We start from the raw sequence: 57,671 nt of genomic DNA, 5'->3' as shown, positions 1-57,671 counted from the left end.
GGTTTGTGGAGCAGGTCGTCGTAGTCAATCACCAGCGGATGCCGGACAAGCCCGTCAATCGTCAATTCCCAACTGGCCGGGCTCAGGTCTGGGATCAGTTGCCGGTTACGCGCAAAGAAGTGCTCAATGTTCGTCACCGCTGCGTCGAGGATCGCGAGTGGCGGGTCAAGGATCAGCGGGTGGGTGGAGCGCTGGCGGAGCCGGTTGTCCTTGACCAGCGATTGGATTGGCGAGGTGAACGGGAGCGTCTCAAGTGACATACGAGCATCCGTTGGTGTAGAGTGCTTGGTCAACTACCGGCAGTATAGCGGCGCCGGCTGCAAAAATGATGACAATCACTGGCGTTAAGACTACAAAACGTTTAGCCATGCCGGTTAATTTGACGAGTAGTGAAAGGGTACGGTATAGTACTCATACTATGAGTATTCAAAGCGTAACAACAGTGTTGTGCAGGAGCTGGGCGGTTAGTGGTTGGACATACTGCGGCGAGACCGAGTTATGTCGCTGTGGTGATTGCGCAACTGCAGCGATTGGCGGCGAGCGGGTGGGTGATGCCTTCACAGAAACAGCCTCTTACCATTGAGCTAGCTCTGCTTGGGTTCGTGCGGCAGCGACCCATGCACCCGTATGAGTTATTTCAGCAGGCGCAAGCGCGCGATGGGTTGGGGTGCATTTGGCGGATCAAGCAAAGCCACCTCTACGCCGTGCTTGATCGGCTCGAAGCAGAGGGGTATCTCCGTTGCCATCTTGAAGGACAGGGCAGCCGGCCACCGCGCAAAATCTTCTCGTTGACCGAGCAGGGTGAAGCGATTTTTACCGAATGGTTAAGCACGCCGGTAGCGCATGGCCGTGATATCCGGTTAGAGTTTTTAGCCAAATACTACTTTGCCCGGCGTGAAGGGGTTGCGGCAGCAACGCAATTATTGGTGCGGCAAATCGTTTGTTGCCAAACATGGCTGGCAGAGAACGATATCAAGATCGCTGCGCTGCCGGCCGATGCGTTTGAACGGGTAGTGTTGCAATATCGAACGGGCCAGTTGCAGGCAGTGTTGGCGTGGTTAGAGGGATGCCGGCAGACGTTGGTTCAAGAGCGAGCAGAACATCTGTCCGGCGCCCGGCCCTTCAGGGCCGGGCTTGGCTTACGAAGCCCGCTGCGCGGGCTGCTGGCCCTCACCCCTGCCCCTCTCCCACGCCACTGGGAGAGGGGAGCGGAGAATTGAGCGTTGAGGCATTGCGTAGCGATGAATGGTTGTACTCGATCAAACGTTATGTTCGACCCTCAACACACGCTGGCAGAGGTTGTTGAACGCTAACAGGATATACATCATGATTCGATCGTTCAGTCTTCTCCTCTTCGCGCTCTGGATGCTAACCGCGTGTAGTACACCCCAAGCAACCGCAGCTACCGAGATCACGGTTGCAGCGGCGGCTGATCTCACTCCGGCGTTTCAGGAGATTGGGGCGCTGTTTACCGAACGCACCGGGATTCAGGTGGTGTTCAATTTCGGCTCGACCGGCCAGCTTGCCCAACAGATCGAGCGCGGCGCGCCGTTTGATGTGTTTTACGCCGCCAATAAGAGCTTTGTCGAAGATTTGGCTGCGAAGGGGGCAGTCGATGAGTCGTCGATGACCATCTATGCCCAAGGCCGGATCACGGTCTGGACGCGGCCCGATCAGGGGTTGCAACCGCAGCAGCTCACTGATCTGCTCGATCCGGCCTACCGCCGGATTGCGATTCCCAACCCAGAGCACGCTCCGTACGGGCAGGCGGCGCGCGAGGCGTTGGAACGAGCCGGAATCTGGGAGCAGATCAAAGACCGGCTGGTGTTTGGCGAGAATGTGGCCCAAACCTTGACGCTGGCCGATACTGGCAATGTCGAAGCAGCGATTGTCGCTCTCTCGCTGAGCGTGCAGAGCAATGGCCATTGGGTGCTGATTCCGGCAGAATTGCATCCCGATTACCCGCTGATTCAGATGGCGGCGATTGTGACCAGCTCAAAGCAGCGTGAGGCTGCGCGCCGGTTTATGAATTTTGTAAGCAGCCCGGAAGGGCACGAGATCATGAGCAAGTATCATTTCATCTTGCCCAACGAGAGGTAGCGGAGTATGAATTGGCCGGCGTTGTGGCTGTCATTGCAGGTGACGGTCTTGGCAACGTTCTTCATCGTTGTGATCGGTTTGCCGATTGCATTGTTCCTTGCGCGTACCGCGTTCCCCGGACGAATTGTGGTGGAGACGCTCTTGATGCTACCATTGATTTTGCCGCCGAGCGTGATCGGCTATTATCTGCTGCTAGCGTTGGGGCGGGGTAGTCCGCTTGTGGAATGGTTTCAGATCCGCATTTTGTTTTCGTGGCCGGCGGCAGTGGTGGCGGCGGTGGTGGTAGGGTTGCCGCTGATGATCCAGAGCAGCAAAGCCGCGCTAGCAAACGTTGATCCGCGGCTTGAACAAGCGGCGCGCACGTTGGGGGCCGGCGAACTGCGGATTATTGTCCGGATCACGTTACCGCTGGCCCGGCGCGGGATTGTGGCCGGCATCGTGTTGGGAGGCGCGCGGGCGCTGGGCGAATTTGGCGCTACCTTGATGGTGACGGGCAATATCCCCGGACGCACCCAGACCTTGCCGATCGCGATTTATGATGCAGTGCAAGCGCAACGGTACGCTGACGCCAACTTGATGGTGCTGGTCATGACTGCGGTTGCCTTTGTTGGCTTATGGTGGGTGCGCCAACTGGAACGTCCGCGCCCGGCGCCGGCTGCAACGCAGATCACGAGGCAGGAGGAAACCGATGCAACCGCGCTTGTTCGTTGATATCAGGCGCCGGTTTGATCATCTGACGCTGCGGATGCAGTTTCAGGTTGAAGCCGAGATCCTCGTACTGTTTGGGCCGTCGGGGGCGGGCAAGACGCAGACCTTGCAGGCGATTGCCGGCTTGATGACGCCGGATGAGGGCATAATCAGCCTTGGCGATACGGCATTGTTTCGCCGGCGCCTCGGCGAAACGCCGATCAACCTGCCGCCGCGCCGGCGCCGGATCGGCTATGTCTTCCAGCATTACGCCCTCTTCCCGCACATGACGGCGCTGGAGAATGTCGCGTTTCCGTTAGGCAATAGCGCGCAGGCCCGTCGTCGCGCTCACGAGCTGCTCGATCGCATGCATCTGGCCCATCTGGCCCAGCGTAAACCGCACGAATTGTCGGGCGGTCAGCAGCAGCGGGTGGCGATTGCGCGCGCTTTGGCGACCGATTCGCCGGTCATCTTGTTTGACGAGTCATTTTCGGCGCTTGACCAGCCGGTGCGTGACCAGTTGCACGCCGATCTACGCGCCTTACAGGCCGAGCGCGGTCTGATCGTGATCTACGTCACTCATAATCTCGATGACGCCTTTGCCGTTGGGCGCCGGATCGCGATTGTGCGCGAGGGCCAGATCGAGCAAATCGGGCCGCTGGCCGAGGTCTGCCGGTATCCGGCCAATGTGCGGGTGGCGCGGGTGTTGGGGATGGCCAATTTGATCACAGCGCGCGTGATTGGCATTGACCTCGATCGGGTCTGGCTCGATTGGCAGGGATGGCGGATTGCTGCCGCGCTGCCGCCGCAACTGCCGGCGCTGGGAGCGACGGTCACGGCCTTCATCCGGCCCGAAGAGATCTGGCTCGTCTACCCTGATCGCCCGCTGACCCGGTTTGCCGATCACAATCTGCTGCCGGGCCGGATTGTCGAGTGGCGGCCAGGCCGGCGGTTGTTTCAGTTGCACGTTGCGGTTGGGGGAGTGATGCTAGAGATGGCCCATCCCTACACCGCGTATACGGATCTCGATACGGCGGTAGGGAATGAGGTGCAGCTAAGTATTCACCCCGAAAGCGTCGTCATTGTGCCAGAAACCAGCCAAACTACGCATGATCTACGATCTCACCCGTCCGATCACATCCGGCATGCCGGTATATCCGGGTGATCCGCCGGTGCAGATCACGCCGCTGCCTAGCCCGCCATGGCAGATCAGTGCGCTACACTTAGGCACCCACAGCGGCACCCATCTCGATGGGCCGCGCCATCGTTTTGCTGATGGCGCCGGAATTGATGCGATTCCGCCTGAGCGGCTAGTCGGGCCGGGGATCGTGATTGATGCCCGCGGGTATGCGGCCAATGCGCCGATCGGGCCAGAAGTCTTGGCCGGCGTGGCGTTGCCGGCGGGCTTGATGGTGGTTATCCGCACCGGCTGGGAAGCGTATTGGGGAACAGATGAATATGCTCGCCACCCGTATCTGAGCGCCGGATTGGCGCAGGCACTGGTTGATGCAGGTGTCACGCTGGTAGCAATCGATGCCTTCAGCGTCGATTCGACTGTTGACGGCAATGATACCGCCCATGTTGCATTATTAGGGAAGAACATCCTCATTGCCGAAAACCTCTGCAATCTGGCCGCATTGGAATCCGGCGTCCGCTATACCTTCGCTTTCCTCCCTCTGCCCCTCGTCTATGCCGACGGCGCACCGGCGCGCGTGCTGGCTTGGCGCGAAACATAAACTATTTCCTAACCAAAAAAGCTATTCAAAATCGATTCAGTTCATGTTATGATAGTTGGGCGCAATAGATTGTTTGCGTCGTGAGATGTCTTGAGTTGCAATATAATATGATGAAGAGATTTTATTCTTGTGCGTAAACGGTGTTAACCACTCATTTCTCTAGCTTCATCTCTAGTAATAGTGGTTTTTTGTGGTAGATGCAACGTGCGAATATGATAGAGACGTTGCCTTGCAACGCCTCTTCAACGTTTTTTTGCCATGCAGGATACACTCGAACAGGCGATTCAGCACTTTGAACACCAACGCCGCCGTACTTGCCAGATCGCTGGTCTGCTTAGTGTGGTTTTAATCTCGATTGATGCGTTTGCCATTCTGTCCTCTGATCTCTACCGATCGTGGGTAGAGCGGTTGGTACATCTCGCCAATAATCTGGTTATGGTGACAGGTGCATTGGCGCTCGTTTGGATGCTCTCGCGGCGCTGCAATCAACTTACCTTCCTCGAACGGCTCGCCTTCTTCTTGTTTACCTTCGATTCGCTGGTATTCAATAGTTTGGTGCCGCCGCTGTTTGGCCAGACTCTTGCGCAACGCTGGCATGAGACCGTCAAGGATGATATTTGGTTGATGATGGTGGTGTGCGCGCTCGCCTTTCACCTACTTCGCTACCACATCGCGATGGCGTTTACGATCGGTTTTTATAGCCTTTCGGTGGCGATTGTGGGTGGCCAGATGGTATTCGCCAGCCTGCAAGGCATTAATCTTGAACCGGGTGGCGGGTGTTGCAAGTGTACGCTTCGGCAGCGGTGTTTTTGGGCTTTATCTACGTCATGAGTCATTATCGAGCGCAGGCGCAGCAGTTGCAAACCGAGTATGCCTTGATGAAAGAGTGGGCGCTCATCAATGGGTTGACCGGGATCGCCAACCGGCGTCGCTGCGAGCAGGCGTTGCAAGAAGCGATGGCGCGTTGCCGGCGGTACGATGAACCATTCACCATTTTCCTGTGGGATATTGATCACTTTAAACAGATCAACGACGTCTACGGTCACGAGGTGGGTGATCGGGTGTTGCGCCAGATGGCCCAGTTGGCCCGTGCCAAGATTCGCGCATCTGATGTGGTTGGCTGGTGGGGCGGGGAAGCGTTTTTCTTGCTGCTGCCGCATACCCGCTTGGGTGAGGCGATGCAGTTGATCGAGCGGTTGCGGTGTGCGGTGATGGCCGAGGTGGTGGTTGGCGATCGTCCGGTGACGGCCAGTTTTGGCGTGGCCGAATACTAGGGTGATGATGATCCGGCTGGATTCTTGGCGCGCGCTGACGCGGCTCTGTACACTGCCAAAGCTGCCGGGCGTAATCAAGTGCGGGCGCATCCGCCGCTGGCGAGCCAGTCTGTTGCGATCTTGTAACAGGCGCTCGCTACAGTAGTCAGCATGCACGGCAACGGCTGGTGTGTCGCGCCACGAGCGAGGGTCTACAGACGGCAGTACATGCCGGACGGATCGTTGCCGGCGGAACACCCTGCGTTTGGGCAAAAGATCCGGATGATTTCCCGCCAAAAGCAACCTCAGTCGAGTATGATGAAAGGGAGTCTTTTCGCGGTGTTCTCGTGGCTTGACGCTCGCACATTGCAAAGGCGCCTTGTTCTCGTATCATCGCTTCGCTGGCGGAGCATTGGCGAAGGTTCTATCCCTCATCATTGCTGCGGTGACGAAGCCCCTGTCTACTATGCAAACGGTCATCGAACAAGAACGCGGACGCTTCGACCAGCAACGTCGCCGCACTTACCAGATCGCTGGTTCGCTGGGTGTCTTGATGGTGGCAATTGATATTGTCAAGCAAAGCCTTGATCATACTCAGCCGCTCGTTGTGCGTCTCGTCTATATTGTTAATGATCTCTTTCTGATCGCGATTTCCCTCTTTGTGGTTTGGCTCGTCACCACCCGGCGCGGCAAATTAACGACCGTGGAACGGCTGATGTTTATCGTCTTCGCTGCCGAGTCGTTGTTATTCAACGGCATTGTGCCGCCGCTGCTCGGCCAAACCCTCGCGTTGCGCTGGGAGCAGACCGTTAATGATGATATCTGGTTCTTGTTCATGATCTGCACGCTCGGTTTTCACCTCTTCCGTCATCGGGCCAGTGTGCTGATAGTCACCAGTTTGTACGGTCTCTCGGTGATCATTCTGGGTGGCCAAATCCTGTTCAGTATGCCGCACGAACCGCTCGAACCGGGGTTGCGCTCGTTGCAAGTGTATGGCATGGGCGCGATCTTTCTGTGCTTTATCTATATTGTCAGCCGTTACCGGGCGCAGACCCAGCGGTTGCAGATCGAGTATGAGCTGATGGAAGAGTGGGCCTTTGTCGATATGCTTACCGGCTTGGCCAACCGCCGGCGTTGTGAACAGGTGTTGCAAGAAGCAACTGCGCGCTATCAACGGTACGGCGAACCATTTACGATCTGTTTGTGGGATATTGACCACTTTAAGCAGATCAACGACACTTATGGCCACGAAGGCGGCGATCAGATCTTGCGCCAGATGGCGCGTTTGGCGCGCACGATGATCCGTTCGACCGATTTCGTTGGGCGGTGGGGCGGCGAAGAGTTTTTCTTGCTGCTGCCCTGCACGCATCTCGCAGAAGCTGAGCAGCTTGCTGATCGTTTGCGCCATCGTATTATGGAGCACATAGGGCTTAGCGATCACGTCGTCTCAGCGAGTTTCGGTGTGGCCGAATATCACCCCAGCGACGATCAGACTAGTCTGCTGGCGCGAGCGGACTCTGCCCTGTATGAGGCCAAATCGACCGGACGCAACCGGGTCGTCGGCGCTGAATTGTCTCCTTCGTTTGGGTGAAAAAACTGCAATGGATCTACCCTAAGCCAGTCCTTGCTTCCCATTTATAGAAATGTGAAGATTATGTAAGCATGTGTTGGCCGGCCTTCATGATGGTGGTTCGCTGATACCCAACCGGTGACGGCGAGTTGTGGCGTGGCGTCGTACCGGCCAGACGATGATCAGACCAGCCTGCTAGTGCGAACCGATCGGGCGTTGTATACGGCCAAAGCCACTGGACGCAAGCGGGTTGAGATCGCGATCAATTGACGTAACAGCGAGACAACGGATCAGGAGCCTCTGCAATCGATGCTATAATAGCCACTACGCTGACCAAGCAAGGGGTTCTGTATGAGCATCGAGCAGATTGTTGCCGGGTGCGTGGTGCAGCTTGAGAGCATCCACACCGCACGCGAGCGTGCGATCGCAGCGACGCGCGTTTTAGTGCGGCAAAGCGCTAACAGTATTCGTGCTGCCCATCGCGGCGATTTTGCCACGGCCCGCCATCTCTTGGCGGTAGCCGAGGGAGTAGTAGCCGAACTCAATGACGCTACTGCCGGTGCGCCTGAAGTGCGCTACGCCGGTTACACCCAAGATGCCTTGAAAGAGTACGCCGAGGCGCATCTAGTGTTAGCCTTTTTGGCCGGTGACGAGCCGCCGACCGGTGAAATGATCGGCGTTGAGCCGGCGGCCTATCTCAACGGTTTGGCCGAGGCGGCGAGCGAGCTGCGCCGGGCGATTCTCGATGGCTTGCGCCGGGGTGAGGTGGCGCGTGGCGAACAATTGCTGGGCGTGATGGACGATATCTACAGCGCATTGATCACGGTCGATTTTCCCGAAGCGATTACCGGCGGTCTGCGGCGCACCACCGATGCGCTGCGGGCAGTGCTTGAGCGCACTCGGGGCGATGTGACAACGGCGATCAGGCAGGAATATTTGGCGACGGCGATGCGCGCGTTGGAGTCGCGGCTTGAGTAGCCGGCAGTCGTGAGGGCATGATGCAGGTTGATCAGGAAACGCAGGGTCGCCGCAATAAAGTGGTGAGCGCCGCCGATGCCGTGCAGGTGATCCGTAGCGGCGACACCGTCGCAACGGGTGGGTTTGTCGGCACCGGCTTTGCCGAAGAGATCGCGATCGCGTTGGCAGAGCGGTTTCGCGCTACCGGTGAACCGCGTGATCTGACGCTCGTCTATGCGGCGGGGCAGGGTGATGGGAAAGCGAAGGGGTTGAACCATCTCGGCCTGCCCGGTTTGGTGCGCCGGGTGATTGGCGGCCACTGGGGCTTAGTGCCGGCCTTGCAACGTCTTGCCGTCAGCGGGCAGATCGAAGCCTATAATTTGCCGCAGGGCGTGATTACCCACCTCTACCGTGACATCGCTGCCGGCAAGCCGCGCACGATTACGCGCGTCGGCCTCGGCACATTCGTCGATCCGCGCATCAGCGGCGGCAAACTCAACGATCGCACCCAGACGGATCTGGTCGAACTGATCACGTTTGATGGCGAGGAATATCTGGCCTACAAGACCTTCCCGATCCATGTCGCTATTCTACGCGGCACGACTGCCGATACCGAAGGCAATGTCACTATGGAGCGCGAGGCGCTGACGCTCGAGGCGCAGGCGTTGGCGATGGCCGCGCACAATTCCGGCGGGATCGTGATCGTGCAGGTCGAGCGGTTGGCCCAGCGGGGCACGCTTTCGCCCCGCCACGTCAAGATTCCCGGCATTCTGGTTGATTGTATCGTCGTCGCGCGTCCCGAACATCATTGGCAGACCTTTGCCGTGGCGTACGATCCGGCGCTGAGCGGCGAGATTCGGGTGCCTACCGAGCTGTTGTCGCCGATGCCGCTCAATGAGCGCAAACTGATCGCGCGCCGGGCAGCGTGTGAACTCCAAGCCAATGCGGTTGTGAATCTCGGCATTGGCATGCCGGAAGGAATTGCGGCGGTAGCCGCCGAAGAGGGCATCTCCGACTTGTTAACGCTCACGACCGAGCCGGGGGTGATTGGCGGTATTCCGAGCAGCGGGCTCAATTTCGGCACCGGCATTAATACCGATGCGATTGTTGATCAACCGGCGCAGTTTGATCTGTATGACGGCGGCGGGTTGGATCTGGCCTTTCTTGGCTTGGCGCAGGCCGATGCTGCTGGCAACCTTAACGTGAGCAAATTCGGCCCGCGGCTGGCCGGCGCTGGCGGCTTTATCAACATCAGCCAAAATGCGCGCCGGGTGGTGTTTGTGGGCACCTTTACCGCCGGCGGCTTGCAGGTGGCCGTCCATAATGGGAAGCTCCAGATCGTACAAGAGGGGCGCGAGCGTAAGTTCGTCGAACAGGTTGAGCACATTACCTTTAGCGGGCGCTATGCGGCCAAGCGGGGCCAGCCGGTGCTCTACGTCACCGAGCGCGCCGTCTTCCGGCTCACCCCGGCTGGGATTGAGCTGTGCGAGATTGCCCCCGGCATCGACCTTGAACGCGATATTCTGGCCCAGATGGCGTTTCGTCCGGCGATGGCCGCCGATGTGCGGGTGATGGATGCGCGCATCTTTCGGGATGGGCCAATGGGACTGCGGGCAGAACTGGTCGGCTTGCCGCTCGAACGGCGTTTCAGTTACGACCCGCACAGCGGCATTCTCTTTATCAACTTTGAAGGTCTGCGCATCACCCGGCCGGAACAGATTACCGCAATTGCCGATCACGTTGACCAACTGGCGCGCCGGGCCGGCCAGCGAATGGCGGCGGTGGTCAACTACGACAACTTCAGCATTACGCCGGAACTGTTGCCAGAATATAGCGCGATGGTCGCGCACTTGATGGAGCGGTACTACACCCGCGTCACTCGTTATACAACGAGCGCCTTTTTGCGGATGAAGATCGGCGATGCCTTGGCGGCGAGCGGGGTGGCGCCGCATCTGTTCGAGCAGCAAGAAGAGGCATTACGCGCGTTGCGCGCGTCGCCAGCCACGGATGCCGGTTAAGAGCGGGCTGCACCGCTAACCGGCATCAGCCTTCCCTATGGGTGCCCGAATCACCACAGTGGTGCCCGGCCCAGCGCCAAATTGCAGGGTGGCCCCAATCTGGCGGCAGAGGCCCTGCACCAGTTGCATGCCAAGGCTACCGCCGCCAGTATTGACTGTGGGTGGCATACCGACGCCATTATCAGCGACTTCGACCCGCAACGCATCACCCTCTTTATGCAACCGCAAACTGATGACGCCATCTTTGGCGCTATGGGGAAAAGCGTGCTTGACGCTATTCGAGACCAATTCGGTGACAATCAAGCCCAGCGCAATCGCCTGATCGATATTGATGCTAATGCCGTGGCTCACTTCGCTGGCCAGCCGGATCGGGCTGCCCCGCACACTGAGCGAACGCCAGACGCTGGTGGCAATATTTTGCAAATACTCGCCAATGTCAATGTGGGCCAGACTCTCTGAGCGGTACAGTTGTTCATGCACTAACGCTAAGGCGCGAATGCGGTTTTGGCTATCTTGAACCGCGGCGCTGACCCGCTCGTCGCTAATATTTTCGGCTTGCAAGCGCAAGAGGCTTGACACGATCTGCAAATTATTTTTGACCCGATGATGCACCTCGCGCAGCAGCAGTTCTTTTTCCGCCAGCGCGGCGCGCAGTTGGGCGGCGACCGCTTGCGGCCCCGACAAATCGGTCACCACCGCGCACATATTGGCTTCGGTTTCGTCGCGTAGGGCGCGCAACGAGATCTGGGCCGGTCGCTGCGAACCATCAACCGCTTGCAGGGTGATGGGCCCCTTGCTCGAACCGGCGGCGCCGGCAGAGAGCAGTTCAGCACAGAGCAGCCGGTCAGCCGGCGCGACCAGATCAAGCAACGAGCGGCCCGTCAATTGATCTTGGGGCAGACCGGCCATTTCAGCGAACTTGCTATTGCAATAGAGAATGGTGCCATCGGCCAACAGGGTCAAGGCGCCTTCATTCATCGTTTCGACCAACACCCGGTAGGGGTGTTCGGCGCCGCGCAGGGTATAGATCAACGGGCCACGCGGCCCATCAATCACCAGCGCATCAGCCTCGCCCATCTGTAAGGCCCGCACCAACTCTTCCAATTCAGCGAGGCGCGCTTGAAGGCGAGCAATCTCGGCCGGGCTCATCTGTGGCTCATGTCCCATACGGCACTTCCCTATATACTCGCGCGAGGGTGTATGGGGGCAACCCCGTGTGTTGCCGGTACCACGCTCGTGAAGCGACACTGCTTAATCATCATCGGTCAGAATATTCAACGCGGCAGCCACTCGCGGCCAATCCGACGAACGCAATTCACCGATAAACGCGGTAGGCGGGCCGGGTTCGACAACCAGCAGGGTCGGCGTCGCAATAATATGATCTTCGCGCGCCCGATCAGGCTGTTGATAGACATCGATCACCTCAAGCCGGTAGCGACCGGGCATATACCGCTCGCACAACCGGCGCACCGTGGTAATCGCGCGGGTCGAACGGCTGGTCGCGCCGGCGACGTACAACCGCAGCAATGGTACAACTGGCTGATTGGTGATATCCATCGGCTCAGCTCCCTGTATGTTGCCGGGGTGTTAGATCGAGCCCAACCAGCACCCGTTCCGTGTTCGAGAGATCGCCTACGATTTTGCGAATGGGCGGCGGCAATTTGCGCACTAAGGTGGGAATGGCCAGAATATTGTCGCTGATCGCCCGTTCGGGTTCGTGATGTAAATCGATCACGTGAACCCGGTAGCGGCTCTGCAAATATTGATCGCAAATCCGGCGCAAATTAGCGATCGCGAGCAGACTTTTAGGAGTCTGCCCGGCAATATAGAGCCACAGATCATATTCATACTCTGGCGCTTCATCTGCCATCGCTGCCCTCTTGAGTAGAGTCACGGTACCGGCTCGTCGCTAGCCGGCTTTGGATTTGCGCCTGTGCGCGCGCTTCCGACAGGGCTGCGTCCGCATTCATCTCGTCAGTGAGCGCAGCCAACTCGGCTTGCAACGCTTCGATCTGTAAAGACAACAATCGCTGTTGCAAGGCGTAGCGGCGCTGGCGCTGGATCGTTTCCCGCTCGCGCAGTTCATATTCGTGGCGGAGCCGCTCTTGTTCGGCGATGCGCGCGGCGCCAACCAACACGGTCTCGCCAGCGGCGTAAATGTCTACCAACCGCAACCCGTTCGCATCCATCACCAGCTCGCGCACCTGATTGGAATGGCGCATGCCACGGGATTTGAGCACCAGCAAGCTCCGGTTGCGTTCGCCGTTGGCCTCGTGGTTGCGCAAGACGATCCACGTATCGACCAGCGATGAAATATTGACCTCGCTTTGGGCCGGATCGGCGCCGGCATTGGTTAAGCTAGTAGCGAGGGTGGTGACCCCCAACGACTTGAGGCCATCGAAGAGTCGGAACAGCATGGTCGTAATATCAACCGGGCGGCTGATGGTATGAAAACCGGTGATCGGGTCGATCACCACTGCGCGCGCGCCGCTCTGTTCCACCACTTCGAGCAACGTGATCAAGTGGGTCTCTAGACCGGCCAGCGAAGGCCGGCTACTGATGATCTGCAAAAGACCGCGATCGCGCCATGGTTGCAGATCAATCCCGATCGAGCGCAGATTGCGCGCAATCTGATCGGCTGATTCCTCGAACGCAAAGAAGATCGCCGGTTCGCCGCGGGCGCAGGCAGCGGCGACAAACAACGCGCCAAGGCTGGTTTTGCCCGAACCGGTCGGGCCGCTCACCAGAATGGTGGAGCCGCGGTAATAGCCGCCGCCATCGAGCAATTGGTCAAGATCGGGAAAGCCGCTTGAGATGCGTTCAGCGGAAACCGGATACCTTAGCCCGAACGAGGTGATCGGCAGCATGGTGATGCCACGTGGCCCGATCGTGAAGGGATACTCGTTGACACCGTGCGATGAGCCGCGGTACTTGACGATGCGGGCATAGCGGGTCAATACGTGCTCGGTAATCCGGTAGTCGAGCAAGATGACGCAATCAGCCACAAACTCTTCGATCCCAAAGCGGCTCAACCCTTGCCCAGAACGTTCGGCGGTAATAATGGCGGTCAGGCCACGCTGGCGCAACCAGCGGAAGAGCCGTTGCAATTCACCGCGCAGAATGTTTTGGTTGCCAAACGCGCTGAAGAGGGTTTCGATGGTGTCGAGCACGATCCGTTGCGCCCCGATCCGGTCAATCAGCAGGCCAAGCCGGATGAAGAGACCTTCGAGGTCGTACTCGCCCACTTCCGCCACTTCACCCTGATCAAGCGAAATCTGTTCGATCAGCAACAACCCGCGTTGTTCCAGATCGGCGACATCAATAGCTAGATTGGCTACATTGATGCGCAAATCAGCCGGACTCTCTTCAAACGAGACAAAGATGCCGGGTTCGCCGTAGAGCGCCGCGCCGCGGGCCAGCGTCTCAAACGCCAGCAGGGTTTTGCCGCAGCCGGGGCCGCCGCAGATCAAGGTTGGCCGGCCCCGCGGCAGACCGCCGCCGGTAATGTCATCGAGACCGCGAATCCCGGTTGGCGCTTTGGGCAAGTTCGTGATGGCGGCAGGCAGTTCCACCAACGCTCCTCTTCTCCTCCAACAATGCCGACCCCTTCCCCGTAACGCACGGTGGCTACGAGTGGCATTATTCATCAGCCGGATCGGCGCGGTTCATCGCCTTGGCCGCGTGTTTGCCAGCCAACGCGCCGCACCCCAAACTGGCCATTTCAGCAATCATTGCCGCCAACTGGTAGCCGCTGCTTTGCGCCGGATCGGGATGGTACAGGCTCAGTACGCCAATCACCTCATCGTGTTGCCTGATAGGTAGCGACATCCGCTCGCCGAGCAACCCGTTCGGGATAAAATTGCATACATGGCTGTCACCGGCCAGACTCAACGCCCAGCGCCGTTCTCCCCAACACGAGCAGCGCGGCACCGGCCGGTGAACGAGCGGTTCACCCCAGTGGCCAACCGGATGGACGAGATCGGTGTCAGGGTTGTAGATCAACAAAGAACCACGGTAGCCGGGTAATAAAGTTGCACCAGCGGTAATGATGGCGGCATAAATCTCTTGACGCGAGCGCGCTGCGTTGAGGGTATGGGCAAGCGTGCCAAGCGCGGCGAGCGCCTGTTCGCGTTGTTCTAACAACGATTGATTGGTTTGGAGCCGGCGTTTCGCTTCTTGCAACTGGTTGATCGCCCGTTGCCGTTCGCTGACATCACGGAAAACGATTACCACACCCTCGTTGGTGCCGTCATCGGCGGTAATTTGAGCCACGGTATGTTCAACCAGCAAGCGATCGCCATTCCGGGTCAGGAGGGTGACCGGGGCCGGCAAGCCATTTACCGATTCGGGATGGTGGGGCGTGCTATCAGCCGGCAAGCCGGTATTGGTGGCCACCAAGGTATAGACGCGCGCTAAGGGCCAACCGATCGCCTCTTCGGGGGAAATGCCCAACAGGCGCGCAGCCACCGGATTAACGAAGGTGATCCGGCTTTGCGGATCGGTGACAATCACGCCATCGCCAATGCTGGTCAAGGTGGTGCGGAGATGGCGTTCACTCGCCTGCAGGCGCCGTTCGAGCCGGTGCTTATAGGCGGCGACGGCGATCGCGACCTCAAGCTCGCGTTCATCAAACGGTTTGAGCAGGTAGGCCCACGGTTCAGCGAGGAGCGCCTCGCGCAAGGTCTGATCGTCGGCGTGCGCGGTCAAAAAGACGACCGGCACCCCCCAACGGCTGTAAATCTGGCGCGCGGCTTCAATGCCGTCCATCGCTCCGCTGAGGCGAATATCCATCAAGACCAGATCAGGCGGCTGGCGCGCCACCGTAGCCAACGCCGCTTCACCACTCGTCACTACATCGGCGACCGAATGGCCAATGCGCCGCAAGGTCTGGCTCAGGTCTTGGGCAATGATTAATTCGTCTTCGACGATCAACACCCGCATGTGTTTTCTCGGAGCTTAGCTGCAAAAGCGGTTAGTTGTACTGCTAGTATACCGCGTTATCTATAGTTGTGTTGCGGAAAGATCTCTGACCAGATCCGTACAATGATGACAAGTATCGCCAAAGCGACGACTTGCGACCCGCGCACATGGCCCGGCAAGAGCCAACCGGTGGCGGCAAATCCTTCGCCGATCAGCGTACCGGCGGCGAGCAGAGCGCTGACAGTGAGAAAGAGCATGCCGGGTGGTTGCGGCTGGCGATACCGCACCCGCCAGACGACTAAGGCAATCAGCGCGGTGAGCGCAGCGTAGAGTTGGGTGGGGTGGCGCCATTCACCCCACAGATTGATCGCCCACGGCACTTCAGCCGGTAGACCATAGCCATCACCGCTGGCCAGTTGGGCAATGGCATGGGTGAGAGCGGCGAGGGCGATTCCCGGTGCGAGTGCATCGAGGGTGGGCCACAACGGCCAGCGTTGCCGCCAGAGCATCAATCCGCCGATCACGATGGCCGTCGCCACGCCGGCGGGCGGAAAAAAGGCTTGCAAATCACGCGAGAACAAAGCCCACGGATCGGCCACATAACTCGGCCATGCCATCAGCGCATAGCCAAGGCGCGCGCCGATGACACCGGCCAGCAGAGCGATAAAGACGACGATCTCGAGCCGGTCACCGTCGAGCTGGTAGATGCGGGCAGCGCGTCCAACGACTTGCAGGATGAGCCAGCCGCCTAACAGCAGGATTAGGCCGGGCGTGTACAAGGCAAAGGGGCCAATGTTGAGTACAGGAAGCATAGGTTTTGGAAGCGTATGCGGTTATACGAGCGACAATAGGGCCGGTTGCGTTTGGTGTTGATGCAGCGCGGCAGCGCGGCCTATTCACCGAGCAACGGTTCGATCACGCTGCGCAGGCTGGCTTCGCTGAGCGGCCCGCCAAAGAAGACCTCCCGGATGACACCGGTGCGATCAACAATGAACGTGGTTGGCAACATCCGGACACCATACCGCTGGCCGGTTTCGCCGTCACGGTCGAACACGATCGGAAAACTCAACCCGAACTCGCGTTGCATCGCCGCCACAGCGACTTCATCGTCTTGCACCGTGCTGTTGACGGCCAGAATCGTCAAACCACGTTCGCGTTCGGCTTGGTAGAGTTTTTCCAACGTAGGCATTTCGGCCCGGCAAGGGCCGCACCAACTAGCCCAAAAATTGACAATCACGACCTGACCGCGCAACGCTGACAGCGGCAGCGTCTCGCCATTGGCCTGCGGCAAAGCAATGGCCGGCGCGACAAAGCCCGGTCGCGGGCTCACCGTTACCGGCGGCAGATCCGGCGGCCGGCTGATGACAATCCAGCCGATACCTGCAATCATGAGCATGAGGGTCAACCAATCACGCTGAGTCTTGTTCATAGCATCCATCGTCTCAAGCGACGGCCCGCGGGCATGTCGCAGCAATGATGTCACAGTAACAGAGCGTTGCGGCGATACTGTTTGCAACAAATACGCTAATTTATGGTATCATATAACGAGTCTGTGACCAACACAGCGTGTAACTCTCACCGATATGATAAGGTCACGCGCACATGTAGGCGCATTGCCGCCGCCAACTGCGCTACAGCGCCGCCAATAAAGCGCACTGTAAGCACAGCTTCCCGTTCTCGTTATTCGTTATTGTGGTTGAGTCTGTGAGTCCGACACGCCATTGCTCGGCGAGGCGCACTGTTCGTTGGGCGCGCCGGTGCGGCATGGCAGCAACGGGCGCCATTAGAGTCGCGGAGCCTTCTGGAACAGGAATATGGAAACGCTTGAACTGTCGCTGATCACGCCACGGGTTTCGCTCATTGCAGCGGCTGAGAACTATGGCCGCTTCGCCATCGCGCCGCTGCAACGCGGCCATGCCTCATCGCTCGGGAATGCGTTGCGCCGCGTGTTAATCTCGTCAATCCCCGGCGCCGCCATTACCCGGATCAAAGTGGCGGGTGTGATTCATGAATTTACCGCTATTCCCGGCGTCGTCGAAGACGGCACCCAGTTGGTGCTCAATGTGAAAGGCATCCGGCTGCGTTCATACAGCGATCGGGCAGTGGCGTTGCAGTTGGTCAAGCATGGCCCCGGCCCGGTGTTTGCGGGTGATATTGATACGCCGAGCACCGTCGAGATCGTCAACCCGCAACACTACCTTTGCACGATTGACGATGAGAACACCACGCTCGAAATGCAGTTGACGGTTGAGCGTGGCCGGGGGGTGCAGTTGGCCGATACGGTGAGCGGCATGCCGATCGGCGAGATTGCGGTTGATGCCCTCTTTAGCCCGATTCCGCGGGTCAACTTCTTGGTGGAAGAGATGGGTGATGACCCGCTCACCGGCTACGATCGGCTCATTCTTGAGATTTGGACTGATGGCACCATCAAGCCGGGTGATGCGTTGAGCCACGCCGCTCAAGTCTTGACCCAGTATTTTGGCCGGATTGTGAGCTTGAGCCAGCCGGAAGAGCCTGAACAGCAGCCCAATCTGCCCCCGCCGATCCCGGAAGAGATTGCAAATCGCACGATTGATGAGCTTGGTTTGAGTACGCGGACTTACAATAGTTTGCGCCGCGCGGAGATCCACACCATCGGGCAGTTGTTGCGCCTTGATGATCGTGGCCTCATGGGGATTCGTAATTTGGGCGCGAAGGGGATCGAAGAGATCCACCATCGGCTTGAGGCGCTCGGCTATCGTTCGGGTGAAGCCGCCTCCGGCCGGTTGCCCGCCTCATCTGCCGACCACACTACTCCGCCAACCGGTGCAACCCACGCAGAGGAGTTATAAGACACGCAATGGATGACAAGCGTATGACGACAGGCACCCCCGAATCAGTTGACAAGACGCGCCGGCGCCGGCGCCGGGTGAATGGTGATGCGGGGGCATCAGCCGGGAGCGAAGGCGTGCCGGCCTCGCCGGCAACAACCGCCGTGGTCGAAGAACCTGTGACCATGCAGGGTTCCGGCTTACTGGAAATTGTTCCCGAAGGCCACGGCTTTTTGCGCAATCCGCGGCTGAGCCCCAGCAACGATGATGTGTATGTGGCGCAATCCCAGATCCGCCGCTTTAATCTGCGCACCGGCGATATGATCGAGGGGCGCGTGCGCCCGCCCAAAGAGGTTGAACGTTACCCCTCGTTGCTCTACGTCGAGCGGATCAATGGCCTGCCAGCCGAAATGGCCCAGAAGCGACCGCTGTTCGAGCAGTTGACGCCGATCCATCCCAATGTGCAGATTGTGCTCTCGACTGAGCCGAATATTCTGCCGACGCGCATTGTTGATGTGATTGCGCCGATTGGGCGTGGCCAGCGTGGTTTGATTGTCGCGCCTCCTAAAGCTGGCAAGACGATGTTGCTCAAGGCGATTGCCAATGGCGTGACGACCAATGCGCCTGATATTCAGCTCATTGTACTCTTGATCGGCGAGCGGCCCGAAGAAGTGACCGATATGCGCCGTTCGGTACAGGGCGAGGTGGTGGCCGCTACCTTCGATGAGCCGGTCGAGCAGCATATTAAAGTGGCTGAATTGGTGCTCGAAAAGGCCAAGCGGCAGGTGGAGCATGGGCGCCATGTGGTGATTTTGATGGATTCGCTCACCCGCTTGACCCGCGCCTATAACATTGCAATGCCGCCGAGCGGGCGCACCCTCTCTGGCGGTGTTGATCCTGCGGCCCTCTACCCGCCCAAGCGGTTCTTTGGCTCGGCGCGCAATATCGAAGATGGCGGCTCGCTCACCATTATCGCTACCTGCCTCGTTGATACCGGTTCGCGTATGGACGATGTGATCTACGAGGAGTTCAAGGGCACCGGTAACATGGAGCTGCATCTCGATCGTAAGCTGGCCGAGAAACGCATCTTCCCCGCAGTTGATATTCAGCGTTCGGGCACCCGTCGCGAGGATCTGTTGCTCGATCCGGTGACGCTGCGCCAGAGCTGGATGCTGCGGCGGATGGTCAGCATGGTCGGCGAGAATGAGGGCGCTGAGTTGATGTTGACCCGGATGGCTAAGACGAAGAGTAATGCTGAGTTTCTTGCGTCGCTGGGCAAAGTTGGCTCCTAATCACCTCGCTGTGCGTGCGCATGTCCAGTGATGTCGAGCTGAGCGGGATTGTGATTGCCGGTGGACGTAGTCGCCGCTTTGGGGTTGATAAGCGGCGGTTGCGGCTGTGGGGCGAAAGCGGCCCGCATTTGCTCGGCCATGCTGTTGCGTTGTTGCAACCGCTGTGCGTCGAAACCATCGTCGTGCTCAATGATGCCGAAGCGTGGCCCGACGTGCCGGCGCGGATCGTGCCCGACGAGCAGCCGGGCAGCGGCGCGCTCGGCGGTCTGATCAGCGGGTTGCAAGCCATGCGCACGCCGGCGGCGTTGGTGATTGCTGCTGATATGCCATTGATCGTTCCGGCGGCGCTGGCGGCGCTGGCGCGGTGGCCGTTTACCGGCGATGCGCTGGCGCCTACGCCCCCCGGCCAGCCTGATCAACCACAACCCCTATTCGCTGTCTACCGGCACAGCGTGCTCCCGCAGTTGCGCCGGGCCTTTGCCGCCGGCGAACGCCGCTTGCAAGCGGCGTTGATGGCGTTGCGTTGGGTCGATCCCGGCCCGGCCCTCTGGCATCGTTATGATCCCGCTGCGCGTTCGTTGCTTAATCTGAACACGCCAGACGACTTGGTTGCCGCCCAAGCGTGGTTGCGCCAAGTTGAATAATGGCCGGTTGTCGAGCGGTGGCGTTTGGCGTTGCTCGTGTGCGCCGCCAATTTGAAAGAAATGTTATCTTACAATGTGGTGACTCACAGGTATCGTTTATATAGTTGATTTATGCTTGTTGGCACCACGTGGATATTCGCGCATTCGACGACCGAGTTTAACAATGCAGCAGCGTTCTTCTCCCAATGGTGTGGTTGGGTCGTCCGCCGACTCTGTTTCGTCGGCGTTAGAGGTGTTACGGCAAAAATTGCTGGTGGCGTATGACGGTGCTTGCGCGATCAGTGGTTGCCAAGTAGCCGCAGTGTTGCGTCCGGTCTTGATCGATCCGCACGGGCCGGCGGAGCCGCACAATGCGCTGTTGTTGCGCGCTGATTTGCAGATCCTCTTTCATGCTGGCTTATTGACGATTGATGCGATGACGCTGGAAGTGCTAGTGGCGCCGGAGTTGCGGGATAGCGAGTACGGTGCGCTGGCTGGCAGGCGGCTGCGCCAGCCCAACCGGCTGGCATTGCGGCCTAACCGGCACTTGTTAGCGACGCATCACCGATTGTTCCAGCTCGAACAGCCAGCGACTGATGCACTGGCTATCCAGCGCCCGCTGCTGCGCCAATTGCTAGCTGTGCAGAGCTGGGTGAACAGTCTGACGTTTAGTCCCGATCAGCAAATGCTCGCGACCGGTTCATGGGATGGCATGCTGCGGCTCTGGCGGTTGCCTGATGGCCAATTGCAGCGCGTCATCAGCGGGAATATTGGCGAACTCAATGCCGTCGTGTTTAGTCCTGACGGCCAGCGGATTGCAGCGGCTGGTCGCCAGCACGGCGCGCGGATCTGGCGCGTTGCTGATGGCGAACTCCTCGTGCATTTGGGTGATGACCAGCGTCACGGTGCGTTTTTTAGCATTGCCTTCCAGCCGCACGGTGATTTAATCGCCACCGGCGGCTGGGATCCAGCGGTCTATTTGTGGCACGCGACTGATGGTCGTTTGAGCGGCATATTGCCCGGTCACGATGGGGTGATCAATAGCGTCGCCTTTAGCCCTGATGGCAATCTGCTGCTATCCGCCGGCCATGATCGAGTCTTACGGCTCTGGCAGATGCATGATCGCTCATTGGTGCGGGCGATGCGCGGGCATAGCGACGCGATCTTCAGCGTTACCTTCAGCCCGAATGGCCAATTGGCGGCGAGCGCCGGCGGCGATGGCCTGATCTTTATCTGGCGGGTTGATGATGGCCAGCCGTTGCAGATGTTAGCAACCCCGTCTGGTGCCTGCTTCAGCTTAGCATTTAGCCCTGATAATCAGTATCTCGCGAGCGCGCACTATGGCCGGATCGTGCGGATCTGGCGGGTGCGCGATGGGGCGTTGCGCTGGGAGTTGGGCGGACATAACGAAAGTGTCACCTCGGTGGCGTTTGCGCCGGGTGGCGATTTGTTGGCCAGCGGCAGCTTCGATTCAACTGTGCGAATCTGGTCGTATCAATAGCTGGTTTGCGCAGGCGATGGCGGCGCGCAGGTATACATTCCGCTAAAGGGGGAGATTGCTTCGGGCGCTGCGCGCCCTCGCAATGACAGGTTGGTTCCCGTCTGTCATTGCGAGCCGCGCGGAGCGCGGCGAAGCAATCCCCCGCGAGGACGGACTGCACCTGCTCAGGCATGGGTTGCGCTGAAGGGGGAGATTGCTTCGGGCGCTGCGCGCCCTCGCAATGACAAGGGGGCGTGGCGCCCGCTGCGCTGGTCGCCACCACTCCCTCGCAATGACAAGGGGGTGAAGCGCGGTGAAGCAATCTCCTGCGAGAGCGGGAGGGATGCGCTCAGGCATGGGTTGCGCTGAAGGGGGAGATTGCTTCGGGCGCTGCGCGCCCGCTTTCCCGCTGTCATTGCGAGCCGCGCGGAGCGCGGCGAAGCAATCTCCTGCGAGAGCGGGAGGGATGCGCGCAGGCATGGGTTCCGCTGAAGGGGGAGATTGCTTCGGGCGCTGCGCGCCCTCGCAATGACAAGGGGGCGTGGCGCCCGCTGCGCTGGTCGCCACCACTCCCTCGCAATGACAAGGGGGTGCGGCGCTCGCTGCGCTGGTCGCCACCACTCCCTCGCAATGACAAGGGGGTACGGCGCATCCACGTTCGGTCTGTCATTGCGAGCCGCGCGAAGCGCGGCGAAGCAATCCCCCGCGAGGACGGACTGCACCTGCTCAGGTATACATTCCGCTGAAGGGGGAGATTGCTTCGGGCGCTGCGCGCCCTCGCAATGACAAGGGGGCGTGGCGCCCGCTGTGCTGGTCGCCACCACTCCCTCGCAATGACAATGAACGTAAGGTTTCGGTCATGCTCCATCATCACCACGCCGTGCGCGCGTTTTATCGCCAGACGGACTGGATGTTCCGCGTGCTCGGCATCATCCGTGGATCGCAGGCGATGCATGCCGGTTTGTGGCAGCAGGCGCGCAGCCATCGCGCTGCCCTGCGTTCGATTGATGAGACATTGTTGGCTGCGGCCCAGCTTGCTCCCGGTGAGTGCTTGCTCGATGCCGGTTGCGGCGCCGGTGCGAGCGCCAATGCGATTGCTGCTCGCCACGATGGGCCGGTGATCGGCCTCACCATTGTGCCCGAACAGGCCAAGCGGGCGCGGCGCGGCGGGCCGGCAACGTTTGTGTGCGCCGATTACGCTGCGGCGCCGCTGTGCAACGCGAGCTGCGATGTGGTTTGGATGCTGGAGAGCATCTGCCATGCGCCGGATAAGCCGGCGCTGTTGGCTGAGATCAGGCGCGTGTTGCGTCCGGGTGGCCGGTTAGTCATTGCTGACCGTTTCGCAGCGCGATCTGATCTTTCCCCGGTTGAGCGCAAGCAGTTGCGGTCATGGTTACGCGCGTGGGCCATGCCCGATTTGGTGACGGCTGACGAGTTGATCGCGCTGGCTGAAACAGCCGGTTTGCACTTGTGCCAGCGCGAAGACCTCACCCTCAGCGCCGGGCCGTCGCTGCGCTTCCTCGGCCATTTCGCCCAATTGACTCTGCCGGCGGCGCTCGTGCTGCGCGCGCTCCGGTTGCAATCTGAACTTCAGATCGAAGCGATGCGCGGCTGTATCGCCCAAACCCGCACCCTCAACGCTGGCCTCTGGCGCTATTATCTGTTGGTGTTTCGTTACCAGTAACGATGCGTTGGAAATAGTACTATGGAGTGCGGCAGTCAAACTGCCGCACTCCATATTTGCGCGCTATGCTCGCTGCATCCGCTTGAAACCGGTGATGCGATTGCGCTGGTCTTAAGCGTATCTCTCGCGAGTATACTTGACAAAGCAGCATCTTCATCGTTCCCATCTGGTGGAGTAGACCTATGGAAACTAATGGAGGAACGCACCAGCCTGAGCAGTTCCGCACTTTGCAAATGACCGTGTTGATGACGCCTGATATGGCTAATTTTGCCGGCAATGTTCACGGCGGTCATATTTTGAAACTGCTCGATCAGGTGGCTTTTGCATGCGCGTCACGCTACTCTGGACGGTATGTGGTGACGGTCTCGGTCGATCAGGTGATTTTTCGCGCTCGCATTCACGTTGGCGAATTAGTAACGTTTTTGGCTTCCATTAACTACACCGGCAATACGTCAATGGAGGTGGGGATTCGGGTGGTGGCTGAGAATATCACGGCGCGCACCCAGCGCCACGTGATGACCTGCTACTTTACAATGGTGGCGGTTGATGACAATTTTCGCCCGTGCCCGGTGCCGCCGGTGCGGATCGAGACGGCGGAACAGCGCCGGCGCTGGATGGCGGCCCGTTTGCGCCGTGAGTTGCGCCGCGAGATCGAGCAGCGCAGCCTTGAGATTCGCCAGCACCCGGAAGATTTTATGAATGAACTCGATAGCGAGCCGCATTAGGGAAAAACATTGACGAGCGCACTACCTCTTCGTATACTACAGGTATGGCGCGAATCTTGATAGTTGAAGATGAAACTGAAATTGCCTCTTACCTGCGGCGTGGCCTTCACCTCGAAGGCTATCAGGTTGATGTTGCCTATGACGGCATCCGTGGCCTAGAGATGGCCGTTGCCGGCAACTACGATCTGGTCGTCCTCGATTTGATGCTGCCGGGGGTGGATGGGCTTGAAGTTGCGCGCCGGCTGCGCGCCGAGTCGAGCGTCCCGATCATTATCTTGACGGCGCGTGATGCGGTGCGTGATCGGGTGATCGGGTTGGAAGCCGGCGCTGATGATTATTTGGTCAAGCCGTTCGCCTTTGAAGAGTTGCTGGCTCGCATTCGCGCCCAATTGCGCCGTCAGCAGGTCAGCCAAAACCAAGAGGTGTTGCGCTTCGCCAATCTGACCCTCGATACTCGCTCGCGCGAGTTGCGCGTCGGCGACCGGCGAGTGGAGCTGACGGCCAAAGAGTACGATCTGCTCGAACTCTTTATGCGCCATCCGAATCAGGTGCTGACCCGCGACATTATCTACGATCGGGTGTGGAATTACGATTTCGGCGGCGAGAGCAATATTATCGAGGTCTATGTGCGCTATTTGCGCCAGAAGCTCGAAGCCAACGGCGAGCCGCGCTTGATCCATACCGTGCGGAGCGTGGGGTATATTTTGCGGGAGGATGCGTAGCGAACGGTAGGGGCATAGCAACGCTATGCCCCTACCGTTCGCTCAAGGCTGCAATTAACTCTTGCACCGCACTCACCACCGGCAAACTTCCCTCAACCACCGCCTGCTCGATGACGGGCAACCGTTCGCGCACGGCAGGATGGGCAAAAAAGAGCGTGCGCAACTGTTCGTCAATTAAATGATAGAGCCAATCGCGAGCCTGCTCACGGCGGCGGGCAGCAAAGACGCCGCTGGCCGTCATCTCGGTGCGGAAGCGCTCGATCTCTTGCCAAACGGCGGTGATGCCGTCGCCAGTCAGCGCTGAACAGGTGCGCACTGGCGGTTTCCAACCCGGCGTGGCCGGTGAGAGGTATCGCAGTGCGTGGCGATACTCAGCTTGGGCCGCCAAGGCGCGCGCTCTGTTGTCGCCGTCGGCTTTGGTGATCACCAGCGCATCGGCCAGCTCGATCACCCCTTTCTTAATCCCTTGCAGTTCATCACCAGCGCCAGCCAGCATCAACAACAAGAAAAAGTCCACCATCCCGCGCACCGCCGTCTCGCTCTGGCCGACACCGACCGTCTCGACCAGCACCACATCAAAACCGGCGGCTTCGCAGACCAGCAGCGTCTCGCGGGTCTTGCGCGCGACGCCGCCCAAACTGCCGCCTGACGGCGAAGGCCGGATATAGGCGTTGGGGTGGCGGGCGAGCCGTTCCATCCGGGTTTTATCGCCCAAAATGCTGCCGCGCGAGATGCTGCTCGATGGGTCGATGGCCAAGACCGCGACCCGGTGGCCCTGTTCGCAGAGCATGGTGCCAAGCGCCTCGATAAAGGTACTCTTGCCGACGCCGGGTACGCCGGTGATGCCGACCCGGAGCGAGCCGCCGGTGGAGGGCAGCAGTTGGCGCAGCACCTCTTGCGCTTGGACCATGTGGGCCGGAGCGTTGCTCTCGATCAGGGTGATGGCGCGGGCGAGAATGGCGCGGTCGCCGTTGCGCACCCCCTCGACATACTCCTCGACCGTCAAATGCCGGCGGCGTGGGCCAGACGGTGGCGTGGCGGGGGCCGGCGCACTGCCGGGCAGACCATCGTGGCGGCTGGCGATCCCGGCGAGCACCGACAGCGCAAAGGGCATCTCTTCGGCGGTTGGCTGGTTGTTGGTCATAGGTGTTGTTGTTTGGCTGAACAGGAGCACTGGGTGTGTGAACCATCACCCCCGGCCCCTCTCCCCGCCGGTGGGGAGAGGGGTGACTATCTGCGATGCACTCACGGTCTCACTGGGCCGGCGCAGCGATGCTATCGCCATGCAGCCGTTGTTGCAGTTCGCGCAACAGCTTCTCGGCGGCGACCGGCAAGATGGTGCCGGGGCCGAAGATCAGCGCCGCGCCATGCGCGCGCAGGAACTCGTAGTCTTGTGGCGGAATAATCCCGCCAATCACGACCATGATGTCCTCGCGGCCCAGTTTGCGCAACTCTTCCACCAGTTGCGGCAAGAGGGTCTTGTGGCCGCCGGCCAACGAGCTAATCCCGACCACATGCACGTCGTTTTCAACCGCTTGCCGGGCCACCTCCTCCGGAGTCTGGAAGAGCGAGCCAATATCGACATCGAAGCCGAGGTCGGCAAAGGCCGTTGCCACCACCTTGGCGCCGCGGTCGTGGCCGTCTTGCCCGATCTTGGCGACCAGCATCCGGGGCCGGCGACCTTCGAGGGCAGCGAAGGCATCGGCCATAGCGCGCACGTGCTGAATCTGCTCGGCGTCGCTGTACTCGCTGCTGTAAATGCCGGCCACCGAGCGAATTTCGGCTTTGAAGCGGCCAAAGACCTTTTCCATCGCCATCGAAATCTCGCCGAGGGTGGCTCGTGCGCGGGCAGCTTCAATTGCTGCCGCCAGCAGGTTGCCTTCACCGGTCGCCGCCACGCGGGTCAGCTCATTCAACGCCGCCTGCGTCTTAGCCTCGTCGCGCTCGGCGCGCAACTGTTGCAGCCGTTCGATCTGCTTTTGGCGCACGGCAGTGTTGTCAACTTCCAGAATCTCGATCGGTGCTTCGTATTCAAGCCGGTACTTGTTAACACCGACGATCGTCTCGCGGCCCGAATCGATATGGGCTTGCCGGCGGGCAGCGGCCTCTTCGATCCGCAACTTGGGCAAGCCGGCCTCGATAGCCTTGGCCATGCCACCCAGCTCTTCGACCTCTTGGATATGCGCCCACGCCCGGCGGGCCAGCGCATCGGTCAGCCATTCGAGATAGTATGAACCGCCCCACGGATCGACGATCTTGCAGATGCCGGTCTCTTCTTGCAGGTACAACTGGGTATTGCGGGCAATACGGGCCGAGAAGTCGGTCGGCAGCGCGATCGCCTCGTCGAGCGAATTGGTGTGCAACGACTGGGTATGGCCGAGGGCGGCGGCCATCGCCTCGATGCATGTGCGAGCCACATTGTTGAACGGATCCTGCTCGGTGAGGCTCCAGCCTGAAGTCTGGCAGTGGGTGCGCAACGCCAGCGAGCGGGGGTCTTGCGGGTTGAACTGCTTGATAATCTTGGCCCAGAGCAGGCGGGCGGCGCGCATCTTGGCGATCTCCATGAAGTAGTTCATCCCGATCGCCCAAAAGAACGAGAGCCGTGGCGCGAAGGCGTCAATCGTCAAGCCGGCCTTCAACCCGGCGCGTACATACTCAAGCCCGTCGGCTAGCGTATAGCCTAGCTCAAGGTCGGCGGTGGCGCCGGCCTCTTGCATGTGGTAGCCGGAAATGCTGATGCTGTTGAACTTGGGCATGTGCTGGGCCGTGTACGCGAAAATATCGGCAATGATGCGCATTGACGGCTCAGGCGGGTAGATGTAGGTGTTGCGCACCATGTACTCTTTCAAGATGTCGTTTTGGATGGTGCCGGTGAGCTGTTCGGGACGCACCCCCTGTTCTTCGGCGGCGACGATGTAGAAGGCCATGATCGGAATCACCGCGCCGTTCATCGTCATCGAGACCGACATCTGATCGAGTGGGATGCCGTCGAACAGAATCTTCATGTCGAGGATCGAGTCGATGGCAACGCCGGCCTTGCCGACATCACCCACCACCCGCGGGTGGTCAGAGTCGTAGCCGCGGTGGGTAGCCAAATCGAAGGCCACCGACAAGCCCTTTTGGCCGGCGGCGAGGTTGCGCCGGTAGAAAGCATTGCTGGCTTCGGCGGTGGAAAAGCCAGCGTACTGGCGGATCGTCCACGGCTGGGTGACGTACATCGTCGGATAGGGGCCGCGCAGGTAGGGTGGAATGCCGGCGGTAAAGCCGAGATGCTCAAGGCCGGCCAGATCAACAGCCGTATAGAGTGGCCGCACCTCGATCTGTTCCATCGTGCGCCAGACCAGCTCGCTCAGCGGTTTGCCGGCCTCTTGTTCGGCCCGCGCTTGCCACGCGGCTAGATCGGGCGCGGGCCGCTCGTCGCGGTATGACAGCGTGGTGAAATCGGGGTTCTTCACTCAGCCACTCCTTTCAGGCGTTGCAGCCGGGCCAGCGTTTCGTAACAGTTGGCGCGCAGGTGGATAAACTCATCGACCCCGGCAGCGCGATACATATCGATTAGATCGGTCGGGTAGCCGGCCAGCACGACCGTGACCTCGGGCCGTTGCGCCTTGATCGCGTGGGTCAGGGCCGGCACAATATCCGGGTAGGTCTCATCGGTTGAGCAGATCGTCACAATTTCAGCGCCGGAAGCGAGCGCAGCCGCAGCAGCTTCTTCGGTGGTGGCGAAGCCATCGTTGCTGATCACAGCGAAGCCGCCGGCGGCGAAGAAGCCGGTGGAGAAATCGGCCCGCGCTTTGTGCTGGCTGATCGGCCCCATATTGGCGAGGAAGACTGCCGGGCGGCGACCGGTGCGGGTCGTGTAGGCGTCGGCAGTGGCCCGTAGGGCCTCGAACTGCTCGGCGGCGCGGTGGGCCGGCAGCAGTTCCACCTGCGGCGCGGCGCTATCGGCAGCAGCCAGCGCGCCGCTCAGTTCACCCATGGTTGCGCCGGCCTGCACGGCGGCCAGCGTGGCGGCCATGGTGCGTTGGTGCGACAGCTCAACCAGGGCCGCTTTAGCGGCCTCTTCCGAGCGCATTTCGCGGGCATGGCGCAGATCGACGGCGCGGGCTGCGTGCAACTGGACGTGATCGATCTGGCGCACCTCCGGCAGCTTCTCGCTGAGATTGGGATACATATTGACGCCGACGATCACTTCGCGGCGCTGGGCAATTGCGGCAAAGCGTTCGGCGCGGGTGGCGGCGATGGCCGCTTGCGGCATACCGGCTTGCAAGGCCGCCGCCATACCTCCTTGCCGTTCGATCGCTTGGAACAACTCCCATGCCTTGGCAGCGATCTCGTCGGTTAACTTCTCGACTGCCCACGACCCGCCGGGTGGATCGATCAGGCGGAAGAAGTTGCACTCCTCTTGCAAAATCACATGCAGGTTGCGAGCGATCCGGCGCGAGAACTCGTCGGGCAAGCCCCACGCTTCATCAAAATGGCTGATATGGATGCTCTGCGCCCCACCCATCACCGCCGCCATCGCTTCGCCGGTGGCGCGCAGCATGTTGTTATAGACATCGTAGCGCGTCTTCGTCCACGCCGAGGTGCGTGCGTGCAGGTGCATCTGCTGGGCGGTTTCATCGCCGTCGAAGGCGGCCACTACCCGCGCCCACAGCATGCGGGCGGCGCGCAGGCGGGCCACTTCGAGGAAGAATTGCGATCCCACCGAGCAGGTAAACTGGATGCGCGGGGCGATCTCGTTGACGCTCAGGCCGCGCTCTTGCAACGCGCGGAGATAGGCCACGCCAGTGGCGAGAGCGCACGCCAGCTCTTGGGCGGCGTGGGCGCCGCTGTTGTGGTAGACGTGGGTACTGACTACGATCGTGCGCAGGCGGGGCGCATGCGCCATTGCCCACCGCGTCCACTCGGCCAGCAGGTCATAGCAACGGTCGAGCGAGGCCGGCAAGGCGCCACTGGCGGCCAGCGCGCCGAGCGGATCAGCGCCGAGACAGCCGTGCAGCCGGTCAGGCGTGACCCCCTGCGCTTCGGCGGCGGTCACGAGCAGCGCCGCCACTGGCATTGCTTGCGCACCGGCGTTGACCAACAGCGCCAGCCGGTTCAGGTCAAGCTGGGCCAACAGGCGGCGAGCATCGGCCAGCGTCGCCAGCGACAGGCCCCCCGTTCCCACCTGCGCCGGCGCAGCCGCATCGGGATCGAGGCCGTGCTGGGTGGCCTGGTCGAGCGGCAGGTTGAGGGTGGTCAAGCCGCGCGGCACATCAGCCTGCGCCGCCTGATTCGCTTCATCCGCCGTTGGGTACGGCAGCTCTTGCGCCACCTGCCAGCGTTCCAACACCGGCCCTAACACGCGCGTATCGCGCACGAATGGAGCGAAGCCGGGCAGCGAGCCAGTGTGCGGCAACTCGGCAATATCGGCAGCGTTATAGATCGGTTGCAGCAGAATTTGTTCGTAGGTCTTGGTAATCAGGCGCTTCTCAAACGGAACGCCCTTCAGCGTCTTCTCAGCCGCTGCCCGCCATTCCTCGTATGTCGCGGGCGCGAACATATCGAACAACGGAGCGCGCTGCGCCGTCCCCTGCATCTCTGAAGGCATGGCCATACTCCTTGCCGGCAGCCCATACCTAACCCTCGATACCGTTAGTATACCAGCAAATCGAGGGTAAAACGGATACGATAGACCGGATCGTTATGAAGTGAAAGACTGGTTGCCTAACCACAGGGTATCTGATTGATGCTGCTTGTCAATAGCTCATCTTAGAGAAGCGAGTTACAGTTCAACAACCGGTCAAAATTGGGAAGGCTCGCTCTTGACAATCGTGCCAGCGCCGCGTATAGTGCGATGACGATAGTAAAACTATGTTTGAACAGACATTCGTATTGAGATGGGAACAGTTCAATGGGCGAAAAAGTGGTGATCGTTGAGTCGCCGGCCAAAGCGCGGACGATTCAGAAATATTTGGGCAAAGGCTATAAAGTTACCTCCAGCATGGGCCATGTGCGCGATTTGCCCAAGAACGGGCTGGCGATCGATATCGAGCACGATTTTGCCCCTTCCTACGAAATCGTTAAGCCAAAGGTCGTCACCGAGCTGAGCCAAGCGGTGCGCAACGCCGATGCCATCTATCTGGCGACTGACCCCGACCGCGAGGGCGAGGCGATTGCGTGGCATATTACGCAAGCGGTCAAAACGCCAAAGAAGACACCGGTGTATCGGGTGGTCTTTCAAGAGATCACGCGCAACGCGGTGCAACAGGCGTTACAACAGCCACGCCAGATTGACCAAAATCTGGTTGATGCCCAACAGGCGCGGCGAGTGCTCGACCGGCTGGTCGGCTACCAACTGAGCCCGTTGTTGTGGGATAAAGTTAAGCGCGGGTTGAGCGCCGGGCGGGTGCAGTCGGTGGCGGTACGGCTGATCGTCGAGCGCGAGCGCGAGATCGAGCAGTTCCAGCCGCAGGAATATTGGACGATTGAAGCCGATCTGTTGAAAGAGGCCGGCATCGCGCCGCGTGATCTCTTCCGGGCCACGCTGATCGAGCGCGATGGCAAGAAGCTGGAGAAGTTTTCGATCGAGCGGCGCGAGCAGGCCGAGGCGATCGTGACTGATCTGCAAGGCGCGACCTATACCGTGGCCAAAGTGACCCGGCGTGACAAGCGCCGGTCGCCGGCGCCGCCGTTTACCACCAGCACCTTGCAGCAAGAGGCGGCCCGCAAGTTGGGCTTTAGCGCCAAGAAGACTATGACGCTGGCCCAGCGCCTCTACGAGGGGGTGGATATTGGCGGCGAAGAGGGCACGGTTGGTCTGATCACCTACATGCGCACCGACAGCGTGCAGGTGGCGGCAGAAGCTCAAGCCGAGGCGCGCGAGGTGATCGGCAAGCGTTTCGGCAGTGACTATCTGCCCGACCAGCCGCCGGTCTACAAGACCAAGGCCAAAGGCGCGCAAGAGGCCCACGAGGCGATCCGGCCCACCAGCAGCGCCCGCACGCCTGAACAGTTGAGCGAACGGCTGGAGCGCGATCTGTGGCGGCTCTACGATCTGATCTGGAAGCGGTTTATCGCCTCGCAGATGGCCCCGGCCATCTTTGACAGCACCACCGTTGACATCGCCGCCCAACCGAGCGTGGCCGGCGCACCGCCCTACCTCTTCCGTGCCACCGGCTCGGTGCTCAAGTTCCCCGGCTTCCTCGCCGTCTACAATGTCAGCCTTGACGAAGGCGAAGAAGACGAAGACAGCGAGCGCCGTTTGCCGCCGCTGGCCGAAGGCGAGAACTTGCAGTTGGTTGAGCTGCTGCCGGTGCAGCACTTCACCGAACCGCCGCCGCGCTACACCGAAGCCAGTCTGGTGAAAGAGTTGGAACGGCTTGGCATTGGCCGGCCCAGCACTTATGCCAGCATCCTCTCGACCATCCAAGAGCGCGAATACGTCGAGATGGTGGATAAAAAGCTGATCCCGACCACGTTGGGGCGGGTCGTCACCGACTTGCTGGTCGAGCATTTCGGCAACATTGTCGATTACGATTTCACATCGTCGCTCGAACAGCAGCTTGACGATATTGCTGAAGGGGCGAAAAAGTGGGTGCCAGTGCTGCGCGAGTTCTACGGCCCCTTCCGCTCGACCCTCGAGACGGCGCAACGCCAGATGCGCAATGTCAAGCGCGAAGAGATTACGACTGACATCGATTGTCCGAAGTGCGGCCAAGCCAAGCTGGTGATCAAGTTTGGCCGCAACGGCGAGTTTCTGGCCTGTTCGCGCTACAACCGGGAAGGCGAGGGTGATTCGTGCGATTTCACCAGCGATTTTCACCGTGACGAAAATGGCCAGATCATCCTCGATAAGGCCAGCGCGCCAGAGACGAGCGATGTCTTGTGCAATGTCTGCGGACGGCCTATGGTGATCAAGAAGAGCCGTTTCGGCCCCTTCCTCGGCTGTTCGGGATACCCCGAATGCACCAACACCCGCCGGATTGGCCGCGACGGCAAGCCGGTGCCGCTACCGGAACCGACCGGGGTGCCGTGTCCGAAGTGCGGCGAGGGTGAGTTGCTGCGCCGGCGGGGCAAGTTTGGCCGCCCGTTCTACGGTTGCTCGCGCTACCCCAAGTGCGATTACATCACCAATTCGCTCGACGAGGCGCAGGCTGGGGTGGCGGTCGAAGCTGCGCCAGCGCCGCCTCCCGCTGCCGAGAAGCCGGCAGCGCCGGCCCGTAAATCCAGCGGCAAGACCCGCAAATCGGCGTAGGGGCGGGGGTATCTGCCCTGAACCAATACTATGGAGTGCGGCAGTTTGACTGCCGCACTCCATAGTGTTATGACGTGCGGTGCGCGCAGCGCGGATGATGCACGCGCACCGTCATTGGCGGCAGTTTGACTGCCGCACTCCATCGTGTTATGGCGCCACCGTCTTCCCGTCCGGTATCGCCAACGCGCCAATCGTGCGGATGTTGACAACCTGCCCTGACCCAATAATATGGAGTGCGGCAGTTTGACTGCCGCACTCTATGGTGTTATGACGCGCGGTGCGCGGATGATGCATGCGCACCGTCATTGGCGGCAGTCAAACTGCCGCACTCCATCGTGTTATGGCGCCACCGTCTTCCCGTCCGGCATCGCCAACGCGCCAGTCGTGCGGATGTTGGAATGCGGCAGTTTGACTGCCGCACTCCATCGTGTTATGACGCCACCGTCTTCCCGTCCGGCATCGCCAATGCCCCAGTCGTGCGGATGTTGGCCGTCGCCTGACCTAACACGATCTGGCGCTGTACCGTGTAGTTGATCAAGCATAACGCTGGGATAGCGAAGATGCCGATCCCCGGAATTGATTGCATGCCAATGAGGACGATCGCTACGATTCGCAAGACCCAGTTGGTGAAGCAGCCGCTAATGCTTGCCGGCACATAACTCTGCAAGCTGGCGATCAGGCTCAGCCGGTAGTAGATGATTGCCGGCACCACCCCAATCACTGGCACTAACCCCAGCAATCCGCTTACGAGCAGCGTGCGCGGCAGTTGCCGGTCGAGTGCGCGCAGAAATGAGTTGACCTGCGCCACGTCGGTAAAAGTCACGGTTGCACACGCCGGACAGGCTTGTTGCACTGCGCGCTTCTTGAGCCGGGTGGCGCAGCTTGGGCAACGACGATGCTTGATCAGCGCCAGCCGGTGCGCCGCCGGATCAGTGACCAGTTCTGGCCGCGGTTGGCCGATCCACCCAACCATGCGCGGCTGCTGGTTGGCTTGACGGCAAGCCGGGCATTCGAGCGCCGCGGGATGCATCTGGCCGCCGCAATGATGGCAAGCGATCAACATCTTCCGCTCGCGCAGCTCGAAGTAGCGCCGGATGAGCCAGAGGCCGAGCACGGTGAGACCGGCCAATAGTAAGGCCAGCAGCGGGAAGAGGATCAGCACAACCGTAGTCGTAATCGCCCACCCGCCGTCACCCCATGAAAAGAGCTTGAGCAAGCCGAGGTGGCCGCCGGGATCCATCAGCGAAATGAGCGCAATAATTGCAGCGCGGATGCCAGAGATGATCCAGATCGCGACGGTGACAATGCTTGACCAGACGAACGCAATCGGCTGCGCTAACCATGCTAATCCGTCAGCCGGTTGGGCGGCCAGCGGTGCGACGGCGGCGACCGCCACACCGGTGCTGAGCGCGGCCACTGTATCAGATGGCAACGTCTGCGCCAGCAGATCGAGGATCTGATCCATCTGGCTATTCACCATCTGATATTGCACGCCAAAGCCGGCTCCAGTCTTCACAAGGCGATTCACAAACCCCAGCGTCTGTTGGGCATTGGCGCTACGTTCGCTCGACCACTCATAGATTACTCCCAACAAAATCAGCAATACAAATGGCAACTCAAACGCCCATGCCGGTAGATCAACCCCACTGATCTGGCTGGCGAAAACGGTGAAAAACCCCATCGAATCGCGTGCCATTTGCTCAGGGTTGAGCAGATGCTGTTGCACGAGACCGCCGATCAGCAAGAGCACCAACACACTGGTGAACGGGTAAGCCGACAAAGCTGGCGTGAGGCCGACCGCTTGGATGAGCGAGTTAAAGTGGCTCATACATGCTCCTGCATTAAAGGTTGATATCTAGGGGTGCCTGCCGATCGCAATCGCTTACCCTTTCCACTAACGAAAGATTTAACTTATGTGTTCTGGTTGTAACAAAACGTTCAATCGGTTACAAGGGGGCGATGGTATAATGCAGTAACACAAGAGTGACACAAGCCGGCAGTGCAATGACGGCCCGCTGCAGCAAACTTCCGGCTGGTTGGGCCAACCATTTCGCGAAGGATGACAAGCTTTTGCCGGCTGCCATCACCTTTCCCGTTTTGCTCAAGCAATGTCGCCTTGAACTTGGGTTGACGCAAACCCAGTTAGCAGTCCGCGCCGGGATCTCGGTCTCGCTGGTGCGAAAATACGAAACCGGCGCGCGGGTACCGCCGCGCGCCACCGCGGTGCAACTGGCGAACGCCTTGGAGTTGGCTGGCGAGGAGCGTGCCGCCTTTCTGGTTGCTGCCGGTGCGCGCTCCCTTCCCCCAGCCACAACCCAGCACACTCCGCCAGCGGCACGGATGGCGTCGCATCGGTTGCCGGTTGCGCCAACACCGTTGCTTGGGCGCGAGGCCGAGCTAGCGGCGCTCACCCGGTTGCTCGGCGAGCATACGGCGCGTTGTGTCACGCTGATCGGCCCGCCGGGAGTGGGGAAATCGCGTTTGGCGCTCGCTGTGGCTGCTGCGTTGCAGCCGTTGTTTACTGATGGCGCAGCGTGAATCGAATTGGCAGCGCTCGATGATCCGGCAGCGGTGGCGCCGTTGATCGCCGCTCGCCTTGGCGCGCAGGGTGACGAGGCCGAAGCGGCGCTGATCGCTTTGCTTGCCCAGCGTTCATTTTTGCTAGTGCTCGATAACTTCGAGCAGCTTGTGCCGGCGGCGCCGTTGATCGCGCGCTTGTTGGCCGCTGCGCCGCGGCTGTCCGTGCTCATCACTAGCCGCGTGCCGCTCCGCCTGCGCGCCGAAACCCGCTTTCCGGTCAAGCCGCTCGCCTTACCGGCCACCCGGCGGGTCAGTGCGGTGGCGGCAGCACCGGCCACCCGGTTGTTTTGCGAGCGCGCAGCGGCAGTGAACCCGGCGTTTGCGCTTGGCGCGGCCAATGCAGCGACGATTGCGACGCTGTGCCAGCGGCTCGACGGTTTGCCGCTAGCGATTGAGTTGGCTGCGGCCCGCGCCGATGCGCTCGAACCGGCTGCGTTGCTGACCAGCCTTGATGCCGGGATAGCAGAGTTTGCCGGCGGTTTTGCCGATCTGCCGGCGCACCAGCGCTCGTTACAGGCCGCCATCGCGTGGAGCGAGCGGTTGCTGGAGCCGGCAGCACGCGATGGCTTTGCCCGTCTGGGGGTGTTTGCGGGCACGTTTGACGCACCGGCAGCGGCGGCGCTAGGGGTTGCCAGTCTTGACCCGCTGGTTGAGGCGGGGTTGGTGCAGGCTGACGCCAGCGGACGGCTGCATTTGCTTGAAACGATCCGGGTCTTTGCTGCCGAACGGTTGCGCGCGCACCCTGAAGCGGCCAATATCTATGCGCGCCACGCCGCCTATTTTGCCAACCTTGCCGAAACTGCCGGCCCGCTGCTCGAAAGCGCAGCCGCCGCTACGACGCTGAAACAACTTGATGCTGAGCTGCCCAATCTGCGCGCGGCGCTTCGCTGGTCGTTGCAGGCCGACGGCGGGGTGGTGGCGGCCCGAATCACCGCGGCGCTGCGCGTCTACTGGCTGAGCCGGCGCGCGATCTACGAGGGGCGCTTGGTCGAACCGCTGTTGGTGGCTGGGCCGGCGCAAGCCATCCCACCGGCGTTACGCGGCAGCGCGCTGATCGCGGTCGGCTACCTCGCATCGCAGCAGGGTGCGTTACATGCCGGCGATCTGCTGGCCCAAGGGATTGCGCTGGCGCGCCAAGCGGGGCAAGAGGCTGATGTGGCGCAGGGGTTGGCCTACCAAGGCATGCTCAACCGCTTTCCCGGCAATCTGGAACGGTACGCAGCCATCCTCAACGAAGCGATCGCCATTGCCCGGCGCATCGCCGCGCCGGCCCCGTTAGCCTATGCCCTCAATCAGCTCGGCGTCGGCTACTACATCCACGGTCACTACCACAAGGCATTGCCCATGTTGCGCGAAGCAGTTGATCTGGTAAAGCACAACGGCGATCAGATCATGGTGCATCGCTACCGGTGCGATCTGGCCGAAGCGTTGCGTTCGCGCGGCGACCTCTTGCCGGCGCGCCGGATCTTTGCTGGTCTGATCGCAGAATTAGCCGCTGGCGGTGACGCGATGGCGTTATGGGAAGCGCATCTGCGCCTCGCCAGCATCGATCTGGAAGAGGGAGCGATCGCGGCGGCGGAGAGCAATCTCGCCGCCGCCGGTGCGATCATTGCCGAGATGAGCATTCGTTATGGTCGGGTCAGTTGGCTGCGCCAACAAGGCTATCTCGCGATTGCGGCCGCAGACCGTGATGCGGCGGTTGCCCATTTGAGCATGGCGCAAAAGGAGGCTTACGACGTCTACTTGCCAGAAGAGGTGTCGGCAGCGCTGATTGGACTGGCCTACCTGCACCTCAACGCCGATCGCCGGCTTGCAGCGCGGCTGTGTGGCGCGGGTGAAGGTCTGCTCACCCGCTACCAGCTCCGCCGTGATCGGTTGGCTGGACGGTTGCGGCAAGCAGTGCGGGAAACGTTCACTGCGGCTGAACACGAGCTGGCAAACGAAGCGGCGCAAACGGTGATCGATCGCTTGCCCCGACTGGCGTTTGCCAATGTGGTGGCGGCCCGCGATACGGTGCGGCTCGATCGCGTGATCGCCACCGCCTTGCGCGGCGCGCCGTAGGGATATTGCGCCGCAATGTCCCAACATTGCACCGCAATGTCCCTACTCGGGCAATTGCGAATACCCCATCTTAATCCACCCCTTCTTGATCGCCACAATCACCGCCATCGTGCGGTCGTTGACTTGCAACTTGGAAAGGATGGACGTAATGTGATTTTTTACTGTCTGGCCGCTGATGCTCAGCTCCTGCGCAATCTCTTTGTTTGAGAGGCCGCGGGCAATGCAGTCGAGAATCTCAATTTCGCGCGACGTCAGCGGGGCAAACAGATTCGCGCCATCTTCCTCGTCAGTGGCGGCTAGTTCGCGGAATTGGTGCAGTACTCGCGCCGCAACGTTTGGCCGGGCCAGTACCGCATCGTTGATCAGATAGCGCCCGCGAGCGACATCGCGGATCATCTGCACCAGCTCTTCCGGGCTAATGTCTTTGGATGTAAACGCCGCCGTGCCGACCTTAATCGCCTGAAACAACTGGTCATCATCTTCGTAGACGCTCAGCACAATGATGCCGGTGCGCGGCTCACGGCGCTTAATCACGCGCGCCACTTCCAACCCGTTCAAGCCGGGCAGGTTAATATCAACCAGCACTACATCAGGCATCAGGCGTTCGGTCAGCTTGATTGCCTCTTGGCCGTTCTCAGCCTCACCGATCACCTCAATATCGGGTGTGCTTTCCAAGCTCCAGCGGATCCCCTGCCGGAAGAGCGGGTGGTCATCAATCACTAATACTCTGACCTTTGATGATAATGGCGCTGTCACGCATCACCCCTCGGATAACTCACGCCGGTTGCGGCAATGGCATCGTCACATGTACTTCGGTGCCGGCGCCGCGCCGGGTCGTAACCGTCAGTTGCGCGCCGATCAACTCGGCCCGTTCGCGCATGCTCGTCAACCCCCAACTTTCGCGTCCAGCGCGCCGGATCACCTCGCGTAGATCGAAACCCGGCCCTTCATCGCGGATTGTCAGTTGCAACCTCCCGCCACGCGCCGTTAACGTCACCCGCACCGGCGCGCCACGGGCATGTTTGCGCGCATTCTGCAACGCCTCCTGCACAATGCGGTAGAGCACGATCTCAGCTTCAGCCGGCAAGCGTGGCAACGGATCAGCTTCAAACACGACCGGACTGCTGACCGTGTCGCGGTAGCGGCGAATATATTCGTGCAGCGCCGGCACAAGCCCTTGTTCTTCCAACTTGCCCGGACGGAGGTCAGCGATAAAGCTGCGTATTTCGCGCAAGCCTTCGCGCACGCTATCACCCAGTTGGCTGAGGATCGAGCCGAGCTGTTCCAGCTTCTGCTCTTGAAGCAGATTTTGGCAGACTTCGACCCCCATCAGCGCATTTGCTAGCACTTGCGCCGGCCCGTCATGCACTTCACGCGCCAGCCGGATGCGCTCCTCCTCGCGGCCCTTAATAACTTGCGCCCGCAACGCCTGCACCCACGGATCGGCGGCCACGCCTTCGACATTGCGGGTCAGGGTGGTGCTGCTCATCTCGATCTGGCGAATGAGCTGGTCAAGCTGGCGGAGCGACCGGCGCAATTCGGCTTCAGCTTCGGCAGCAGCGGCGTGCTCGGCGCGCAATTGCTTGACCCGCGCCGCGATAGCGACGGTGGATAAACCGCGTTCGCGGGCAAACTGCTCTTGCACAACGGCTTCATCGAGTTGGCGCGAAAGTTGGCGCGCACGCTGAACCACGCCTTCCTGCTGGTGCAAGGCGGCGTGGTAGAGTTCGCGCAATCCGGCAAGTTGGGCGGCAACGATGGCTGTAGCGCGCTCGAGAAGGGCGGCTGGCTCCGTACTCAAGGACATACTCCCGCGACCAATCGCTTTGATGGTGTAAGTATAGCACGCAACTGGCCGGCAATGAAGCGGGCAAGATGATCAAACGTTCATCTTGCGCCGCTTGTCCTTGCGCGCCGAGCGAAGCGCGGCGAAGCAATCTCCCACTTCAGCGGCACAGATGCCTGTGTGAATGCAATCCGTGCTCGGGGGAGATTGCTTCGGTCGAGCGGCGCCAGCGTTGCTGGCCGCCGCCGCTCCCTCGCAATGACAGAGGACTGTCTACCGGGTTGTGGTCACACTGCCGGCGTAAAGCCGAGCACCTCACCGTAAAACGCCAGTTCGCGTTCGAGGGCGGTGATGATGTTTTCGGCTTTGCGGAAGCCGTGCTGTTCGCCGGGGAAGGGGACGTATTCGGTGCGGATGCCGCGCGTGCGGAGCGCCTCGTACATCGCTTCCGATTGGGCCGGCGGCACCACTTTGTCTTCCAACCCTTGGAAGAAGATGACCGGGCAGGTGATCTGGTGGGCGTGGTAGAGCGGTGAACGGGCCTGATAGAGGTCGGCGCGTTCGGGGTAGGGGCCGATCAGGCGGTCGAGGTAGCGCGACTCGAATTTGTGGGTGTCGCGGGCCAGTGCAGCTAGATCGGCGACGCCGAAGTGGCTGGCGCCGGCGCGGAAGGTGTGGTGAAATGCTAGCGCCGCCAGCACGGTGAAGCCGCCGGCGCTGCCGCCGGTGATTAGCAGCCGGGCAGGATCGGCCTTGCCGTTGGCGGCCAGAAATTGCGCGCCGGCCACGCAATCTTCCACATCGACAATCCCCCATCTGCCATCGAGCAGTTCGCGGTAGGCACGGCCAAAGCCAGTGCTGCCGCCATAATTCACATCGAGTACCCCGATCCCTCGGCTCGTCCAGTATTGGATCGAGAGGCGCAAGGTGGGGTAGGCGGCGGCAGTCGGCCCGCCGTGGATCATCACCAGCAGCGGCGGGAGTTCGCCGGCGGGGGCGACAAAGTCGGGGTTGTGCGGCGGGTAGAAGATGCCGTAGGCGGTGCGCCCGCCAGCACTGGGAAAACTGATCACTTCGGGCAGCGAAAGATAAGCCGGATCAACTGGCAGTTCGCCGCTCTGCCGGATGGGGGTGAGCGAACGATCGGCTAGGTCGAGCAGAAACAGGGTGGTTGGCATGGTGGGTGAGCTGCCGATGATCAGCGCCCGCTCACCAGCCCCGTTGACGATATTGATGACCGAGACCGGCAAGTCGATCGGTTCGGTGCGGCCATCGCGGTGGATCAGCGCCATTTGCCAACGGCTGGACTGGCAGAATGCCGCCAGTACGTTTCCATCGGCCAAGGGCAGGTAGGTGCGCATACCCGGCTGCCAGAGCGGTTGGCCGAACTCGGCCTCGAGCGGGTAAAGTGGGGTAGCGTTGCCGTCAAGATCGAGCCGGTACAGGTTCCACCATCCGCTACGCTCGGCCACCACCAGCAAGCTGCCATCAGCGGCCCATTCCGGTTGAAAACACGAATCACCGGGGCCGCCGGCCAACTGGCGCGCCGTTCCCAAGCTGCCATCGGCCAAGACCGGCGCCACCCACAACTCGGCGGCGTCCCACGGCATGTTGGGATGATCCCACGCCAGCCACGCCAGCCATGCCCCGTCGGGACTCAGGCGCGGCGCAGCCACAAAGTCGCGTCCGGTGAGTAACGGCGTCGTCGCGCCGCTGGCCAGATCGACCGCTACCAGATAGTTCTGCGCTTCGCCGTCGCCGCGATGATCCTCCCCAATCGCGATCAACCGGTTACGCGCCCGATCCACCACCATCTCGGCGAAGCGCAGGCCTGCCGGTGTGCCGAGCGGTGCCGGCGCCTCGCCGGGACGCTGGCGGTAGAGGGTCTGATCGCTAAACTCGACAAAGAAGACTTCACCCTGATCGACCACGTAGCTGAGGCCGCCGTACTCATGCACGAGGGTGCGCACATTCATACCGGTTGGGGTTACATCGCTGATTGTGCCGTCAGCGGCGCGGCGCACCAGCACATTCCGCCCGCCCTCTTGCGGACGACCTTCGATCCAGTACAGATCAGCGCCGTCGATCTGCGGCCAACTGAGGCTCACCTGCTTGGTGACGAGCATTGCGGCAGTGATCGGCGAGCGCCAACTGCCGTAGGGTGCGATCTGGGCCATACCTATTCCTTGCCAATCTCAAAACATTTCCTCTTGCATCATAACACAAGGCGCTCAGTTTGGCGCATGGCACTAAGCTGCCCGCACGTCTTCGCGGTCTGGCCGCCGCCACAGCCAATAGCCGCCGATCAGCGCATAACCGGCCAGCAACAGCCAGAGTGGGAAAGATGGCACGGCCAGCGCTGCCCATGCCGGTTGGGCCAGCACCAGCGCCGTATTGGTGATCCAGCTCAGCGGTAACCATGCGATTGTCGCCAGCCACTGGCCGAGCGGCAGCCAGATCAAGCCGCCGATCAATGCCGCCATTCCCAACAGCATCGCTACTGGCACCACCGGCACAATCAGGATGTTGGCCAGCGGCGCGACGAGCGATAGATTGCCGAAGTGGTACAGCATCAGCGGCATGGTCAACACCTGCGCCGCCAAGGTCGCCGTCAGCGCCTCACGCACCGACGCCAAGGCTGGGTAGGCCAGCCAGCGCACCCCATCGAGCCAGCGTTCTACCGGTTTGCCGAACGCAAACAGGCTGGCGGTGGCAAGCGCCGAGAGTTGGAAGCCAAGATCCCAGAGGGTGTGCGGGTTGACCAGCGTCAAGAGCCAGCACGCAGCCAACAACAACCGCCACGGCTCGCTCTGCCGCTCGGCGGTGCGGGCCAAGAGGGCGAGACTGGCCATCATCGCCGCCCGCACCACCGCCGCCGATGCGCCGGTGAAGCCGGCGTAGATCCACATCACGGCCAGACTGAGCCAAAAGGCCGGCCATGGCCGCAAGCGGGTGAGTTTGGCTAACGCCGCCAGTGCTGCCGCGACGATAGTAAAGTTCCAGCCTGACACGACTAAGATGTGCGAAGTGCCGGTCGTGGCAAACGCTGCGCGGGCCGCTTCCGGCAGACCAGCCTGAATACCGAGCAGAATCCCGATCGCCAGCGCCGCCTGCGGTTCAGGTAACAGGCGCAGCACGGTACGCCGGCACTGTTCGCGAAACTGGCTAATCTGGGCCAAGCCCCATGCTGGTTCGCGCGCAGCCAACGTCTTGATAGCGGTAGGCCGGTTCAGGAGCACAAAGATGTTCCGGCGGGCAAGGTAGGCGCGGTAATCAAACTCTCCCGGACGTTGGGCAGTGCGGGGGAGTGTCAGCCTCCCGCTAATCTGCAAGCGATCACCCGGATAGTACGGGGGGTAGGGCGGGGCGCGTACCAGCACCCGCCCCTCCGCCGGCACCAACCTGCCATCAGGGCCGGCGTGAGCCACGGCGATGACCAATTGCTGGCCGGTGTCATCACGGCGCGGCTCTTCCGCGACGCTGCCAACCAACATCACCTCATCAGCACCGGCCCAGTGTTCGATATGGTGCGGGCCGAGCAACGGCTGGGCAACGTGGTAACGTATCCCACCCAGCGCCAAACACAACGCCGCCAGCGCCATCCAGCGCCAGCGGCGGTCAACAACAACGACACCCACCCCCGCCGCACCGGCGACAAGCGCCAACCAGTGCAGCGGTAACGAAACAGTTCCGGCTAACGCGATCCCAACCAACCAACCCAGCGCCATTCGAATCAGATTCATGCGATCTTGCCTGTTGCCAAAGAAGCGGTATCATGAAGAATACCGTTTGAAAACAGGCAAAGGATTCGCAAGCGAGGAGGAAACGGCTATGTTTCGGCCTCGATGGCTTGCTGGGCAGCCAGATCGGCGGCTAACCCATCCCGCAGCTTCAACAGCAAGCGGGTGAGCTGCTCCTGCTCTTCCGCATCGAGCAGCCCCATCCGGCGCTCGACCGCTGCGTTGTGCATCGCTAGCGCCTCGGCGCGCACTGCCGCACCGCGCGGCGTGAGGATCAGACGTTGCGCCCGCCGATCGTCGGGATCGGGATTGCGTCGCACTAATCCGTCGCGCTCAAGCCGGTCGACGAGCCGGGTAATGGTGCTTTTGACACAGAGCAGCTTCGCACCCACATCGGTCAGGCGCTGACCCTGCTCGAGATCGAGTTGCAGCAACAAATTGAACTCGAGCGGCGTCAGGTTGGTGTGCGCTAGCGCGCGTCGGTCGCCGTCATCCAGCAGGACGTAGACATCGTGGATAAGCTGGTGCGGCAAATGGGAGCGAACGTCGTGTTGTTTCATAATAGTAAACCTGCACATGTGCAATGATTTTCTTTGCAAGTAGTATACCGCTCTTAACAGGGGGTGACAAGTGATGAAGTGATACCGTAGGTGAATATGCGGCAAGCGACAGTTGCGAAGGATGTTCAACCGTTTCGCGTACATCATACGAGGAGGTTGCTATGACTGAACGCGAACTGGCTCCTCTGCCAACAACAACGAATGTCGCTCAACCTAAACTGCATGCTCTCCACCGGCGGGCCCGTACCTATGCGGTGCGATTGCTCGACGCTGCCGGCATTACGGTCAATGGTTCACAACCATGGGATATTCAGGTTCACGATGAACGGCTCTACTTGCGTTGTCTGCTGCGCGGCTCGTTGGGCCTCGGCGAAGCGTATATGGACGGCTGGTGGGATTGCGCGGCGATCGATGAGTTTATTTGCCGGTTATTGCAAGTGCAAGCGCCGGCGCAGGTCGGTTGGTTGATCAACCTACCGCTCTGGTTCGACAGCCGGTTGATCAATCGCCAGCGTGGCAAGGGCGCGTTCGTGATCGGCCAGCGCCACTACGATATCGGGAATGATCTCTATGCCGCGATGCTCGACCGCCGCGTGATCTACAGTTGCGCCTATTGGGATAGCGGCGCGCGCACGCTCGATGAAGCGCAAGAGGCCAAGCTCGATCTGATCGCACGCAAGCTCGATCTACAACCGGGCATGCGAGTGCTCGACATTGGGTGTGGCTGGGGCGGCACGGCCCAGTATCTGGCTGAACGCTACGGCGTGCATGTGGTTGGGATTACCGTCTCGCGGGAACAGGCCACTCTTGCACAAGAACGTTGCCGTGGCTTGCCGGTGGAAATCCGGCTGGAAGATTACCGGCAAACGCGCGGCAGGTTTGACCGGATCATCTCGGTCGGGATGTTCGAGCACGTCGGCTATCGCAATTATCGTACCTTTATGCAAACGGTGCGCCGCTTGTTAGCCGATGATGGTCTCGTGCTATTGCACACGATCGGCACGAATGTCGCCTACCAAGGGCGTGATGCGTGGATCGAACGTTACATCTTCCCCAACTCGATGTTGCCCTCGCCGCGCTTGTTGGCGGCGGCGTTCGAGGGGGTGTTCGTGCTCGAAGATTGGCACAATTTCGGCATCAATTACGTAGCGACGCTCAAAGCGTGGCATGCCAATTTCGAGCGGGCATGGCCGCAGCTTGCGCACCGGTATGATGAACGTTTCTACCGCATGTGGCGCTTCTATCTGTTGATGAGCGCCGGCAGCTTTATGGCGCGGGCCAGCCAGCTCTGGCAGTTGGTATTGTCGCCGCGCGGGGTGAAGGGTGGCTACCGGTCGGTGCGGTGAGGAGGGGTGTCATTCCTGTGCCTCCTTCACCGCAGCCGCCGTTCCATAAATACCGTTTCGGCGATCGGGGTTGGGTAATACGGTGCGCAGCGGGTAAAGCCGAGCGATTCGTACAGCCGGATCGCGCTGCGCATCGTGGGCAGAGTATCGAGCCGCATCAGCTCGTAGCCGATCGCCGCCGCTTCCGCCACGATCTGGCTGGCGAGTTGCTGGCCTAACCCCGACCGGCGAAACGGTGGCCGCACATACAATCGCTTCATCTCGCAGATCGTCGCGCTCAGCGGGCGCAAGGCCACGCATCCCGCCGCTTCACCGGCGACAAGCGCCAACAACAGCCGGCCCTGCGGTGGTGCGTATGCGCCGGGAAGCGCGGCTAGCTCAGCTTCAAACCCCTGATAGCCGAGATCGATGGGCAGGCTGGCGGCGTATTCGCGAAAGAGCACGCGGATCACGTCAAGGTGTTCTGGCCGTTCCGCCTGCATTACAACCCCATGTAGTGAAGAACCTCTTGACATAGTGGTTTTGATGTGCTATAGTAGCAAATGGTGACGCGGCGTGGAGCAGTGGCAGCTCGTCGGGCTCATAACCCGAAGGTCGCAGGTTCGAATCCTGCCGCCGCTACCAGACTGAACGGGACACAGCACTGCTGTGTCCCGTTTATTTTACCCGAAATGTCCATGAGGACACGGATGAACGCGGATTGAGACGGATGGACACGGATTGGGCCGCCGTGGGGACATCCGTGGTTTTTAATCTTGACAAAACAGACCATCTTATTTAAGATTAACCTAAGAACTTGAAAACTTGCGTAAGGAAGTTGTCTATGGCCACTCAACCCATTGCTTCGCCACCCACTCTCGTTGATCGCACGGCGTTGCGCGTCAATCAAGCTACGATCATCCTGCTTGTGTTGATCGCATTCGTCACCGATTCGCTCTGGCTGCTCGCCTTTGTCGCTGCGGTGATGGCGCTTGGCACTATCTCGCCGGCGCTAGCGCTCTTTCAACGCCTCTATCGCGATGTGTTGCGTCCGCGTGGTCTTTTGCGTCCCGATGTACACCAAGAAGACCCCGCCCCTCACCGGTTTGCCCAAGGGATGGGGGCAGCAGTGTTAATCGCGGCCACCATTGCCTTGTGGTTCGGCGCGCATCTGCTCGGTTGGGGGCTGGCGTTGCTCGTGGTTGCGCTGGCGGCTGTGAATCTGCTCTTTGGTTTTTGCGCCGGGTGCTTTATCTTCTTTCAATTGCAGCGTTTGGGGCTGTGGAAATGATCGAGCGTCTCTTCATGATCGTTGCGCTCGCAGCCGGACTCGGCTTGCTGTGGGTAGGGGTACGCTATTGGCAGGCGTCCCGGTTACGCGCGCTCGGCCAAGCGCCCCTCTTTGCTGGTATTGTCCCGCTTGGCCGGCCAGCCGTGATCGCGTTTTCAACCCCCGGTTGCCGTGAATGCCGCACGCGCCAAGCGCCGGCCCTAGCCCAGTTGGCCGCAATAATGGGTGATCAGGTTGTAGTGACTACATTATCAGCGCCTGAACATCCGCAGCTTGTCGCGCAATTGGGCATTCTCACCGCGCCGGCGACGGTTGTGCTCGATGCTGGCGGCGCGGTGCGGCACGTGAATCAAGGCTTTGCCGACGCCGCAACCTTGGCGCGGCAGGTGCGAGCGTTGCTGCCTCAGACTGCGGCGCTCTCATCTGAGGCTACCTGCTCAGCTTCGCCAAACACCTGATAGTAGAGATCCGTCCCGTAACTTGTCGCTTGCGGCTCGGCCACCCGCAACTTGAAGGTACGCGAGCCATCGGCTTGCCGTTCGGCCCGCAAGAAGATCGTATCCACTCGCTGCATTCGCCACCAGCCGCGGGCAAAGTCGTAGAGGTGCGTCACAAACACCACTTTGATCTGGCTATCGAGCAGCGCGCCGATAATCTGGCGCGCGATCTCGCTCCCTTCCTGTTCGTTGGTAGCGGCAAACGATTCGTTGAGCAGGATCAGCGCGTGCGGTTGAAGCTGATCGATAATCGTGCTCATCCGGGCCAGCTCTTCGTCGAATTTGCCGCTGTTCATAGTGGCATCCTCTTCGCGTTTGTAGTGGGTGAAGACGCCGCTACAGATGTTGGCCGAAAAGGATATAGCCGGTACAAACATTCCGCATTGCATCAAGAGTTGGGCGATCCCCGCGCTGCGCAGAAAGGTCGATTTGCCACCCTGATTGGCGCCGGTAATGACAAACAGCGCCTTGCCGCCAGCGTCAATATCGTTGCCGACCACCGGCTGTTGGGTGGTGAGCGCGAGCGACAGGTCGTAGAGACCTTGGCAGGCGAAGTGGCGTTGGGTGAGCGGCAATGGTTCCGGGAAGGCGACCGGCATGTGCAGTTCGTTCAGCCGCTCGGCGAGATTGAGGCAGCCGATGTAGAAGGCCAATTCGCGTTGCAATGCCTTAAAGAAGCTTTCCACATGGGTGGCGGCTTGCGCCACCGCATCCGCCGCGACGTTCAAACTGCGATCGCGCAAGTCACCGAGAATCCGGCTGCCGGCCTCGTCTTTGGGTGGCAAGGTGTAGGCATAGCTCGGTGTGGGGTCAACCAGCCGCTGCAACCAGTTCTTTTGCGGTTGGTTGGGCTTGCACAACACATAATCTCCCGGCTCGTTACCGCGCCCTAGCCCGGCACTGGCCAGCATGCCGTCGCGAAAGCTGAGCTGGCGCAGGTGATAAGCAATCTCGGCTAGATAGTCATCGCCGAGTTCTTGTTGGATCATGGTGAAAAAGCGGCTGAAGGCAGGCGATTGAAATGCGGCGCCATACTGATCGGCGAGACGGCGCAATGCTTTGAGCAGATCGAAATAGGCAACCAGCATAGCCCGCGCTTCGCTCAGAATACTGCTCGGATAGTGCATGCCAAAAAGCCCCAGCCAGCGTTTACGCTTGAGTTCAAACGCTTGCACCGGAATGTGGTAGAGCTCCCGGATGACCTCGGGATGGCGCAGACAATCTTGCAAGGCCGCTTGCCGGTAGGCGATGTGGTTCACATCGGTCAAGCTGTTGAGCAGCACGCGCTGTACTGTCGTGGCGATGAATTGGTCGCCGTTTGCCATTGTGATAATGATCGGGGCAAGCGCCAGATCCCGCAGCAGCTCTTCGGCTTGCGGTGGCGGCGGTTGGTTGGGATCATCGTTCTGATCGGGATAGAGTAAGTAGACATGCATAGGTGTGCGTCCTATTAGGTCATGGCCTGCTTTGCTCGACTTTTCCCCGCAAGTGCGCGGCTTAACGCTTCATTGCGAGGGGCAGTAGCGCACAGCGATGCTGTGCGTCTCGCCCCCGAAGCAATCTCCCGCTGAGGCGCAACCCAATGGCGTGGAGGCATCTCTCCGCTGAAGGAGGAGATTGCTTCGCCTCGCTCCGCTCGGCTCGCAATGACAAGGCGGGGAGCAGGAGATTGCTTCGCCGCCTGCGGCGGCTCGCAAGGACAAGGGTCCTCTGTCATTGCGAGGGAGCGGCGGCGTCCAGCAGCGCTGGCGCCGCCCGACCGAAGCAATCTCCCGCTTCAGCGCAATGGATGCCTGAGCGGATAGCTCCCGTGCTTGCAGGAGATTGCTTCGCCTCGCTCCGCTCGGCTCGCAATGACAAGGGTCCTCTGTCATTGCGAGGGAGCGGCGGCGTCCAGCAGCGCTGGCGCCGCCCGACCGAAGCAATCTCCCGCTTCAGCGCAATGGATGCCTGAGCGGATAGCTCCCGTGCTTGCAGGAGATTGCTTCGCCTCGCTCCGCTCGGCTCGCAATGACAAGGCGGGGAGCGGGAGATTGCTTCGCCTCGCTCCGCTCGGCTCGCAATGGCATGTGTCGCCCTCACCGCAATCCCATTTTTCCTCATACCCTAGCCCCCATCCGCTCTCTGATCTGCTGGTAGGTCAACCGGTACTTATGGGCCACCGCCAACGCATAGGCCCAGCCATCAGCCGCTTGGCGCACCACTTTGAAGGTGCGTTGGGCCGGGTTGGCCGGATCGACAAGGCTGACCATACTGGCCGTTTGCTCGTTCAGCCGCGAGAGTTCATCGAGAAACGTCACCCACACCCCAAACGCCTGCCGCTGCAAGATGCGCCCCATCAGCTCTTTGCTCAGAAAGGTCGCATCTTCGGCGGTGGTGGAATTGAAGATTTCGTTCAGGATCAGTAGCGTCTCGCCGGTCGCTTGGGCCAGCAGCTCGTGGATGCGCACTAGCTCGTCTTGGAGTTTGCCGCGCAGATTACGAATGTCTTCACTCCGTTCAAAATGGGTGAAAATCTGGTCGGGAATAAACAGGCGGGCCGAGCGAGCCGGCACTGGCAACCCCAAACTAGCGAGATAGTGCAACTGCCCGACCATGCGGGCAAAGGTCGTTTTACCGCCCTGATTCGGCCCCGACACCACCAGTATGCGCTCCGGTTCGCTGAGGTCGTAGTCGTTGGGCACAATCGGCGTCTGCCGGACATAGAGCGCATGGGCCAGCGCCAGATCAAATCCGTCGCGCACCGCTTCATTGCGGTCGCTGCGGCTGATCACCGGATAGCAAAACAGCAACCCCTGCTGGCGAAAGCGGGCAATAAACTCAAGGTAGGCGAGGTAAAACTGAATTTCGCGATCGAAGCGGCGAATCGTCTCGTCGATGAACTGTTCGTGCTGCGCGCAAAACTGGGCCAAGGCGGCAAACGGCTCTGGCGAGAGGCGCGCAACAAACTCGACGATCTTCGCTTCGATGTGGCTCATCCCCGCTGCTTCGCGCAGATTGGAGAGGTAGCTCGGACTGTCTTCTTGGCGGAATTTGGCGAAGACGGCGGTGATTTCCGGGCTATAGGGTTGTTCGCCTTCATAAGGCTTGACAATAAAGGTATCGCCGCGGATTGTCAGGCAAAATCTGATCTGTTTCAGGGCCTGATGCACCTGTTGCGCGGCGTTATTCAGTTCGCCAAACTCCAGCGTTTGCAGATAGCCGAACAGATAGTCGCGAAACGCTTGCAGACCGGCGGAATGCAACTCGGCCTTGCTCAGCGCGCGGGCCAACTCGCTCACCGCAGTGCAATAGGTCAACGCCGCTTCGAGCAGCCACCCTTGCCGGTGATGCTCGTAGATCAGCGTCTGCCTGAGCGCGAGATAGCGGTACACGGCGGCCATCTGCTCGTTGAAGGCGGTGATGGCTGCGTAGACCGGCGCTTGCTCGAGATCGCGCACCACCGCTTGCCGCTGGCGGATCAGTTCCTCGTCACGCAGCGGCGTATGAAAGAACGGTTGCAGCCGTGCATCTTTGTGCGAAGCGGCAATCGCCTCCACTACCTGATCGAGGTTCAAATCGGCGAAGCATTGTGGCGCCGGTGCCTCATCGGGGGTATCGATGAACAGAATGCTGTGAAATGCCATCGTCATCTCCCTCGCCTCTAACACAAAAGCCTCTACAGAAGTCACCTTCTGTAGAGGCCATCAGCCCGCGGGCAGTTGCAACGGTGAGCCTCATCACCTTTCATCTACCTATAGTCTACCACGCACATAGTGAGAAGGCAATAGTTGTGGGGGTGATTTTACCCACAATGCACTAGCCTATCAGGCTGTTGCCTTGCGTCACGCGCACCGGTTGGCGCAATCCCCTGCACCCGCTGCTGCGTCTGCGGTGAACCATTGCAGCGGATGACGGGCGCAACGTGATGTGATCGGTTACAGTAAATCATGGTAGAGACGGACGGCCGTCCGTCTCTACTATGATGCGATGGCAATGAATTGGTTATAGAGACGGACAGCCGTCCGTCTCTACGAAATATATCCGGGTTTAATCGGCGGCCACGGCGGTTTTCGTTTCCGCGGGCGGATTGATCGCAAACATCGCCGGTGTGCTGCCCAACTTGCGTCCCAGTGCATGCACCGCCTCGGTGACGATGCGCACGCAGCGATCGGCCTCTTCGCGGGTGAGGATCAACGGCGGGGCCAGTTGGATGACCGGTTCGAGCCGGTCGTCGGCCCGGCAGATCAAGCCGCGCTGCTTCAACTGATCGCTCAGCCACACCATCAGCCGCTCTTCGGCCAGCGATTCGCGAGTGGCGCGGTCGCGCACCAGCTCAACCGCCATAAACATTCCCATCCCGCGCACCTCGCCGACGTTGGGGTGATCGCCGACCGCCGCTTCCAGTTCACGCATCAGGTATGCACCCATCTCGCGGCTGCGCTCAAGTAGGTGTTCGCGTTCGATGATGTCGAGGTTAACGAGCGCGGCGGCGCAACTGGCGGCGTGCCCGCCAAAGGTGATGCCGTGCATGAACTTGTCGGCGTCGTTGTCAGAGATGAACACATCGGCGATGGTGTCGCGCACAATGGCTGCGCCGAGCGGGGCATACCCGCTGGTCATAGCTTTGGCGGTGGTGATGATGTCGGGGGCGACTCCCATCGCGGTTGAGCCAAACCAATCGCCGACCCGGCCAAAGCCGCAGATCACCTCATCGACAATCATCACAATCCCGTAGTGATCGCAGATCTGGCGGATGTGCTGGAGGTAGCCGGGGGGCGAGACAATCGCGCCGCCGCTATTCTGCACCGGCTCCATGATGATGGCGGCGATGGTTTCTGGCCCTTCAAACTCGATCAGGCGCTCGACCTCATCGACGCAAACGCCGCGGCAACCGCTGTGCAATGCGCAGTAATCGCAGCGGTAGCGATAGGGGAGCGGGACGTGACGCGCTCCCGGCACGAGCGGGCCGAAGCCGTTGCGGAGCGAGGTAACGCCATTGACCGAGAGCGCACCCATCGAGGTGCCGTGGTAGCTGACCCGCCGGGCAATAATCTTGCTGCGGTCGGCAAAGCCGCGCCGGCGCTGGTAGGCTTTGGCAATCTTCAGCGCTGTCTCAACCGCATCGGAACCGCCGGTGGTGAGGAAGACTCGCGAGCGCGGGCCGGTCGGGCTGATGGCAGCCAGCCGCGCCGATAGATCAATCAAAGGCAGGCTAGGGAAGCTAAAGGGGCTAACGTAAGCGATGTCGTTCAGTTGCGCGCTGATCGCCTCAACAATTTCGCGGCGACCATAACCGACATTGACTGCGAACAGACCGGAGAGACCGTCGATGTACTCATTGCCGTCTTGATCCCACACGCGCGACCCTTCGCCTCGCACGAGCACAGTGGGTCGCGCGCCGGTACTGGAGAAATGGCCCATCTGGAAGAAGTGCAGCCAGACATTGTCACTGAGGGCCTGTAAGCGATTGTTGGTCAAGGTACTCATATAACCTCACTAACTACGTCCGCCACCGTGGCCTCCAACGCGCTGTGCGCGACTGCTACGCCGCAGTAGGCATCGAAGGGAGACCACATCGTAGGCACGCGCCCCGACGCTGGCGCGGACACGGAGAACAGGGCTGCGCACCGGACTCAGCACCCGGCGCGACCGAGATGCGCGCGGCCCTGACTCACGCGCACCTCACGGGTATCAATCTGCCAACGGAGTGCCTTTCTAGCCGGACGAGCCGGCGCTATCAAACAACCATCCAGCGCGTACACCAAACTATGCGGGTGCAGCCAGCGGCTGCCCGTTCCCGATAGTTGTTCGTGTCGCGGGGCTAATTATCGACCAGACGCATCACCCGGAAGGCTTCGGCATACGCCGTGCCGATCTTGGCGCCGTTCTCGGCATCCCACTTGCGCACCCAATCGGCGACCTCGGGGCCAAGTTGCGAGCGATGGCAGAGCAGGCTCTCGATCTTCTGCTCGATCCGATCGCTGATGTCGAGGTAGAGATCAGGGGCCGGCGGGAACATCAGATAGAGTTCACGCACTTTATGCGGCTCGTAGCCTTCGGCGAGCAATTCCGGGAAGATCGGACGGGTTTCGGCGCTGGGGAAGACGGCGTAGATCGCTGCTTCGCCGGCGGCCCGGTGATCGGGATGATTGATGTACGTGCTGCCGGCAAAGACCAAGGTCGGGTCTTGGCAGAGCACGCGGAAGGGGCGTACCTCGCGGATCAGGCGGGTCAACTCGCGCCGCAGCTCGAGGGTTGGCTGCAAGACGCCGTCGCGATAACCGAGGAAGCGCACATCATGCACACCCAGCACTGCCGCCGCTGCGCGCTGTTCAGCTTGCCGGCGCGCGACCAATGCCGCCAGATCGATGCCCGGCTCGTTGGAGCCAGCCGACCCATCGGTGACGATACAGTAGGTAATAGGATGCCCAGCCGCTGCCCAACCGGCAATCGTCCCGGCGGCAGCGAACTCGATATCGTCAGCATGTGCGGCAATCACTAAGATCGGTTCGGGCTGGACGTGCATACAACCTCCCTTTTCCTAGTCTACACGAAGATCGGGGGGCTTGTCTAGGGGGTTATGCCGCAACGAGATCTGTGACGTATGCCAAGACGCGCTGCGCGATCTCAAGCGCTTCCTCGGCATCACGTTGATTAGGCAGCGATTGGGACACATCGGGAGTGAAACCCGGATAGCGAGTCGTTGTGTAAAATCGATCAAGCAGTTGAATCTCAGTTGCCATCGCTGCCAGCGGCGCAGCATGGACTTGGCTGAGCAGATCGGGCAATTTGTGAATCCGGGGCGGCACAAGGCCTTGATGAACAATCAATGCTTTGAGCGACTTTTCAACGCACTGTTGGCAATGAAAGCACACCTGATTAAAGAGGCCTTCGCGCATGGCAAGTTGGGCGATACGTACATCATCGCGCGCAAAAGCCAGCCATTGTTCAGGATCGCTCATAGAGCACCTTCCCTTTAGCGATAATCTCTTCCTGCACCATCAGATTCGACTCTTTCATCGTCGCAAATTCGCGCGGCGTATAGACCACAATGTCAACCCCAAGGCGTGGGTGCAGTAATAGCAGCACCTCGCGGATGCGATCAAGGTAGCGTTGATCGGTATCTTTCACAATTAACAGATCAATATCCGACCACTCATGGATCTTCCCCTCAGCTAGCGACCCGAACAGAATAATCTGTTCGGGGTGGTAGTGCTCGCGCAACAGTTCGACGTAGCGGGCCAATTCCGCTTCCAGCAACGCGCGGCGTGCTTGGATGGGATCGGTGATGGGGGTGTTCATAGGGTTTGTTGGTTGGTTGGATAGTGATGAATGAGACGTTGTGCAATCGAAAGCGCCTCTTCGGCGAGCGAGACCATGTGGCGGGCTTTCGCTTCATCGAAAATCTCCCATGGAGTTAGTTGTTGTTCTTCAAGCCCATCATCGCTCTGAACACGTACGTCTATCCCCAAAGTGTCAGCAATCGTAGCCAATCGTTCAATATCCGGCGACAGCTCAGCAGGAAACCGTTGATGAGCCAATGCTTCTCGCAGGAGCGTTCCCAGTTGATGGGTGCGTCCGGGTGGTCCTAACAATGCTAAGACAGCTTTTGCCGCATTTTCGCTTGCAAGCTGGGCATTATCTACTGCAGACCGCCAGCGTTGGAGATCAAGGTCTTGGTGTGCTTCTTTGATAAAGCCACTAGCTAATTTGGTCCGATAGTTTACGTTTTGAATCGTATGTGTACGCTCTTCTGCATGAACCTTCTCCCAATTCAATGCCCAGCCAAAACCGGGGAATTCGCGCCACTCCCAAATCAGATCACGTCCGCGTTGGATCCGGTAGAGACCGTGCCGGTCGAGGAGGGTACGGATGGCGGCAAGGTGCGCGGTCAGCCAACCGTCACGATCGTAGAGCACAATGCCATCGAGCGCGATGTCGAGGTACAACGGCGCAAGATAGGAGGTGAATTCGGCTGGCGTTTTGGCGATCACGGTCGCTCGTCCGCGCCATGCCTCCGGCAAGCAGGCAAGCAGGTATTGGTGGCGCTCCCATACCGATGTTGGCAGATGTTCCGCGATCAGCAACAGATCCCAATCGCTTTCGGGCCGGGCATCACCCCGCGCTCGTGAGCCAAACAGGGTAATCCCGACCAAGTTGTGGCCTAACTGTTGTTGGAAGGCTGCCACAACCGGGGCGAGCTCATTGCTGATTGCTGTGGTTGGGGTAGCGCCGGTCACGTGATCCTGCCTTACGTGGGTGGAAGATGGTTATCGGTAGTCTTTATTGTACCGGATCTGATTGCGTTCGGCGAGACGGTGCATAGGAGCGGGCCGTGAACATCCGTGAATCACTCCTGCCTTACCCATTTGCTGGTACAATACAAACAGCATCCCCCAATCGAATCAACCGGCGAGGAGGCAGCATGAAACGACGGGGCTGGAATCCGGCGACGTGGGTGAGTCTCGTACCCAATGGGCTTGGGCAGGTCAAGCCGAACCATTATTGGGAAATGGCGCGCACCGTGTGGGAAAATCGCGATAGTCTCGGCAAGGCATGGCGGATTTTGAACGAGGGTGTCTGCGACGGGTGCGCGTTGGGTACCGCCGGGTTGCGCGATTTTACCATGAAAGGCGTGCATCTCTGCACGGTGCGGCTGAATCTGTTGCGTCTCAATACGATGCCGCCGCTTGATGTGCGCCGGCTAGAGGACGTAACATCGCTGCGCGATCTGAGCGGGCGTGACTTGCGCGCGCTTGGCCGGCTGCCCTACCCGATGATCCGCCGGCGCGGCGAGCGCGGCTTTCGCCGGATCTCGTGGGATGCGGCGCTGAACGAGATTGCCGCCCGCCTGCGCGCCGCCGATCCGCGCCGGATCGCGTTGTACCTCACGTCGCGCGGTATCACCAACGAGACCTACTACGTGGCGCAGAAGGTGGCTCGCTTTCTCGGCACCAACAATGTCGATAACGCGGCCCGTCTCTGCCACGCTCCTAGCACGACTGCGATGAAGCAGGCGCTTGGCGTGGCTGCTTCCACCTGTAGCTACCGCGACTGGATCGGCAGCGATGTGCTGCTCTTCATCGGCAGTGATGCGCCCAACAATCAGCCAGTAACGACGAAATACCTCTATTACGCCAAGCAGCACGGCACCCGCATCTTCGTCATCAACCCCTACCGCGAACCGGGTCTCGAACGTTATTGGGTGCCGAGCGTGTTCGAGAGCGCGCTATTCGGCACGCGCCTCGCCGACCGCTTCTTCCAGATTCACACCGGCGGCGACATCGCGTTTCTCAACGGCGTGCTCAAGCATCTGATCGAGCGCGACTGGATTGACCGTTCCTTTATTGATGCGCATACCTGCGGCTTTGCCGATGTGCAGATCGCGTTGGCTGGGCAGTCGTGGGAAGAGTTGGAACAGGCGAGCGGCAGCACCCGCGCCGAGATGCTGGCCCTCGCCGAGGTGCTGGCACAGGCCAAGAGTGCGGTCTTCATTTGGAGCATGGGTATTACCCAGCACGAGTATGGGGTCGAGAATGTCAGAGCCATTCTCAATCTGGCACTGGCGCGCGGGTTTATCGGGCGCGAATACTGTGGCGTGATGCCGATCCGCGGCCATAGCGGCGTGCAAGGCGGCGGCGAGATGGGGTGTTTGGCGACGGCCTTCCCCGGCGGGAGACCGGTGAATGCCGAGCAAGCGCGCTGGCTGGGCAAGCAGTGGGGCTTTGCCGTGCCGGATTGGAAAGGTCTCAGTTGCGGTGAGATGCTCGATGCCGCCTACGATGGCGCGCTGGACGTATTCTATGCGGTGGGGGGCAATTTCCTCGATACCATGCCCGATCCTGACTACATCCGCGCGGCGCTGAGCCGTCCGGCATTGCGTGTCCATCAGGATATTGTCTTGACCAGCCAAATGCTGGTTGATCCCGCCGACACCGTGATCTTGCTGCCGGCAGCTACTCGCTACGAGCAGCGCGACGGCGGCACCGAAACCACCACCGAACGCGAAATCATCTTTTCGCCGTTCATCACGGCGCCTCCCGGCGAAGCGCGCAGCGAGTGGGAGATTCTGATGCAGGTGGCCGAGCGGGCCTACCCCGAACGCGCGCGCCTGATCCGGTTTGCCGATGGCTACCAGATTCGGGAAGAGATTGCCCGGATCGTGCCTGAGTACGACGGCATTCAGCGGCTGCGCAAGGCTGGCGATCACGTGCAATGGGGCGGGCGCATTTTGTGCCGTGATGGCCAATTTGCCACTCCCGACGGCAAAGCGCACTTTACCCCGCTGACGCCGCCGCAAACCCAATTGCCGCCGGGGATGTTTGTGCTCAAAACCCGGCGCGGCAAGCAGTTCAACTCGCTCGTGCATGCTGAGCGCGATCCGTTGAACGGCGCGGCGCGCGACGACGTACTGATCAACCCCGACGACGCGGCGCGGCTGGGTCTGCGTGAGGGCGAGCGGGTAGTGTTGCGGTCAGAGGCGGGCGAAATGCAGGCTCGGATCAAATTGGCGCCGCTCAAGCCGGGCAACATTCAGGTGCATTGGCCGGAAGGCAATGTGTTGATCGACGCGCGCCGGCGCGATGCCGGATCGGGGGTGCCGGCCTACAAGGCGGTGGTTAGCATTCACCGGCTGGCCTCGTGAATAGCTTGGAATAGCCACGAAAAGACACAAAAGACACAAACTTTGTTGTGGCATTTGGGTCTTTTTGTGGCCCTTCCCGGTTATGGAGTGCGGCAGTGTGACTGCCGCAGTCCAAAGCGAGCGCGCAGCCTATTGAGCTGGCTGGAGGAATAGCCACGAAGAGCCGCAAAAGACACAAACTTTGTTGTGGCATTTGGGTCTTTTTGTGGCCATTCCCGGGTATGGAGTGCGGCAGTGTGACTGCCGCAGTCCAAAGCAAGCGCGCAGCCTATTGAGCTGGCTGGAGGAATAGCCACGAAGAGCCGCAAAAGACACAAACTTTGTTGTGGCATTTGGGTCTTTTTGTGGCCCTTCCCGGTTATGGAGTGCGGCAGTGTGACTGCCGCAG

At 60.5% G+C, this 57,671-nt stretch carries 50 protein-coding genes, 1 tRNA gene and 1 riboswitch (1 of these 52 running past the window's edge); of the genes, 26 read left to right on the top strand and 25 right to left on the bottom strand.

Annotated features, from left to right (window positions below):
• On the bottom strand, positions 1-260 hold the 5' end (the start) of the coding sequence (locus A6A03_RS02950; protein ID WP_066783420.1) for a molybdopterin-dependent oxidoreductase. The gene continues 661 nt to the left of window position 1, outside the view; only the first 260 of its 921 coding nucleotides appear in the window; its start codon is at positions 258-260; its stop codon lies beyond the left edge, outside the window.
• 291 nt (positions 261-551) lie between these two features.
• Between A6A03_RS02950 and A6A03_RS02945 the strand changes: the two genes are divergently transcribed.
• The 11 genes from A6A03_RS02945 to A6A03_RS02900 all read left to right on the top strand — a co-directional run bounded on the left by A6A03_RS02945 (position 552) and on the right by A6A03_RS02900 (position 10,321).
• Positions 552-1,220, top strand: coding sequence for a PadR family transcriptional regulator (locus tag A6A03_RS02945; RefSeq protein WP_082908908.1), 669 nt, complete (start codon positions 552-554; stop codon positions 1,218-1,220).
• A gap of 106 nt (positions 1,221-1,326) precedes the next feature.
• Positions 1,327-2,100: a molybdate ABC transporter substrate-binding protein gene (gene modA / locus A6A03_RS02940; RefSeq protein ID WP_066783417.1), complete on the top strand. Its 774-nt coding sequence runs from the start codon at positions 1,327-1,329 to the stop codon at positions 2,098-2,100.
• A 6-nt stretch (positions 2,101-2,106) separates the two neighbouring features.
• Positions 2,107-2,811, top strand: coding sequence for a molybdate ABC transporter permease subunit (modB, locus tag A6A03_RS02935; RefSeq protein WP_066783415.1), 705 nt, complete (start codon positions 2,107-2,109; stop codon positions 2,809-2,811).
• Positions 2,789-3,952: an ABC transporter ATP-binding protein gene (locus A6A03_RS02930; protein WP_066783404.1), complete on the top strand. Its 1,164-nt coding sequence runs from the start codon at positions 2,789-2,791 to the stop codon at positions 3,950-3,952. Before modB ends, A6A03_RS02930 begins: the two co-directional genes overlap by 23 nt.
• Positions 3,897-4,523 (top strand): cyclase family protein, encoded by a 627-nt coding sequence (locus A6A03_RS02925; RefSeq protein WP_066783402.1) that lies wholly within the window; start codon positions 3,897-3,899, stop codon positions 4,521-4,523. The genes A6A03_RS02930 and A6A03_RS02925 overlap by 56 nt, the downstream gene beginning before the upstream one ends.
• Before the next feature lie 258 nt (positions 4,524-4,781).
• The gene (locus A6A03_RS02920; protein ID WP_066783400.1) at positions 4,782-5,354 is read left to right on the top strand and encodes a hypothetical protein; all 573 of its coding nucleotides are present in this window, start codon (positions 4,782-4,784) and stop codon (positions 5,352-5,354) included.
• Complete coding sequence (locus tag A6A03_RS02915) at positions 5,351-5,797, top strand: GGDEF domain-containing protein (RefSeq protein ID WP_066783398.1); 447 nt, start codon at positions 5,351-5,353, stop codon at positions 5,795-5,797. The genes A6A03_RS02920 and A6A03_RS02915 overlap by 4 nt, the downstream gene beginning before the upstream one ends.
• Positions 5,798-6,242: 445 nt before the next feature.
• On the top strand, positions 6,243-7,367 hold the full coding sequence (locus A6A03_RS02910; protein WP_066783396.1) for a GGDEF domain-containing protein: 1,125 nt from the start codon (positions 6,243-6,245) through the stop codon (positions 7,365-7,367).
• A 117-nt stretch (positions 7,368-7,484) separates the two neighbouring features.
• The gene (locus A6A03_RS20250) at positions 7,485-7,616 is read left to right on the top strand and encodes a diguanylate cyclase (protein ID WP_156525249.1); all 132 of its coding nucleotides are present in this window, start codon (positions 7,485-7,487) and stop codon (positions 7,614-7,616) included.
• An 81-nt stretch (positions 7,617-7,697) separates the two neighbouring features.
• On the top strand, positions 7,698-8,324 hold the full coding sequence (locus tag A6A03_RS02905; RefSeq protein WP_066783394.1) for a translin family protein: 627 nt from the start codon (positions 7,698-7,700) through the stop codon (positions 8,322-8,324).
• Between the two features lie 20 nt (positions 8,325-8,344).
• The gene (locus A6A03_RS02900; protein WP_172812274.1) at positions 8,345-10,321 is read left to right on the top strand and encodes an acyl CoA:acetate/3-ketoacid CoA transferase; all 1,977 of its coding nucleotides are present in this window, start codon (positions 8,345-8,347) and stop codon (positions 10,319-10,321) included.
• 15 nt (positions 10,322-10,336) lie between these two features.
• Here A6A03_RS02900 and A6A03_RS02895 read toward each other — a convergent pair whose 3' ends face one another.
• From A6A03_RS02895 to A6A03_RS02865, 7 genes are all read right to left on the bottom strand, one after another.
• The gene (locus tag A6A03_RS02895; protein ID WP_066783390.1) at positions 10,337-11,488 is read right to left on the bottom strand and encodes a sensor histidine kinase; all 1,152 of its coding nucleotides are present in this window, start codon (positions 11,486-11,488) and stop codon (positions 10,337-10,339) included.
• A gap of 84 nt (positions 11,489-11,572) precedes the next feature.
• Positions 11,573-11,878, bottom strand: a complete 306-nt coding sequence (locus A6A03_RS02890) for a circadian clock KaiB family protein (RefSeq protein WP_066783387.1) — start codon at positions 11,876-11,878, stop codon at positions 11,573-11,575.
• 4 nt (positions 11,879-11,882) lie between these two features.
• A complete protein-coding gene (locus A6A03_RS02885; protein WP_066783385.1) occupies positions 11,883-12,191 on the bottom strand; it encodes a circadian clock KaiB family protein in 309 nt (102 codons plus the stop codon).
• Positions 12,181-13,893 carry a circadian clock protein KaiC gene (kaiC, locus tag A6A03_RS02880; RefSeq protein ID WP_245668793.1) on the bottom strand — a complete coding sequence of 571 codons (1,713 nt, stop codon included), beginning with the start codon at positions 13,891-13,893 and terminating at the stop codon, positions 12,181-12,183. Before kaiC ends, A6A03_RS02885 begins: the two co-directional genes overlap by 11 nt.
• A gap of 67 nt (positions 13,894-13,960) precedes the next feature.
• The gene (locus tag A6A03_RS02875) at positions 13,961-15,262 is read right to left on the bottom strand and encodes a response regulator (RefSeq protein WP_066783383.1); all 1,302 of its coding nucleotides are present in this window, start codon (positions 15,260-15,262) and stop codon (positions 13,961-13,963) included.
• Positions 15,263-15,318: 56 nt separating this feature from the next.
• The gene (locus tag A6A03_RS02870; RefSeq protein ID WP_066783382.1) at positions 15,319-16,053 is read right to left on the bottom strand and encodes a prolipoprotein diacylglyceryl transferase; all 735 of its coding nucleotides are present in this window, start codon (positions 16,051-16,053) and stop codon (positions 15,319-15,321) included.
• Positions 16,054-16,133: 80 nt separating this feature from the next.
• Positions 16,134-16,670, bottom strand: coding sequence for a peroxiredoxin family protein (locus A6A03_RS02865; protein ID WP_066783379.1), 537 nt, complete (start codon positions 16,668-16,670; stop codon positions 16,134-16,136).
• Between the two features lie 385 nt (positions 16,671-17,055).
• Between A6A03_RS02865 and A6A03_RS02860 the strand changes: the two genes are divergently transcribed.
• The 7 genes from A6A03_RS02860 to A6A03_RS02830 all read left to right on the top strand — a co-directional run bounded on the left by A6A03_RS02860 (position 17,056) and on the right by A6A03_RS02830 (position 24,577).
• Entirely contained in the window at positions 17,056-18,072 is a 1,017-nt protein-coding gene (locus tag A6A03_RS02860) for a DNA-directed RNA polymerase subunit alpha (RefSeq protein WP_066783377.1), read from the top strand.
• Between the two features lie 8 nt (positions 18,073-18,080).
• Positions 18,081-19,343: a transcription termination factor Rho gene (rho, locus tag A6A03_RS02855; RefSeq protein WP_066783375.1), complete on the top strand. Its 1,263-nt coding sequence runs from the start codon at positions 18,081-18,083 to the stop codon at positions 19,341-19,343.
• A 20-nt stretch (positions 19,344-19,363) separates the two neighbouring features.
• Positions 19,364-19,987: a molybdenum cofactor guanylyltransferase gene (mobA, locus tag A6A03_RS02850; protein WP_066783373.1), complete on the top strand. Its 624-nt coding sequence runs from the start codon at positions 19,364-19,366 to the stop codon at positions 19,985-19,987.
• Between the two features lie 163 nt (positions 19,988-20,150).
• A complete protein-coding gene (locus A6A03_RS02845) occupies positions 20,151-21,467 on the top strand; it encodes a WD40 repeat domain-containing protein (RefSeq protein WP_066783371.1) in 1,317 nt (438 codons plus the stop codon).
• Between the two features lie 838 nt (positions 21,468-22,305).
• Positions 22,306-23,130 carry a class I SAM-dependent methyltransferase gene (locus A6A03_RS02840; RefSeq protein WP_066783369.1) on the top strand — a complete coding sequence of 275 codons (825 nt, stop codon included), beginning with the start codon at positions 22,306-22,308 and terminating at the stop codon, positions 23,128-23,130.
• 182 nt (positions 23,131-23,312) lie between these two features.
• Positions 23,313-23,855 (top strand): acyl-CoA thioesterase, encoded by a 543-nt coding sequence (locus A6A03_RS02835; RefSeq protein WP_066783367.1) that lies wholly within the window; start codon positions 23,313-23,315, stop codon positions 23,853-23,855.
• Positions 23,856-23,899: 44 nt separating this feature from the next.
• Positions 23,900-24,577 carry a response regulator transcription factor gene (locus tag A6A03_RS02830; protein WP_066783366.1) on the top strand — a complete coding sequence of 226 codons (678 nt, stop codon included), beginning with the start codon at positions 23,900-23,902 and terminating at the stop codon, positions 24,575-24,577.
• A 31-nt stretch (positions 24,578-24,608) separates the two neighbouring features.
• Here the strand turns inward: A6A03_RS02830 and meaB are convergent, their stop codons facing one another.
• The 3 genes from meaB to A6A03_RS02815 form a co-directional block, all read right to left on the bottom strand.
• Entirely contained in the window at positions 24,609-25,721 is a 1,113-nt protein-coding gene (meaB, locus tag A6A03_RS02825; protein WP_066783364.1) for a methylmalonyl Co-A mutase-associated GTPase MeaB, read from the bottom strand.
• 109 nt (positions 25,722-25,830) lie between these two features.
• Positions 25,831-28,032, bottom strand: a complete 2,202-nt coding sequence (gene scpA, locus A6A03_RS02820; protein WP_066783363.1) for a methylmalonyl-CoA mutase — start codon at positions 28,030-28,032, stop codon at positions 25,831-25,833.
• Complete coding sequence (locus A6A03_RS02815) at positions 28,029-30,170, bottom strand: methylmalonyl-CoA mutase family protein (RefSeq protein WP_082908903.1); 2,142 nt, start codon at positions 30,168-30,170, stop codon at positions 28,029-28,031. The genes scpA and A6A03_RS02815 overlap by 4 nt, the downstream gene beginning before the upstream one ends.
• A gap of 303 nt (positions 30,171-30,473) precedes the next feature.
• On the opposite strand from A6A03_RS02815, the gene topA reads away from it, so the two are divergent.
• On the top strand, positions 30,474-32,816 hold the full coding sequence (gene topA / locus A6A03_RS02810; RefSeq protein ID WP_066783362.1) for a type I DNA topoisomerase: 2,343 nt from the start codon (positions 30,474-30,476) through the stop codon (positions 32,814-32,816).
• 430 nt (positions 32,817-33,246) lie between these two features.
• On the opposite strand, the gene A6A03_RS02805 is transcribed toward topA, so the two are convergent.
• Positions 33,247-34,644 (bottom strand): hypothetical protein, encoded by a 1,398-nt coding sequence (locus tag A6A03_RS02805; protein WP_066783360.1) that lies wholly within the window; start codon positions 34,642-34,644, stop codon positions 33,247-33,249.
• Between the two features lie 242 nt (positions 34,645-34,886).
• Here A6A03_RS02805 and A6A03_RS02800 point away from each other — a divergent pair, with 242 nt between their 5' ends.
• Both A6A03_RS02800 and A6A03_RS02795 read left to right on the top strand, forming a co-directional pair.
• Positions 34,887-35,354 carry a helix-turn-helix domain-containing protein gene (locus A6A03_RS02800; RefSeq protein ID WP_172812273.1) on the top strand — a complete coding sequence of 156 codons (468 nt, stop codon included), beginning with the start codon at positions 34,887-34,889 and terminating at the stop codon, positions 35,352-35,354.
• Positions 35,355-35,360: 6 nt separating this feature from the next.
• Complete coding sequence (locus tag A6A03_RS02795; RefSeq protein WP_066783357.1) at positions 35,361-37,457, top strand: ATP-binding protein; 2,097 nt, start codon at positions 35,361-35,363, stop codon at positions 37,455-37,457.
• Positions 37,458-37,499: 42 nt separating this feature from the next.
• Here A6A03_RS02795 and A6A03_RS02790 read toward each other — a convergent pair whose 3' ends face one another.
• From A6A03_RS02790 to A6A03_RS02770, 5 genes are all read right to left on the bottom strand, one after another.
• Positions 37,500-38,213, bottom strand: a complete 714-nt coding sequence (locus A6A03_RS02790; RefSeq protein WP_066783355.1) for a response regulator — start codon at positions 38,211-38,213, stop codon at positions 37,500-37,502.
• A gap of 19 nt (positions 38,214-38,232) precedes the next feature.
• On the bottom strand, positions 38,233-39,264 hold the full coding sequence (locus A6A03_RS02785; protein ID WP_425394360.1) for a sensor histidine kinase: 1,032 nt from the start codon (positions 39,262-39,264) through the stop codon (positions 38,233-38,235).
• Between the two features lie 266 nt (positions 39,265-39,530).
• Positions 39,531-41,420, bottom strand: a complete 1,890-nt coding sequence (locus A6A03_RS02780; protein WP_066783353.1) for a S9 family peptidase — start codon at positions 41,418-41,420, stop codon at positions 39,531-39,533.
• Between the two features lie 72 nt (positions 41,421-41,492).
• On the bottom strand, positions 41,493-42,986 hold the full coding sequence (locus A6A03_RS02775; RefSeq protein WP_066783351.1) for a ComEC/Rec2 family competence protein: 1,494 nt from the start codon (positions 42,984-42,986) through the stop codon (positions 41,493-41,495).
• A gap of 86 nt (positions 42,987-43,072) precedes the next feature.
• Complete coding sequence (locus tag A6A03_RS02770; protein WP_066783349.1) at positions 43,073-43,543, bottom strand: MarR family winged helix-turn-helix transcriptional regulator; 471 nt, start codon at positions 43,541-43,543, stop codon at positions 43,073-43,075.
• Positions 43,544-43,704: 161 nt separating this feature from the next.
• On the opposite strand from A6A03_RS02770, the gene cfa reads away from it, so the two are divergent.
• Positions 43,705-44,889 carry a cyclopropane fatty acyl phospholipid synthase gene (cfa, locus tag A6A03_RS02765; RefSeq protein WP_066783347.1) on the top strand — a complete coding sequence of 395 codons (1,185 nt, stop codon included), beginning with the start codon at positions 43,705-43,707 and terminating at the stop codon, positions 44,887-44,889.
• A gap of 26 nt (positions 44,890-44,915) precedes the next feature.
• Here the strand turns inward: cfa and A6A03_RS02760 are convergent, their stop codons facing one another.
• A complete protein-coding gene (locus A6A03_RS02760; RefSeq protein ID WP_245668791.1) occupies positions 44,916-45,371 on the bottom strand; it encodes a GNAT family N-acetyltransferase in 456 nt (151 codons plus the stop codon).
• A 67-nt stretch (positions 45,372-45,438) separates the two neighbouring features.
• On the opposite strand from A6A03_RS02760, the gene A6A03_RS02755 reads away from it, so the two are divergent.
• From A6A03_RS02755 to A6A03_RS02745, 3 genes are all read left to right on the top strand, one after another.
• Positions 45,439-45,513, top strand: a tRNA-Met gene (locus A6A03_RS02755).
• Between the two features lie 199 nt (positions 45,514-45,712).
• Positions 45,713-46,159 carry a DUF4395 domain-containing protein gene (locus A6A03_RS02750; RefSeq protein WP_066783342.1) on the top strand — a complete coding sequence of 149 codons (447 nt, stop codon included), beginning with the start codon at positions 45,713-45,715 and terminating at the stop codon, positions 46,157-46,159.
• Positions 46,160-46,173: 14 nt separating this feature from the next.
• Positions 46,174-46,617, top strand: coding sequence for a thioredoxin domain-containing protein (locus A6A03_RS02745; protein WP_245668790.1), 444 nt, complete (start codon positions 46,174-46,176; stop codon positions 46,615-46,617).
• Here the strand turns inward: A6A03_RS02745 and A6A03_RS02740 are convergent.
• The 7 genes from A6A03_RS02740 to A6A03_RS20575 form a co-directional block, all read right to left on the bottom strand.
• On the bottom strand, positions 46,563-48,092 hold the full coding sequence (locus tag A6A03_RS02740) for a MutS-related protein (protein WP_066783338.1): 1,530 nt from the start codon (positions 48,090-48,092) through the stop codon (positions 46,563-46,565). The two genes, A6A03_RS02745 and A6A03_RS02740, sit on opposite strands and share 55 nt — an antisense overlap.
• A 663-nt stretch (positions 48,093-48,755) precedes the next feature.
• Positions 48,756-50,282 carry a MutS-related protein gene (locus A6A03_RS02735; RefSeq protein WP_066783481.1) on the bottom strand — a complete coding sequence of 509 codons (1,527 nt, stop codon included), beginning with the start codon at positions 50,280-50,282 and terminating at the stop codon, positions 48,756-48,758.
• Between the two features lie 44 nt (positions 50,283-50,326).
• Positions 50,327-50,389, bottom strand: a riboswitch (Fluoride riboswitch).
• Positions 50,390-50,685: 296 nt separating this feature from the next.
• Positions 50,686-52,125: an aminotransferase family protein gene (locus A6A03_RS02730; protein ID WP_066783336.1), complete on the bottom strand. Its 1,440-nt coding sequence runs from the start codon at positions 52,123-52,125 to the stop codon at positions 50,686-50,688.
• A gap of 334 nt (positions 52,126-52,459) precedes the next feature.
• The gene (locus A6A03_RS02725; RefSeq protein WP_066783334.1) at positions 52,460-53,164 is read right to left on the bottom strand and encodes a PIG-L deacetylase family protein; all 705 of its coding nucleotides are present in this window, start codon (positions 53,162-53,164) and stop codon (positions 52,460-52,462) included.
• A gap of 52 nt (positions 53,165-53,216) precedes the next feature.
• Positions 53,217-53,600, bottom strand: coding sequence for a HEPN domain-containing protein (locus A6A03_RS02720; RefSeq protein ID WP_066783332.1), 384 nt, complete (start codon positions 53,598-53,600; stop codon positions 53,217-53,219).
• Positions 53,587-53,940 (bottom strand): nucleotidyltransferase domain-containing protein, encoded by a 354-nt coding sequence (locus A6A03_RS02715; protein ID WP_066783329.1) that lies wholly within the window; start codon positions 53,938-53,940, stop codon positions 53,587-53,589. The genes A6A03_RS02720 and A6A03_RS02715 overlap by 14 nt, the downstream gene beginning before the upstream one ends.
• Positions 53,937-54,878 carry a HEPN domain-containing protein gene (locus A6A03_RS20575; protein ID WP_066783327.1) on the bottom strand — a complete coding sequence of 314 codons (942 nt, stop codon included), beginning with the start codon at positions 54,876-54,878 and terminating at the stop codon, positions 53,937-53,939. The genes A6A03_RS02715 and A6A03_RS20575 overlap by 4 nt, the downstream gene beginning before the upstream one ends.
• A gap of 185 nt (positions 54,879-55,063) precedes the next feature.
• On the opposite strand from A6A03_RS20575, the gene A6A03_RS02705 reads away from it, so the two are divergent.
• A complete protein-coding gene (locus tag A6A03_RS02705) occupies positions 55,064-57,283 on the top strand; it encodes an FdhF/YdeP family oxidoreductase (protein ID WP_066783325.1) in 2,220 nt (739 codons plus the stop codon).
• Positions 57,284-57,671 lie beyond the last annotated feature (388 nt).

This window comes from Chloroflexus islandicus, assembly GCF_001650695.1.
Classification (GTDB): Bacteria; Chloroflexota; Chloroflexia; order Chloroflexales; family Chloroflexaceae; genus Chloroflexus; species Chloroflexus islandicus.
This window is presented reverse-complemented; position numbering and strand designations above follow the sequence as displayed.

Coding starts and splice junctions, on each gene's coding strand:
- A6A03_RS02925 (WP_066783402.1), top strand. CDS start 3,897: ATGATCTACGATCTCACCCGTCCGATCACATCCGGCATGCCGGTATAT.
- A6A03_RS02910 (WP_066783396.1), top strand. CDS start 6,243: ATGCAAACGGTCATCGAACAAGAACGCGGACGCTTCGACCAGCAACGT.
- A6A03_RS02720 (WP_066783332.1), bottom strand. CDS start 53,600: ATGAGCGATCCTGAACAATGGCTGGCTTTTGCGCGCGATGATGTACGT.
- modA (WP_066783417.1), top strand. CDS start 1,327: ATGATTCGATCGTTCAGTCTTCTCCTCTTCGCGCTCTGGATGCTAACC.
- A6A03_RS02915 (WP_066783398.1), top strand. CDS start 5,351: ATGAGTCATTATCGAGCGCAGGCGCAGCAGTTGCAAACCGAGTATGCC.
- A6A03_RS02730 (WP_066783336.1), bottom strand. CDS start 52,125: ATGAGTACCTTGACCAACAATCGCTTACAGGCCCTCAGTGACAATGTC.
- A6A03_RS02770 (WP_066783349.1), bottom strand. CDS start 43,543: ATGAAACAACACGACGTTCGCTCCCATTTGCCGCACCAGCTTATCCAC.
- A6A03_RS02775 (WP_066783351.1), bottom strand. CDS start 42,986: ATGAATCTGATTCGAATGGCGCTGGGTTGGTTGGTTGGGATCGCGTTA.
- A6A03_RS02930 (WP_066783404.1), top strand. CDS start 2,789: ATGCAACCGCGCTTGTTCGTTGATATCAGGCGCCGGTTTGATCATCTG.
- meaB (WP_066783364.1), bottom strand. CDS start 25,721: ATGACCAACAACCAGCCAACCGCCGAAGAGATGCCCTTTGCGCTGTCG.
- A6A03_RS02715 (WP_066783329.1), bottom strand. CDS start 53,940: ATGAACACCCCCATCACCGATCCCATCCAAGCACGCCGCGCGTTGCTG.
- A6A03_RS02900 (WP_172812274.1), top strand. CDS start 8,345: ATGCAGGTTGATCAGGAAACGCAGGGTCGCCGCAATAAAGTGGTGAGC.
- A6A03_RS02740 (WP_066783338.1), bottom strand. CDS start 48,092: ATGCATGTCTACTTACTCTATCCCGATCAGAACGATGATCCCAACCAA.
- A6A03_RS02860 (WP_066783377.1), top strand. CDS start 17,056: ATGGAAACGCTTGAACTGTCGCTGATCACGCCACGGGTTTCGCTCATT.
- cfa (WP_066783347.1), top strand. CDS start 43,705: ATGACTGAACGCGAACTGGCTCCTCTGCCAACAACAACGAATGTCGCT.
- A6A03_RS02735 (WP_066783481.1), bottom strand. CDS start 50,282: ATGGCATTTCACAGCATTCTGTTCATCGATACCCCCGATGAGGCACCG.
- A6A03_RS02870 (WP_066783382.1), bottom strand. CDS start 16,053: ATGCTTCCTGTACTCAACATTGGCCCCTTTGCCTTGTACACGCCCGGC.
- A6A03_RS02805 (WP_066783360.1), bottom strand. CDS start 34,644: ATGAGCCACTTTAACTCGCTCATCCAAGCGGTCGGCCTCACGCCAGCT.
- A6A03_RS02785 (WP_425394360.1), bottom strand. CDS start 39,264: ATGTCCTTGAGTACGGAGCCAGCCGCCCTTCTCGAGCGCGCTACAGCC.
- A6A03_RS02845 (WP_066783371.1), top strand. CDS start 20,151: ATGCAGCAGCGTTCTTCTCCCAATGGTGTGGTTGGGTCGTCCGCCGAC.
- A6A03_RS02780 (WP_066783353.1), bottom strand. CDS start 41,420: ATGGCCCAGATCGCACCCTACGGCAGTTGGCGCTCGCCGATCACTGCC.
- A6A03_RS02890 (WP_066783387.1), bottom strand. CDS start 11,878: ATGGATATCACCAATCAGCCAGTTGTACCATTGCTGCGGTTGTACGTC.
- A6A03_RS02830 (WP_066783366.1), top strand. CDS start 23,900: ATGGCGCGAATCTTGATAGTTGAAGATGAAACTGAAATTGCCTCTTAC.
- A6A03_RS02875 (WP_066783383.1), bottom strand. CDS start 15,262: ATGCGGGTGTTGATCGTCGAAGACGAATTAATCATTGCCCAAGACCTG.
- mobA (WP_066783373.1), top strand. CDS start 19,364: ATGTCCAGTGATGTCGAGCTGAGCGGGATTGTGATTGCCGGTGGACGT.
- A6A03_RS02705 (WP_066783325.1), top strand. CDS start 55,064: ATGAAACGACGGGGCTGGAATCCGGCGACGTGGGTGAGTCTCGTACCC.
- A6A03_RS02840 (WP_066783369.1), top strand. CDS start 22,306: ATGCTCCATCATCACCACGCCGTGCGCGCGTTTTATCGCCAGACGGAC.
- modB (WP_066783415.1), top strand. CDS start 2,107: ATGAATTGGCCGGCGTTGTGGCTGTCATTGCAGGTGACGGTCTTGGCA.
- A6A03_RS02745 (WP_245668790.1), top strand. CDS start 46,174: ATGATCGTTGCGCTCGCAGCCGGACTCGGCTTGCTGTGGGTAGGGGTA.
- A6A03_RS02835 (WP_066783367.1), top strand. CDS start 23,313: ATGGAAACTAATGGAGGAACGCACCAGCCTGAGCAGTTCCGCACTTTG.
- A6A03_RS02885 (WP_066783385.1), bottom strand. CDS start 12,191: ATGGCAGATGAAGCGCCAGAGTATGAATATGATCTGTGGCTCTATATT.
- A6A03_RS02905 (WP_066783394.1), top strand. CDS start 7,698: ATGAGCATCGAGCAGATTGTTGCCGGGTGCGTGGTGCAGCTTGAGAGC.
- A6A03_RS02945 (WP_082908908.1), top strand. CDS start 552: ATGCCTTCACAGAAACAGCCTCTTACCATTGAGCTAGCTCTGCTTGGG.
- A6A03_RS02865 (WP_066783379.1), bottom strand. CDS start 16,670: ATGAACAAGACTCAGCGTGATTGGTTGACCCTCATGCTCATGATTGCA.
- A6A03_RS02815 (WP_082908903.1), bottom strand. CDS start 30,170: ATGCCTTCAGAGATGCAGGGGACGGCGCAGCGCGCTCCGTTGTTCGAT.
- A6A03_RS02725 (WP_066783334.1), bottom strand. CDS start 53,164: ATGCACGTCCAGCCCGAACCGATCTTAGTGATTGCCGCACATGCTGAC.
- A6A03_RS02760 (WP_245668791.1), bottom strand. CDS start 45,371: ATGCAGGCGGAACGGCCAGAACACCTTGACGTGATCCGCGTGCTCTTT.
- rho (WP_066783375.1), top strand. CDS start 18,081: ATGGATGACAAGCGTATGACGACAGGCACCCCCGAATCAGTTGACAAG.
- A6A03_RS02750 (WP_066783342.1), top strand. CDS start 45,713: ATGGCCACTCAACCCATTGCTTCGCCACCCACTCTCGTTGATCGCACG.
- A6A03_RS02895 (WP_066783390.1), bottom strand. CDS start 11,488: ATGGGACATGAGCCACAGATGAGCCCGGCCGAGATTGCTCGCCTTCAA.
- topA (WP_066783362.1), top strand. CDS start 30,474: ATGGGCGAAAAAGTGGTGATCGTTGAGTCGCCGGCCAAAGCGCGGACG.
- A6A03_RS02920 (WP_066783400.1), top strand. CDS start 4,782: ATGCAGGATACACTCGAACAGGCGATTCAGCACTTTGAACACCAACGC.